At 62.3% G+C, this 56,853-nt stretch carries 55 protein-coding genes, 1 pseudogene and 1 riboswitch (2 of these 57 running past the window's edge); of the genes and pseudogenes, 44 read left to right on the plus strand and 12 right to left on the minus strand.

The features are described from left to right. The 20 genes from rplN to dsbD all read left to right on the plus strand — a co-directional run. On the plus strand, positions 1-305 hold the 3' portion of the coding sequence (gene rplN / locus PAQ31011_RS24680) for a 50S ribosomal protein L14 (protein WP_010804127.1). Its footprint begins 64 nt before the window's first position; only the last 305 of its 369 coding nucleotides appear in the window; its start codon lies beyond the left edge, outside the window; its stop codon occupies positions 303-305. 11 nt (positions 306-316) lie between these two features. Continuing rightward, positions 317-625 (plus strand): 50S ribosomal protein L24, encoded by a 309-nt coding sequence (gene rplX / locus PAQ31011_RS24685; RefSeq protein WP_023593828.1) that lies wholly within the window; start codon positions 317-319, stop codon positions 623-625. 13 nt (positions 626-638) lie between these two features. Beyond that, complete coding sequence (gene rplE, locus PAQ31011_RS24690; protein WP_023593829.1) at positions 639-1,178, plus strand: 50S ribosomal protein L5; 540 nt, start codon at positions 639-641, stop codon at positions 1,176-1,178. Positions 1,179-1,185: 7 nt separating this feature from the next. After that, positions 1,186-1,491 (plus strand): 30S ribosomal protein S14, encoded by a 306-nt coding sequence (gene rpsN / locus PAQ31011_RS24695; RefSeq protein ID WP_039393717.1) that lies wholly within the window; start codon positions 1,186-1,188, stop codon positions 1,489-1,491. 13 nt (positions 1,492-1,504) lie between these two features. Further along, the gene (rpsH, locus tag PAQ31011_RS24700; RefSeq protein ID WP_010804123.1) at positions 1,505-1,900 is read left to right on the plus strand and encodes a 30S ribosomal protein S8; all 396 of its coding nucleotides are present in this window, start codon (positions 1,505-1,507) and stop codon (positions 1,898-1,900) included. 15 nt (positions 1,901-1,915) lie between these two features. Next, a complete protein-coding gene (rplF, locus tag PAQ31011_RS24705; RefSeq protein ID WP_150578294.1) occupies positions 1,916-2,449 on the plus strand; it encodes a 50S ribosomal protein L6 in 534 nt (177 codons plus the stop codon). An 11-nt stretch (positions 2,450-2,460) separates the two neighbouring features. Then, positions 2,461-2,826 carry a 50S ribosomal protein L18 gene (gene rplR, locus PAQ31011_RS24710; protein ID WP_039393713.1) on the plus strand — a complete coding sequence of 122 codons (366 nt, stop codon included), beginning with the start codon at positions 2,461-2,463 and terminating at the stop codon, positions 2,824-2,826. 13 nt (positions 2,827-2,839) lie between these two features. After that, complete coding sequence (rpsE, locus tag PAQ31011_RS24715; RefSeq protein ID WP_039393711.1) at positions 2,840-3,358, plus strand: 30S ribosomal protein S5; 519 nt, start codon at positions 2,840-2,842, stop codon at positions 3,356-3,358. An 11-nt stretch (positions 3,359-3,369) separates the two neighbouring features. Next, positions 3,370-3,552 (plus strand): 50S ribosomal protein L30, encoded by a 183-nt coding sequence (gene rpmD, locus PAQ31011_RS24720; RefSeq protein ID WP_010804119.1) that lies wholly within the window; start codon positions 3,370-3,372, stop codon positions 3,550-3,552. A gap of 11 nt (positions 3,553-3,563) precedes the next feature. Then, positions 3,564-3,998 carry a 50S ribosomal protein L15 gene (gene rplO, locus PAQ31011_RS24725; protein WP_039393709.1) on the plus strand — a complete coding sequence of 145 codons (435 nt, stop codon included), beginning with the start codon at positions 3,564-3,566 and terminating at the stop codon, positions 3,996-3,998. A 23-nt stretch (positions 3,999-4,021) separates the two neighbouring features. After that, positions 4,022-5,359 carry a preprotein translocase subunit SecY gene (secY, locus tag PAQ31011_RS24730; protein WP_010804117.1) on the plus strand — a complete coding sequence of 446 codons (1,338 nt, stop codon included), beginning with the start codon at positions 4,022-4,024 and terminating at the stop codon, positions 5,357-5,359. Positions 5,360-5,371: 12 nt separating this feature from the next. After that, positions 5,372-5,590 carry a translation initiation factor IF-1 gene (infA, locus tag PAQ31011_RS24735; protein WP_007869286.1) on the plus strand — a complete coding sequence of 73 codons (219 nt, stop codon included), beginning with the start codon at positions 5,372-5,374 and terminating at the stop codon, positions 5,588-5,590. A gap of 19 nt (positions 5,591-5,609) precedes the next feature. Next, complete coding sequence (gene rpmJ / locus PAQ31011_RS24740) at positions 5,610-5,726, plus strand: 50S ribosomal protein L36 (protein ID WP_010804115.1); 117 nt, start codon at positions 5,610-5,612, stop codon at positions 5,724-5,726. Positions 5,727-5,761: 35 nt separating this feature from the next. After that, a complete protein-coding gene (gene rpsM / locus PAQ31011_RS24745) occupies positions 5,762-6,127 on the plus strand; it encodes a 30S ribosomal protein S13 (RefSeq protein ID WP_039393701.1) in 366 nt (121 codons plus the stop codon). A gap of 17 nt (positions 6,128-6,144) precedes the next feature. Beyond that, the gene (gene rpsK, locus PAQ31011_RS24750; RefSeq protein WP_010804113.1) at positions 6,145-6,549 is read left to right on the plus strand and encodes a 30S ribosomal protein S11; all 405 of its coding nucleotides are present in this window, start codon (positions 6,145-6,147) and stop codon (positions 6,547-6,549) included. A 152-nt stretch (positions 6,550-6,701) separates the two neighbouring features. After that, entirely contained in the window at positions 6,702-7,325 is a 624-nt protein-coding gene (gene rpsD, locus PAQ31011_RS24755; RefSeq protein ID WP_039393699.1) for a 30S ribosomal protein S4, read from the plus strand. Between the two features lie 106 nt (positions 7,326-7,431). Further along, the gene (locus PAQ31011_RS24760) at positions 7,432-8,409 is read left to right on the plus strand and encodes a DNA-directed RNA polymerase subunit alpha (protein WP_039393697.1); all 978 of its coding nucleotides are present in this window, start codon (positions 7,432-7,434) and stop codon (positions 8,407-8,409) included. 152 nt (positions 8,410-8,561) lie between these two features. Continuing rightward, a complete protein-coding gene (rplQ, locus tag PAQ31011_RS24765; RefSeq protein WP_039393695.1) occupies positions 8,562-8,954 on the plus strand; it encodes a 50S ribosomal protein L17 in 393 nt (130 codons plus the stop codon). A gap of 193 nt (positions 8,955-9,147) precedes the next feature. Then, positions 9,148-9,480: a divalent-cation tolerance protein CutA gene (gene cutA / locus PAQ31011_RS24770; RefSeq protein WP_150578295.1), complete on the plus strand. Its 333-nt coding sequence runs from the start codon at positions 9,148-9,150 to the stop codon at positions 9,478-9,480. A gap of 58 nt (positions 9,481-9,538) precedes the next feature. Beyond that, positions 9,539-11,461 carry a protein-disulfide reductase DsbD gene (gene dsbD / locus PAQ31011_RS24775; RefSeq protein ID WP_150578296.1) on the plus strand — a complete coding sequence of 641 codons (1,923 nt, stop codon included), beginning with the start codon at positions 9,539-9,541 and terminating at the stop codon, positions 11,459-11,461. A 131-nt stretch (positions 11,462-11,592) separates the two neighbouring features. Here dsbD and hemB read toward each other — a convergent pair whose 3' ends face one another. Continuing rightward, entirely contained in the window at positions 11,593-12,591 is a 999-nt protein-coding gene (gene hemB / locus PAQ31011_RS24780) for a porphobilinogen synthase (protein WP_150578297.1), read from the minus strand. A 548-nt stretch (positions 12,592-13,139) separates the two neighbouring features. Beyond that, complete coding sequence (yihA, locus tag PAQ31011_RS24785; protein ID WP_150578298.1) at positions 13,140-13,808, minus strand: ribosome biogenesis GTP-binding protein YihA/YsxC; 669 nt, start codon at positions 13,806-13,808, stop codon at positions 13,140-13,142. Between the two features lie 298 nt (positions 13,809-14,106). Between yihA and PAQ31011_RS24790 the strand changes: the two genes are divergently transcribed. The 5 genes from PAQ31011_RS24790 (at position 14,107) to PAQ31011_RS24810 (ending at position 20,236) form a co-directional block, all read left to right on the plus strand. Continuing rightward, on the plus strand, positions 14,107-14,763 hold the full coding sequence (locus PAQ31011_RS24790; protein WP_046290025.1) for a c-type cytochrome: 657 nt from the start codon (positions 14,107-14,109) through the stop codon (positions 14,761-14,763). 175 nt (positions 14,764-14,938) lie between these two features. Further along, complete coding sequence (locus PAQ31011_RS24795; protein ID WP_246179773.1) at positions 14,939-17,074, plus strand: cytochrome c biogenesis protein ResB; 2,136 nt, start codon at positions 14,939-14,941, stop codon at positions 17,072-17,074. An 11-nt stretch (positions 17,075-17,085) separates the two neighbouring features. Further along, a complete protein-coding gene (gene ccsB / locus PAQ31011_RS24800) occupies positions 17,086-18,270 on the plus strand; it encodes a c-type cytochrome biogenesis protein CcsB (RefSeq protein ID WP_150578299.1) in 1,185 nt (394 codons plus the stop codon). A gap of 233 nt (positions 18,271-18,503) precedes the next feature. Then, positions 18,504-19,520: a protein-methionine-sulfoxide reductase catalytic subunit MsrP gene (gene msrP / locus PAQ31011_RS24805; protein ID WP_150578300.1), complete on the plus strand. Its 1,017-nt coding sequence runs from the start codon at positions 18,504-18,506 to the stop codon at positions 19,518-19,520. Positions 19,521-19,579: 59 nt separating this feature from the next. Beyond that, a complete protein-coding gene (locus PAQ31011_RS24810) occupies positions 19,580-20,236 on the plus strand; it encodes a protein-methionine-sulfoxide reductase heme-binding subunit MsrQ (RefSeq protein WP_150578301.1) in 657 nt (218 codons plus the stop codon). Positions 20,237-20,267: 31 nt separating this feature from the next. Here the strand turns inward: PAQ31011_RS24810 and lysA are convergent, their stop codons facing one another. Further along, positions 20,268-21,530 (minus strand): diaminopimelate decarboxylase, encoded by a 1,263-nt coding sequence (gene lysA, locus PAQ31011_RS24815; protein WP_150578302.1) that lies wholly within the window; start codon positions 21,528-21,530, stop codon positions 20,268-20,270. Positions 21,531-21,648: 118 nt separating this feature from the next. Beyond that, positions 21,649-21,876, minus strand: coding sequence for an LPS translocon maturation chaperone LptM (gene lptM / locus PAQ31011_RS24820; RefSeq protein WP_039393675.1), 228 nt, complete (start codon positions 21,874-21,876; stop codon positions 21,649-21,651). 57 nt (positions 21,877-21,933) lie between these two features. On the opposite strand from lptM, the gene cyaY reads away from it, so the two are divergent. Then, on the plus strand, positions 21,934-22,266 hold the full coding sequence (gene cyaY, locus PAQ31011_RS24825) for an iron donor protein CyaY (protein ID WP_150578303.1): 333 nt from the start codon (positions 21,934-21,936) through the stop codon (positions 22,264-22,266). A 133-nt stretch (positions 22,267-22,399) separates the two neighbouring features. Here the strand turns inward: cyaY and PAQ31011_RS24830 are convergent, their stop codons facing one another. Next, a complete protein-coding gene (locus PAQ31011_RS24830) occupies positions 22,400-24,865 on the minus strand; it encodes a penicillin-binding protein 1A (protein ID WP_150578304.1) in 2,466 nt (821 codons plus the stop codon). Between the two features lie 325 nt (positions 24,866-25,190). On the opposite strand from PAQ31011_RS24830, the gene pilM reads away from it, so the two are divergent. From pilM to PAQ31011_RS24860, 6 genes and pseudogenes are all read left to right on the plus strand, one after another. Next, positions 25,191-26,228, plus strand: a complete 1,038-nt coding sequence (gene pilM / locus PAQ31011_RS24835; RefSeq protein WP_281350034.1) for a pilus assembly protein PilM — start codon at positions 25,191-25,193, stop codon at positions 26,226-26,228. A 155-nt stretch (positions 26,229-26,383) separates the two neighbouring features. Beyond that, positions 26,384-26,890, plus strand: a complete 507-nt coding sequence (locus tag PAQ31011_RS26515) for a PilN domain-containing protein (RefSeq protein WP_174990257.1) — start codon at positions 26,384-26,386, stop codon at positions 26,888-26,890. Next, complete coding sequence (gene pilQ, locus PAQ31011_RS24845; RefSeq protein ID WP_150578307.1) at positions 26,880-29,603, plus strand: type IV pilus secretin PilQ; 2,724 nt, start codon at positions 26,880-26,882, stop codon at positions 29,601-29,603. The genes PAQ31011_RS26515 and pilQ overlap by 11 nt, the downstream gene beginning before the upstream one ends. Then, positions 29,509-30,027: pseudogene (locus tag PAQ31011_RS24850) on the plus strand (shikimate kinase); the annotation flags it as partial. The gene pilQ and the pseudogene PAQ31011_RS24850, both read left to right, overlap by 95 nt. 291 nt (positions 30,028-30,318) lie before the next feature. Then, positions 30,319-31,395 (plus strand): 3-dehydroquinate synthase, encoded by a 1,077-nt coding sequence (aroB, locus tag PAQ31011_RS24855; RefSeq protein ID WP_150578308.1) that lies wholly within the window; start codon positions 30,319-30,321, stop codon positions 31,393-31,395. Positions 31,396-31,411: 16 nt separating this feature from the next. After that, positions 31,412-32,548, plus strand: coding sequence for a deoxyguanosinetriphosphate triphosphohydrolase (locus tag PAQ31011_RS24860; RefSeq protein ID WP_150578309.1), 1,137 nt, complete (start codon positions 31,412-31,414; stop codon positions 32,546-32,548). A 193-nt stretch (positions 32,549-32,741) separates the two neighbouring features. Here the strand turns inward: PAQ31011_RS24860 and PAQ31011_RS24865 are convergent, their stop codons facing one another. The 3 genes from PAQ31011_RS24865 to PAQ31011_RS24875 form a co-directional block, all read right to left on the minus strand. Continuing rightward, the gene (locus PAQ31011_RS24865) at positions 32,742-33,119 is read right to left on the minus strand and encodes an ElaB/YgaM/YqjD family protein (RefSeq protein ID WP_174990258.1); all 378 of its coding nucleotides are present in this window, start codon (positions 33,117-33,119) and stop codon (positions 32,742-32,744) included. A gap of 295 nt (positions 33,120-33,414) precedes the next feature. Then, the gene (locus tag PAQ31011_RS24870) at positions 33,415-34,164 is read right to left on the minus strand and encodes an OmpW/AlkL family protein (RefSeq protein ID WP_150578311.1); all 750 of its coding nucleotides are present in this window, start codon (positions 34,162-34,164) and stop codon (positions 33,415-33,417) included. Positions 34,165-34,447: 283 nt separating this feature from the next. Continuing rightward, positions 34,448-35,296 (minus strand): OmpW/AlkL family protein, encoded by an 849-nt coding sequence (locus PAQ31011_RS24875; RefSeq protein WP_150578312.1) that lies wholly within the window; start codon positions 35,294-35,296, stop codon positions 34,448-34,450. Positions 35,297-35,494: 198 nt separating this feature from the next. Here PAQ31011_RS24875 and PAQ31011_RS24880 point away from each other — a divergent pair, with 198 nt between their 5' ends. From PAQ31011_RS24880 to PAQ31011_RS24905, 6 genes are all read left to right on the plus strand, one after another. Beyond that, positions 35,495-36,196: a transposase gene (locus PAQ31011_RS24880; protein WP_150578313.1), complete on the plus strand. Its 702-nt coding sequence runs from the start codon at positions 35,495-35,497 to the stop codon at positions 36,194-36,196. A gap of 391 nt (positions 36,197-36,587) precedes the next feature. Continuing rightward, positions 36,588-41,321 carry a glutamate synthase-related protein gene (locus PAQ31011_RS24885; RefSeq protein ID WP_425495140.1) on the plus strand — a complete coding sequence of 1,578 codons (4,734 nt, stop codon included), beginning with the start codon at positions 36,588-36,590 and terminating at the stop codon, positions 41,319-41,321. A 98-nt stretch (positions 41,322-41,419) separates the two neighbouring features. Further along, complete coding sequence (locus PAQ31011_RS24890; RefSeq protein WP_150578314.1) at positions 41,420-42,886, plus strand: glutamate synthase subunit beta; 1,467 nt, start codon at positions 41,420-41,422, stop codon at positions 42,884-42,886. Between the two features lie 470 nt (positions 42,887-43,356). Then, positions 43,357-44,682 carry an MFS transporter gene (locus PAQ31011_RS24895; protein ID WP_150578315.1) on the plus strand — a complete coding sequence of 442 codons (1,326 nt, stop codon included), beginning with the start codon at positions 43,357-43,359 and terminating at the stop codon, positions 44,680-44,682. A gap of 193 nt (positions 44,683-44,875) precedes the next feature. Continuing rightward, complete coding sequence (locus PAQ31011_RS24900; protein WP_150578316.1) at positions 44,876-45,700, plus strand: NAD-dependent epimerase/dehydratase family protein; 825 nt, start codon at positions 44,876-44,878, stop codon at positions 45,698-45,700. Then, positions 45,697-46,638, plus strand: coding sequence for an SMP-30/gluconolactonase/LRE family protein (locus PAQ31011_RS24905; RefSeq protein WP_150578317.1), 942 nt, complete (start codon positions 45,697-45,699; stop codon positions 46,636-46,638). The genes PAQ31011_RS24900 and PAQ31011_RS24905 overlap by 4 nt, the downstream gene beginning before the upstream one ends. Before the next feature lie 166 nt (positions 46,639-46,804). On the opposite strand, the gene PAQ31011_RS24910 is transcribed toward PAQ31011_RS24905, so the two are convergent. The 3 genes from PAQ31011_RS24910 to PAQ31011_RS24920 form a co-directional block, all read right to left on the minus strand. Then, positions 46,805-48,064, minus strand: a complete 1,260-nt coding sequence (locus PAQ31011_RS24910; RefSeq protein ID WP_150578318.1) for an MFS transporter — start codon at positions 48,062-48,064, stop codon at positions 46,805-46,807. Positions 48,065-48,190: 126 nt separating this feature from the next. Next, positions 48,191-49,000 carry an SDR family NAD(P)-dependent oxidoreductase gene (locus PAQ31011_RS24915; RefSeq protein ID WP_150578319.1) on the minus strand — a complete coding sequence of 270 codons (810 nt, stop codon included), beginning with the start codon at positions 48,998-49,000 and terminating at the stop codon, positions 48,191-48,193. 179 nt (positions 49,001-49,179) lie between these two features. Further along, positions 49,180-50,964 carry an ABC transporter ATP-binding protein/permease gene (locus tag PAQ31011_RS24920; protein WP_150578320.1) on the minus strand — a complete coding sequence of 595 codons (1,785 nt, stop codon included), beginning with the start codon at positions 50,962-50,964 and terminating at the stop codon, positions 49,180-49,182. Between the two features lie 259 nt (positions 50,965-51,223). Beyond that, positions 51,224-51,343, plus strand: a riboswitch (TPP riboswitch). Between the two features lie 139 nt (positions 51,344-51,482). Here PAQ31011_RS24920 and PAQ31011_RS24925 point away from each other — a divergent pair. The 4 genes from PAQ31011_RS24925 to PAQ31011_RS24940 all read left to right on the plus strand — a co-directional run bounded on the left by PAQ31011_RS24925 (position 51,483) and on the right by PAQ31011_RS24940 (position 54,950). Next, positions 51,483-52,625 carry an FAD-dependent oxidoreductase gene (locus PAQ31011_RS24925; RefSeq protein WP_150578321.1) on the plus strand — a complete coding sequence of 381 codons (1,143 nt, stop codon included), beginning with the start codon at positions 51,483-51,485 and terminating at the stop codon, positions 52,623-52,625. Between the two features lie 16 nt (positions 52,626-52,641). Then, a complete protein-coding gene (gene thiS, locus PAQ31011_RS24930) occupies positions 52,642-52,839 on the plus strand; it encodes a sulfur carrier protein ThiS (RefSeq protein ID WP_150578322.1) in 198 nt (65 codons plus the stop codon). A gap of 1 nt (position 52,840) precedes the next feature. Beyond that, complete coding sequence (locus PAQ31011_RS24935) at positions 52,841-53,686, plus strand: thiazole synthase (RefSeq protein WP_046290003.1); 846 nt, start codon at positions 52,841-52,843, stop codon at positions 53,684-53,686. Between the two features lie 61 nt (positions 53,687-53,747). After that, a complete protein-coding gene (locus tag PAQ31011_RS24940; protein WP_246179774.1) occupies positions 53,748-54,950 on the plus strand; it encodes a thiamine phosphate synthase in 1,203 nt (400 codons plus the stop codon). 25 nt (positions 54,951-54,975) lie between these two features. On the opposite strand, the gene PAQ31011_RS24945 is transcribed toward PAQ31011_RS24940, so the two are convergent. After that, on the minus strand, positions 54,976-55,497 hold the full coding sequence (locus PAQ31011_RS24945) for a GNAT family N-acetyltransferase (RefSeq protein WP_150578323.1): 522 nt from the start codon (positions 55,495-55,497) through the stop codon (positions 54,976-54,978). 341 nt (positions 55,498-55,838) lie between these two features. Here PAQ31011_RS24945 and PAQ31011_RS24950 point away from each other — a divergent pair, with 341 nt between their 5' ends. Both PAQ31011_RS24950 and mlaE read left to right on the plus strand, forming a co-directional pair. Then, positions 55,839-56,657: an ABC transporter ATP-binding protein gene (locus PAQ31011_RS24950; protein ID WP_150578324.1), complete on the plus strand. Its 819-nt coding sequence runs from the start codon at positions 55,839-55,841 to the stop codon at positions 56,655-56,657. Beyond that, positions 56,654-56,853: the 5' end (the start) of a lipid asymmetry maintenance ABC transporter permease subunit MlaE gene (gene mlaE / locus PAQ31011_RS24955; protein ID WP_039393637.1), read on the plus strand. It continues 568 nt past the right edge of the window; 200 of the gene's 768 nt are visible here — the first part of the coding sequence; its start codon is at positions 56,654-56,656; its stop codon lies off the right edge, out of view. Before PAQ31011_RS24950 ends, mlaE begins: the two co-directional genes overlap by 4 nt.

Consider the following 56,853-nt stretch of genomic DNA (forward strand, 5'->3'; position numbering starts at 1 on the left):
TCAAGGTGCTGGGCGGCTCCAAGCGTCGCTACGCCGGCATTGGCGACATCATCAAGGTCAGCGTGAAGGATGCTGCCCCGCGTGGTCGCGTCAAGAAGGGCGAAATCTACAACGCAGTGGTCGTGCGCACCGCCAAGGGCGTGCGTCGCCAGGACGGCTCGCTGGTCAAATTCGACGGCAACGCCGCCGTGCTGCTTAACACCAAGCTCGAGCCGATCGGCACCCGTATCTTCGGGCCGGTTACGCGTGAACTGCGTACCGAACGCTTCATGAAGATCGTGTCGCTGGCCCCGGAAGTGCTGTAAGGAGCCGACACATGAACAAGATTCGCAAGGGTGACCAAGTCATCGTTCTGACGGGTAAGGACAAGGCCAAGCGTGGCACGGTTCTGGCCGTTGATGGTGACAAGCTGGTCGTCGAAGGCGTGAACGTCGCCAAGAAGCACGTCAAGCCGAACCCGATGAAGGGTACGCAAGGTGGCGTGGTCGACAAGACGATGCCGATCCACGTTTCGAACGTGGCGCTGGTGGATGCCAATGGCAAGCCGTCGCGCGTGGGCATCAAGGTCGAAGACGGCAAGAAGGTCCGCTTCCTCAAGACGACCGGTGCGGTCGTCGGTGCCTAAGGGAGTATAGATAATGGCCCGTTTGCAAGAATTCTATAAGGACAAGATTGTCGCCGAGCTCACCAAGCAGTTCGGTTACAAGTCCGTGATGGAAGTGCCGCGCATCACCAAGATCACCCTGAACATGGGCCTTGGTCAAGCCGTCGCTGACAAGAAGATCATTGAGCACGCCGTTGGCGACCTGACGAAGATTGCCGGTCAAAAGCCGGTGGTGACGAAGGCTCGCAAGGCTATCGCCGGTTTCAAGATCCGCGAAGGTTACCCGATCGGTACGATGGTGACGCTGCGCGGTGAGCGTATGTTCGAATTCCTGGATCGTTTCATCACCGTGGCTCTGCCGCGCGTGCGTGACTTCCGTGGTATTTCGGGTCGTGCGTTCGACGGTCGTGGCAACTACAACATCGGTGTGAAAGAGCAGATCATTTTCCCCGAAATCGAATACGACAAAATCGACGCACTGCGTGGTCTGAACATCAGCATCACGACGACTGCGAAGACTGACGAAGAAGCCAAGGCTCTTCTGTCGGCGTTCAAATTCCCGTTCCGTAACTGAGGTAATCGTGGCTAAACTGGCACTTATCGAACGCGAAAAGAAGCGCGCCCGTCTGGCGGCGAAGTACGCTGGCAAGCGTGCTGACCTCAAAGCGATCATCGAAGACACCAGCAAGTCGGAAGACGAGCGTTATGAAGCACGTCTGGCGCTGCAACAGCTGCCGCGTAACGCCAACCCGACGCGTCAACGCAATCGTTGCGAGCTGACCGGTCGTCCGCGCGGCACGTTCCGCAAATTCGGCCTGGCCCGTAACAAGATCCGTGAAATCGCCTTCCGTGGCGAAATCCCGGGCGTGACCAAAGCAAGCTGGTAATAGGAGAAGCACCATGAGCATGAGCGATCCTATCGCCGATATGCTGACTCGCATCCGCAACGCTCAGATGGTTGAGAAGGCATCGGTGAAGATGCCCTCGTCCAAGCTGAAGGTCTCGATCGCCAAGGTCCTCAAGGACGAAGGCTACATCGAAGACTTCGCGGTTGAAGCAGAAGAAACCAAGCCGGTGCTGAACATCGCACTGAAGTACTACGCTGGCCGTCCGGTGATCGAGCGCCTCGAGCGCGTTTCGCGCCCGGGTCTGCGTGTGTACAAGAGCCGCAACGACATCCCGCAGGTCATGAATGGCCTGGGCGTTGCAATCGTCTCGACCCCGAAGGGCGTGATGACGGATCGCAAAGCACGCGCCACTGGCGTGGGCGGCGAAGTCATCTGCTACGTGGCCTAACCGAGGAGAGTTGAAATGTCTCGAGTAGGTAAGAGTCCCATTGCACTGCCGAAGGGCGTTGAAGCAACGCTGGCTGGCAATGTGCTGACGGTCAAGGGTGCCCTGGGTTCGCTGACCCGCGGCGTGAACGTCCTTGTGAACGTCAAGATTGAAGACGGCACCATCACCTTCGCCCCGGCCGACGAAAGCCGTGAAGCGAATGCGCTGTATGGTACGGAACGTGCACTGGTCAACAATATGGTGACCGGTGTGAGCAAGGGTTTCGAAAAGAAGCTGCAACTCGTTGGCGTGGGTTACCGTGCCAAGGCTGAAGGTAACAACCTGAAGCTCGAGCTGGGTTTCTCGCACGATGTTGTGCATGCCATGCCGGAAGGCGTGAAGGCAGAGACCCCCACGCAGACTGAGATCATCATCAAGGGCGTTGATAAGCAACGCATCGGACAAGTGGCTGCGGAAGTTCGCGGTTACCGTCCGCCCGAGCCCTACAAGGGTAAGGGTGTCCGCTATGCGGACGAGACGGTGATCCTCAAGGAAACCAAGAAGAAGTAAGGGTGCGAAACATGGACAAGAAACAATCACGTGTGCGCCGCGCTCGCCAGACTCGTATCAAGCTGGCAGCTCAGAAGGTGCATCGCCTTTCCGTGCATCGCACCAACGTGCACATTTACGCGCAAGTTTTCTCGGAAGACGGCACGCAAGTGCTGGCCAGCGCTTCGACGCTGGAAGCCGAAGTGCGCAAGGAACTGGGCGACAAGGAAGGCAAGGGTGGCAACGCTGCCGCTGCTGCGTTGATCGGTCGTCGTATCGCCGAAAAGGCGAAGGCTGCCGGCATCGAAAGCGTGTCTTTCGACCGCTCGGGCTTCCGCTATCACGGTCGCGTTAAGGCTCTCGCCGACGCAGCCCGTGAAGCCGGCCTCAAGTTCTAAGTAAGGATCCGTCATGGCAAAGATGCAAGCGAAAGTTCAGGCTGACGAACGCGACGACGGCCTTCGCGAGAAGATGATCGCGGTCAATCGTGTCACGAAGGTTGTGAAGGGTGGCCGTATTCTCGGTTTTGCCGCGTTGACCGTGGTTGGTGACGGCGATGGCCGCATCGGCATGGGCAAGGGCAAGGCGAAGGAAGTCCCGGTTGCCGTTCAAAAGGCAATGGAACAAGCCCGCCGCAATATGTTCAAGGTTGCTCTGAAGAACGGCACCCTTCAACACAACGTTCTCGGCCAGCATGGCGCCTCGCGCGTCCTGATGTCGCCGGCGAAGGACGGTACTGGCGTGATCGCCGGTGGCCCGATGCGCGCGGTGTTCGAGGTGATGGGCGTGACCAACGTGGTGACGAAGAGCCTTGGCTCGACGAACCCGTACAACCTGGTCCGCGCCACGCTCGACGGCCTGAAGAAACAATCGACTCCTGCTGACATCGCCGCTAAGCGTGGCAAGTCGGTGGAAGAGATCCTCGGCTAAGGGTGATCAATATGTCGCAGCAAACTGTGAAAGTTAAGCTGGTCAAGAGCCTGATCGGTACGCGCGAAGAACATCGCGCCACCGTGAAGGGCCTCGGCCTGCGTCGCCTCAATTCGGTCAGCGAGTTGCAGGATACGCCCGCTGTGCGGGGCATGATCAACAAGGTCTCGTACCTTGTGAAGATCGTCGACTGAGCGAGGGCAAAATGGAATTGAATTCGATTAAGCCGGCAGAAGGCGCCAAGCACGCCAAGCGCCGCGTCGGCCGTGGCATCGGTTCGGGTCTGGGTAAAACCGCCGGCCGTGGTCACAAGGGTCAGAAGTCGCGTTCGGGTGGCTTCCACAAGGTGGGCTTCGAAGGCGGTCAAATGCCGCTGCAACGTCGTCTGCCGAAGCGTGGTTTCAAGTCGCTGACGCGTCGTTTCGTGGGCGAAGTTCGCCTGTCGGACCTGAACAACCTGCCGGTCGACGAGATCGATCTGTTGGTTCTGAAGCAGGCCGGTCTGGTGAGCGAGCTGTCGCTTTCGGCCAAGATCATCGCCGCTGGCGAGATCACCCGCAAGGTCGTTGTGAAGGGTCTGGGCGTCACCAAGGGTGCGCTCACGGCAATTCAAGCGGCTGGCGGTTCGGTCGCAGAGTAAGTTAGGACACCCCGGAGCCATCATTGGCCAAGTCTCCTAATCTCGCTAAGCCTGGTACGCAGGGCCCGAAGTATGCGGATCTGCGCCGGCGGCTGGTTTTCTTGCTGCTGGCGTTGATCGTCTACCGTATTGGTGCGCATATCCCGGTGCCGGGCATCGACCCCGATCAGCTGGCGCAGTTGTTCCAGCGCCAGTCGGGCGGGATCCTGGGCATGTTCAACATGTTCTCTGGCGGTGCGTTGTCGCGTTTCACGATCTTCGCGCTGGGGATCATGCCGTACATTTCGGCGTCGATCATCATGCAGTTGCTGGCGATGGTTTCGCCTCAACTGGAAGCATTGCGTAAGGAAGGCCAGGCCGGACAACGCAAGATCACGCAGTACACCCGGTATTTCACGGTGGTGCTTGCGCTCTTCCAGGCAGCTGCAATCGCGGTGACGTTGGAGAGCGAGCCGGGGCTCGTCGTCGATCCGGGCATGCTGTTCCGCCTGACGACGGTGATCACGCTCGTGACCGGCACGATGTTCCTGATGTGGCTTGGTGAGCAGATCACCGAACGCGGTCTCGGTAACGGCATTTCGATCATCATCTTCGGCGGTATTGCGGCAGGTTTGCCGAACGCTGTGGGTGGTTTGTTCGAGTTGGTCGGTACCGGTTCGATCGGTCCGTTCTCGGCGATCGTGATCTGTGCCCTGGTGGTGCTCGTGACGTTCTTCGTCGTTTTCGTCGAACGTGGTCAACGCAAGATTCTGGTCAACTACGCGAAGCGTCAGGTCGGCAACAAGGTGTACGGTGGTCAGGCTTCGCACCTGCCGCTCAAGCTGAATATGGCAGGCGTGATTCCGCCGATCTTTGCATCGTCGATCATCCTGTTCCCGGCAACGATCGCGAATTGGTTCGGCGCAGGTGATAACGCGCGCTGGCTCAAGGATATCGCGGCGAAGTTGTCGCCGGGTCAGCCGATCTACGTGATGCTCTACGCACTGGCGATCGTGTTCTTCTGCTTCTTCTACACCGCTCTGGTGTTTAACAGCAAGGAGACCGCCGAGAACCTGAAGAAGAGCGGAGCGTTTGTTCCGGGTATCCGCCCGGGCGACCAGACCGCGCGTTATATCGATAAGATCCTGACGCGATTGACACTGGCCGGTGCAGCTTACGTCACCTTGGTGTGTTTGCTGCCTGAGTTCCTGGTGTTGCGCTGGAATGTCCCGTTCTACTTCGGTGGAACCTCACTGCTGATTATCGTGGTGGTGACGATGGACTTCATGGCGCAAGTGCAGTCGTATGTGATGTCGCAACAATATGAGTCGCTGCTCCGCAAAGCGAATTTCAAGGGCGGCAATAACATGACGCTTCGCTGATCATCCAGGATCATGTCGAAAGACGACGTTATTCAAATGCAGGGTGAGGTCGTTGAAAACCTCCCCAATGCCACCTTCCGGGTAAAGCTGGAAAATGGCCATGTAGTACTCGGACATATTTCCGGCAAGATGCGGATGCATTACATCCGCATCCTTCCCGGAGATAAGGTGACGGTAGAGTTGACGCCCTACGATCTGTCGCGTGCGCGGATCGTCTTCCGGGCGAAGTGATTAGAGAGAGGGAATTGTCATGAAAGTTTTGGCATCTGTTAAGTGCATCTGCCGCAATTGCAAGTTTGTGAAGCGCAAAGGCGTGCTGCGCGTGATCTGCAGCTCGGATCCGCGCCACAAGCAACGTCAGGGCTAATCGGCCTTTAACGCTATTTAGTTGGGGAATTACGAATGGCTCGTATCGCAGGGGTTAACATCCCGAACCACCAGCACACTGTCATTGGCCTGACGGCTATTTACGGTGTCGGTCGCACGCGCGCTCGCCAGATTTGCGACGCAGCCGGTGTGGCTCACTCGAAGAAGGTCAAGGACCTCGACGACGCTGATCTCGAAAAGCTGCGTGATCAAGTTGGTCAACTGACGGTTGAGGGTGACCTTCGCCGTGAGACGACCATGAGCATCAAGCGCCTGATGGACCTGGGCTGCTATCGTGGTATGCGTCACCGCAAGGGCTTGCCGCTTCGCGGTCAGCGCACCCGTACCAATGCGCGTACCCGTAAGGGCCCGCGTAAGGCCGGCGTCTCGCTGAAGAAGTAACCAGAGGATAGGAACTCATGGCTAAGCAACAGAACAACGCCGCTTCGCAGCGCGTTCGCAAGAAGGTCAAGAAGAGCGTTGCCGAAGGCGTCGTGCACGTCCACGCTTCGTTCAACAACACCATCATCACGATCACCGATCGTCAGGGCAATGCGCTGGCATGGGCGACGTCGGGTGGCCAGGGCTTCAAGGGTTCGCGTAAGTCGACCCCGTTCGCTGCCCAGGTTGCTGCTGAGTCGGCTGGCCGCGTGGCACTGGAATATGGCGTGAAGAACCTCGAAGTTCGCATCAAGGGCCCGGGCCCGGGTCGCGAATCCGCGGTTCGTGCGCTGAATGCGCTGGGTATCAAGATCACGGCCATTTCGGACGTGACGCCGGTCCCGCACAACGGCTGCCGCCCGCCGAAGCGTCGTCGTATCTAAGACGCTTCAGAAAATCCTGCTATAATCGCGGGTTCGCGCACGGTCTCGGCCGTGCGCGTAGTAATTTCTAAGACCACCGTCCGGTACATTGGTACCGGACTTGCGTAGTGGACAAAGTTCGCTGCGTCAAATTTTGAGATAAAGGAACAACCGTGGCACGTTATATCGGCCCGAAGGCCAAACTCTCCCGTCGTGAAGGTACTGACCTCTTCCTGAAGAGCGCACGTCGCTCGCTCGCCGACAAGTGCAAGCTGGATAGCAAGCCGGGTCAGCATGGCCGCACGTCGGGTGCTCGTACGTCGGACTACGGCAACCAGCTGCGCGAAAAGCAGAAGGTTAAGCGTATTTACGGCGTGCTTGAGCGTCAGTTCCGTCGTTATTTCGCGGAAGCCGACCGCGTCAAGGGCAACACGGGTGAAAACCTGCTGCAACTGCTCGAGTCGCGCCTGGACAACGTCGTGTACCGCATGGGCTTTGGTTCGACGCGCGCTGAAGCGCGCCAACTCGTTGGTCACAAGGCCATCGTGGTGAACGGTGTCGTTTCGAACATCCCGTCGATCAAGGTCAAGGCCGGCGATGTGATCAGCATTCGCGAAAAGGCCAAGAAGCAAGTGCGTATTCAAGAAGCGCTGACGCTGGCTGAGCAAGTCGGTTTCCCGATCTGGGTTTCGGTTGACGCCAAGAAGATGGAAGGCACTTTCAAGGCACTGCCGGAACGTAGCGATATCGCGGGCGACATCAACGAAAGCCTGATCGTCGAATTGTATTCGCGTTAATCCGTATGATGCTTGACGCGCCTCACGGCGCGTTTTGCGTTCCGTGCAGGTTGTCACCCATCAGCCTTATCGGTGTAACGAGCCGAGGGTATTGAAAAGGAAACCTATGCAAACCAGTTTGTTGAAGCCCAAGATTATTGCGGTTGAGCCGGTCGGTGAGCATCACGCCAAAGTCGTGATGGAGCCGTTCGAACGTGGCTATGGCCACACCTTGGGCAACGCGCTTCGCCGCGTGCTGTTGTCGTCGATGGTGGGCTACGCGCCGACCGAAGTGACGATCGCCGGCGTTGTGCATGAATACTCCACCATCGATGGTGTCCAGGAAGATGTCGTCAACTTCCTGTTGAACCTGAAGGGTGTCGTGTTCAAGCTGCATAACCGTGACGAAGTCACCGTTACGCTGCGCAAGGATGGTGAAGGTGTGGTGCGTGCTTCGGATATCGAAGTGCCGCATGATGTGGAACTGATCAACCCCGATCACGTGATCGCGCATCTGGCGAAGGGCGGCAAGCTCGACGTTCAGATCAAGATCGAAAAGGGTCGTGGTTATGTCCCGGGTAACGTGCGCCGTTATGGCGACGAATCGGCCAAGGTTATCGGCCGCATCGTCCTCGACGCGTCGTTCTCGCCGGTCAAGCGTGTGAGCTACGCGGTCGAATCGGCCCGTGTGGAACAGCGTACGGACCTGGACAAGCTCGTGATGAACATCGAAACCAACGGTGTGGTGTCGCCGGAAGAAGCGATCCGTCAATCGGCTCGCATCCTCGTCGACCAACTGTCGGTGTTCGCTGCGCTGGAAGGCACGGAAGCCGCCAGCGAAGCGCCGTCGCGTGCGCCGCAGATCGATCCGATCCTGCTGCGTCCGGTGGACGATCTCGAGTTGACGGTGCGTTCGGCCAACTGCTTGAAGGCCGAAAACATCTACTACATCGGCGACCTGATCCAGCGTACCGAGAACGAATTGCTCAAGACCCCGAACCTGGGTCGCAAGTCGCTCAACGAGATCAAGGAAGTGCTTGCCTCGCGTGGTCTCACGCTCGGCATGAAGCTCGAAAACTGGCCGCCGGCTGGTCTCGAGAAGTAATGTAACGACATGGCCGCCTTCGGGCGGCCGTGTTGCTACGTAAGTGCGGCACGTCGGCATGTCCGATACGGCCGATTGCGAAGGTACCGGCCCGCGGTGGTGATCACCGATAGAAGAGCTTGGTCGAAAACTCTGTTTAAAGGAAAGTAAAAATGCGTCACCGTCATGGTTTGCGTAAACTGAACCGTACCAGCAGCCACCGTCTGGCCATGCTGCGTAACATGTCGAATTCGCTGCTCCAGCACGAAGCCATCAAGACCACGCTGCCGAAGGCTAAGGAACTGCGTAAGGTCGTCGAGCCCCTCATCACGCTGGGCAAGAAGGACTCCGTCGCTAACCGTCGTCTGGCGTTCAACCGCCTGCGCGATCGCGAAATGGTCACGAAGCTGTTCAACGAACTCGGCCCGCGTTTTGCCAACCGTCCGGGCGGCTACCTGCGTATCCTGAAGATGGGTTTCCGCGTGGGTGACAACGCTCCGATGGCTTTCGTCGAACTGCTGGATCGTCCGGAAGTCGACACGGAAGCGCCGGAAGTCGCTGAGTAAGCGATTCGCGCAACGGTCTCTTGAAGGCCGTCAGCCGTAGAAAGAAGCCAGGTCATTGACCTGGCTTTTTTGTTTTTGGGCATCGTCCGAGCGGGTGTCAGCGCCAGCCTGGAAATCGTTGTCCACACGCACATCTTTGCCTGTGTCGGTGTAGAGTGAACACCTCTCACGCCTGAACGGTCTACAGCACACCATGGACGCCCTTCTCATCGTCATGACGACATTTCCCGACGAGGCCAGCGCAGAAGCGGCCATCGACGGCATGCTTGCCGGACGTCTGGCGGCCTGCGTGCAGCAAATGGCACCGGTGCGGTCGAGTTATTGCTGGCAGGGCAAACGTGAAACGAGCGTGGAAGTACCGCTCATGATCAAGACGACTGCTGCGCGATATGGCGCGCTGGAGCAGTACATCAAAGAACACCATCCGTACGATGTCCCGGAGATTGTCGCGTGGCCCGCCACTGCGGCGCTGCCGGCTTATGCGCGATGGGTTGAGAACGAGACGCGAGGGGAACTGCATGTTTGATGTGAAGACGTTGGCCGGGCCTGAATTGGCGCTTTCTAGCAGTCCCCGGAGAGCGACGATGCAGCATCGCGTCCAGCGACTCTGGATGCTTGCGCTGACGTTGCTGGCGGTCATGCTGACGTTGGGCGCGGGCCGTGCCCATGCAGCGGACGATTTCCTCGATCCCGACGTCGCCTTCAAAGTGTCGAAAACGGAACAGCCCGGGGTCGTGGTGCTGCGTTTCGACGTCGCGAAGGGGTATTACCTCTATCGCGAGCGGTTCGCCTTCGCCGCGGATAACCCCGCCGTCAAACTCGGTGCGCCGGTGTTCCCGAAGGGCGAGGTCAAGCACGACGACACCTTCGGCAAGGACATGGAGGTGTATCACGAGCCGATCGATGTCCGGATTCCGGTCGATCAGGCGAGCGGGCCGTTTACGCTGAACGTCACGATGCAGGGATGCGCAGACAAGGGCCTGTGCTATCCGCCGATGGACAAACCGTTGAAGATCTCTGCCGCGGCGGTTGGCAACGGGGGCGGTGGTACTTCCAGCGCCGGTTCCGCTGCCGGCCCCGCGACTCAGGCATTGTTGGGTGGCGCAGCGCAGGGGGCTGGAGGTACTTCGCTCGCCTCCCCTGCCGTGACCCCGCCCGCCAGTAGCTCAGCAGGCGGATGGCTGTCTGCGCGAGACGACTACAACGAAGCGGAACGGATTCTCTCGGGCGGCAGCTTTGCGTTGGCGTTGGGGATTTTCTTCGTGCTAGGCCTCGGGCTTGCCTTCACCCCGTGCGTTTTGCCGATGGTGCCGATTCTCCTGTCGATCGTCGCAGGGCAAGAAGCCAGTCGTGGGAAGGCCGTGCGTCTGGCTATCGCGTATGTCCTCGGTATGGCCATCGTGAACACCGTCATTGGTGTGGCGGCCGGGCTGCTCGGGCAGGGCTTGATTGCCTTCTTGCAGGCCCCCTGGGTGCTAGCCCTGTTCGCGTTGTTGATGGTGGTCCTGTCCCTTTCGATGTTCGGGATGTACGAGATCCAGCTGCCTGCCGCACTGCGTGACCGGATCGACAATGCTGCGCGCAAGCAGCAGTCGGGACAGTGGGTCGGCGCGGCGATGATGGGTGTGTTGTCCGGGCTGATCGTCAGTCCCTGCGTGACGGCACCTCTGGCGGCTGCGTTGGCGTTTATCGCCAAAACCGGTGACGCCGTTTTCGGTGGTGCAACGCTCTTTGCGTTGTCGCTGGGGATGGGGTTGCCGCTCGTGATTCTTGCGGGTGGCGGGGGTACGTTGTTACCGCGCGCGGGCGCATGGATGGACGGCGTGAAGCGTTTCTTCGGTTTCCTGCTGCTCGGCGTTGCGCTGTGGATCGTTCGCCCGCTCCTGTCGACACCGGTTTTGCTTCTTGGCGCGGGTGTTCTCCTGTTGGTCGCGGCCACGTTCATGCGCGTGTTCGATAATTTGCCCGATGGGGTTAGCGGCGCGCGACGTCTTTTGAAAGGTCTCGGCGTCGCCGTGGCACTGCTGGGTGCCGTAGCGCTCGTCGGTGCTGCTGCCGGGGCGCGTGATCCGCTAGCACCGCTGGCTGGCTTGTCGACGGTGGCATCGGGGAGTGCCAATGCTGGCGCACCCACTGTCGAAGGCGTGAAGTTTCAGCGTGTTCGTAGCGTGGCGGAACTGGATCAGGTGGTGGCGAGCGCCGGGCGTCCGGTGATGTTCGATTTCTATGCGGACTGGTGCATCAGTTGCAAGGAGATGGAGCGTTTCGTGTTCACGGATCCGCGCGTGAAAGCCCGTCTCGATCAAGTGGTGCTCGTGCAGGCTGACGTCACGGCTAACAATGCCGACGATCAGGCGCTACTCAAGCGCTTCGGTTTGTTTGGGCCGCCTGGCATCATCTTCTTCGATGGTAGTGGCAAGGAAGTGAGCGGAACGCGCGTGATCGGCGCGCAGTCGGCCGATCTGTTCTTGCGAAGCCTCGAAAAAGCATTCGGGCCGGCTGCCTGAGGCACCGACCCGAATCTATCCGAACCGACCGGCGCGGTTAGCGTAGCCAATGCGCCAAGTACGTCTAAAGCGCTCGGTCTGGCAAAAGTGTGCAAAATCAAGGCACCTGGCGAGGTGCCTTGCGAAACGCCTTATGCCTGCGCGCGAATCAAGCGTGCGGCGTCGAGCGCGAAGTAGGTCAGAATGCCGTCGGCACCAGCTCGCTTGAAGGCCAGCAGCGATTCCATCATCACTTTGTCGTGATCGAGCCAGCCGTTCTGCGCGGCGGCCTTGAGCATCGCGTATTCGCCACTGACCTGATAGGCGTACGTGGGGAAACGGAACTCGTCCTTCACGCGACGCACGATATCGAGGTATGGCATGCCGGGCTTGACCATCACCATGTCGGCACCTTCCTCGATGTCGAGCGCGACTTCACGGATCGCTTCGTCCGAGTTAGCCGGGTCCATCTGGTAGGTCATCTTGTTGCTCTTGCCGAGGTTCGTGGCCGAGCCGACAGCGTCCCGGAACGGACCATAGAACGCCGATGCGTACTTGGCTGCGTACGCCATGATCCGCGTATGGATATAGCCGCTGGCTTCCAGCGCTTCGCGCACGGCGCCGATGCGGCCGTCCATCATGTCCGAGGGGGCGACGATATCTACGCCGGCTTCCGCTTGCGTGAGCGCTTGCTTCACGAGCAGGTCCGTCGTCACGTCGTTGATCACGTAGCCGTTCTCGTCCAGCACACCGTCCTGTCCGTGGCTCGTGTACGGATCGAGCGCGACGTCGGTCAGTACGCCGAGGTCGGGGAAGTTACGCTTGAGCTCGCGCACCGCGCGCGGGATCAGACCGTCGGGGTTGGTCGCCTCGATGCCGTCCGGCGTCTTGAGCACGGCCTCGATATTCGGGAACAGCGCAATCACCGGAACGCCGAGCGTGACGCACGTGTCGGCCACACGCATCAATTCGTCGACGGAAACACGTTCGACGCCGGGCATCGAATCGACAGCCTCGCGGCGGTTCTCGCCTTCGAGCACGAACACCGGGTAAATGAGGTCGTCGCAGGTCAGGCGGTTTTCGCGCATCAGACGGCGCGAGAAGTCATCGCGTCGCATGCGGCGCGGACGAAGCAGGGGGTAGGAACTCATGCGATCGGTCCTTTGGACGAAGAATGGCGCGTCGGAAATTCCCGTGAATCGGACGTTTTGACGTGTCCCGAAAACGGAGTTGTCGTTGCGGCTGGCTCAACGATTCCGTAAGAGGGAAGGCGCGCAAAAAAGGGCGCTTGCCGGGAAACTTTCGAACGCATGGTATATCATACCAACCGGATGTTCGCACTGCGTGTGACGTCCCCCGCTTCTCCTCCCTGAGCGGGCGCCTGTCGTTCTACGATAAGGCTTATTTAAACCCGCCGTGCCTACACGGCGGTTTTTTTATGTGCGCTCGAATCGTGTCATAACGGCACGGCAACCGCCCGGATCGTCTCGCTTTCCGGTGAGTTCACGCAGACATCATCCGTTTGGCCGATACGGTGGTTCGCCGCGTCGGCCCCATCGATTTCCCTGAGACGACCCCAAAACGCTCGCCCTCTGCCCGCACTCCGCTCGTCGTCGCCGCGACGATTTGTCGCGCACGCCCGGGGTGCCGAACGTCTACCTTTGGAAGCAGATTCCGCGAGCGGGCTGCGAACAAGCGTTTACTTCTTGGCCTTCTCGCGCGCCGGAATGGCGAGCCACTCTTCGAGCATGCGCTGCGCAGCGTCGACGCCGGTGCGCTTGAGCGACGAGAACAGTTGCGCCGTGAATTGCGGCGCAACGGTCGGATCGTCAGACGGCAGCCCATCGGTGCGCGGCAGCGCGGACAGGCGTTTCTGTGTCTCGCGCAATACGTTCGTGGCTTCCTGACGTGTCAGCTTATCGGCTTTCGTCAGCAGGGCATGGATCGGACGTCCGGTGGGCATGAACCAGTCGATCAGTTCGCAATCGAGGTCCGTGAACGGGCGGCGCGAGTCCATCACCAGCACGAGGCCGCGCAATTGCGGACGCTGGACGAGGTAGTCGCCGAGCAGCTGTTGCCAGTGCACCTTCACACCGCCGCCGACCTCGGCATAGCCGTACCCCGGCAAATCGACGAGGTAGCCGTAAAGGTGTTCGAGGTGAGCGATCTCGAAGTAGTTGATGTGCTGCGTGCGACCCGGCGTCTTGCTCGAGAAGGCCAGCCGCTTCTGATTGCAGAGGATGTTGAGCGCGCTGGATTTGCCCGCGTTCGAGCGACCCGCGAAGGCGACCTCGGGCACGGCCGTAGGCGGCAGGTCGCGCAGATGATTGACGGTCGTAAAGAAGCGGGCTTGATGAAGTAGGGACATGACGGAAACCGGGGAGCGCCGCAGCCACTGGGATCGGGCCGCAACGCGGGCGCAGGCACGCAAGACGGTGGGGTTGAGCACTCACCGGCGACAGGCCGGGAAGCCCCGTTCTGCGGCCTTCTACATGGAAATCCCCTAAAGCCGGGGAAAGTCTTTATTGTACAATATGAAAGTTAACCTTGGCCTTGCCAGGGCTTGCCCGAACGTCTCGCGCGCCGTGAGGTTGGAGGAGAAACGCGGCGTCGGACGGTGAGTTCGAACGACCGATTTCCCGACAAAACAGATATAAGGTGTGCGAATGAACCGAGGAGTGTGGAAGTCTCTCGCTGCAACACCGTTGGCGCTGGCATGCTTTCTTCTGAGCGGAGCAGCACAAGCCGCCGAGCCCCAGACGCCCGCAAAACCCGACCTGGCCCGGGGACAGGCCATCGCCACGCAAGTATGTGCGGCCTGCCACGCGGCAGACGGCAATAGCCCTGGCGGCGCGTATCCGAAGCTGGCCGGTCAGCATGCCGAATATCTCTACAAGCAGCTCGTCGACTTCAAGGCGCAGCCCGGCAAGACCCCCGCACGAAATAATCCCATCATGGCCGGTATGGTCGCGGCATTGAACGAGCAGGACATGCGCAACGTGTCCGCTTACTTCGCCTCGCAGACCGAAAAGCCGGGCGTCGCCCGCAACAAAGACACCGTGCCGCTCGGCGAAAAGATTTACCGTGGCGGCATCGCGGAGAAGGGTGTGCCGGCGTGCGCGTCCTGCCACGGTCCGACCGGTGCCGGCATGCCGTCGCAATACCCGCGGCTGTCCGGACAGTGGGCGGAATACACCGAGGCGCAACTCATCGCCTTCCGTAACGAGACGCGCGGCAACAACGCGCCGATGCATACGATCGGCGGACGTCTGTCGGACAAGGAAATCAAGGCCGTCTCCGATTACGTGGCCGGTCTGCGCTAAGCGTGATGATCGGGAGCCCTGCCCTGACATCATGTGAACGTCAGGGTATATTCGCTGACTTATAACGAAACCCGCTACGGTGCCGCAGAGCGACCGGGGGTAACTGGTTTAGCATACACAGGGTGGCGGGCGCGTGCGATACGCGTCCCCGCCCTTTTTTGTTGTCGGAAACAGAATGAGCATCAGTACCTCGGGAATGCAGATCAAGGGAGCGCAGCGATGGGTGCGCGACGGCGTCGAGCTTGTCAGTTCGATGCGTTTCGCCATCAGTCTGCTGACCGTGCTCGCGATTGCCAGCATCGTTGGCACCGTGCTCAAGCAGGGCGACCCTTACCCCAATTACGTCAATCAGTTCGGTCCGTTCTGGGCGGACGTGTTCCGCTCGCTTGGCCTGTACACCGTGTACAGCTCGTGGTGGTTCCTGCTGATCCTCTTCTTCCTGATGGCGTCCACGACGCTGTGCATCGTGCGCAATGCGCCGAAGATGATCGCGGATATCCGCAGTTGGCGCGATCACGTGCGCGAAGGGAGTTTGCGCGCGTTCGGTCACAAGGCCGAGTATGTCTGCCCTCTCTCGCGCACGGATCTGCTCAAGCGTGTGACGGGCTATCTCGGACATCGCGGTTACCGCTTCGTCGTGCGCGAGCGCGAAGGGGCGACGCTGGTGGCCGCCAAGGCCGGCGCGATCAACAAGATCGGCTACATCTTTGCACACAGCGCCATCGTGATCATCTGTCTGGGCGGTCTGGTCGACAGTGACCTGCTGATTCGTGTCCAGATGGCGCTGTTCGGAAAATCGCCGCTGCAAGGTAATGCCGTCATCGCGCAGATTCCCGAGAACCATCGTCTGTCGGCGAACAATCCCGCGTTTCGCGGCTACGCATTCGTGCCGGAAGGTGGTAAGTCCACCACGGCCATTCTGAATTTTCAGGACGGCTCGGTCGTGCAGGATCTGCCGTTCTCCATCGAGCTGAAGAAATTCCACGTCGACTATTACTCGACGGGCATGCCGAAGCTGTTCGCCAGCGACATCGTGGTGACGGACCCCGAAACCGGCAAGTCGATGGATGCGACGGTCAAGGTTAACGAACCCTTCATCTATAAAGGCGTGGCGATCTATCAGTCGAGCTTCGAGGACGGCGGCAGCAAGCTGAAGCTGACCGGTTACCCGATGCGCGGCACGACCGATCGTCCGTTCGCGTTCTCCGGCGACATCGGCGGATCGACCCAACTGCGCGGCGGCGCGGCGGGTAAGGACGCCTACACCGTCGAGTTCAGCGACTTCCGCGCGATCAACGTCGAGAACATCAGCAACGGTGGCGGCGAGCGCGACGTGCGCGGCGTCGCCCGCAAATCGCTGCGTGACGAACTGGGTGCACAACTGGGTTCCGGTGCACGAACCGATGTGGGCAAGGACTTGCGCAACGTCGGTCCGTCGGTGCAATACAAGGTGCGCGACCGCAGCGGTCAGGCGAAGGAGTACCGCAACTACATGCTGCCGATTCTGGTGGAAGACGGCGAGCGTGTGTTCATGACGGGCGTGCGCGACACGCCTGATGGTCCGTTCCAGTACCTGCGCATTCCGGCGGATGCCGATGGCTCCGTCAAGCAGTGGATGTTGCTGCGTGCGGCGCTTCAGGACGACGGTGCGCGGACCGAAGCGGCTCGCCGATTTGCGCAGCAATCGCTGCCATCGCAGACGTCCGCCGATTTGCGTGGGCAATTGCAGGAAAGCGCCAAGCGCGAACTGGACCTTTTCGCCGGTGCGATGCCCGCGAGCAAGAACGGTCATGCAACGGGCGGTTTGCAGGCGATTGCCGAGTTCGTGAACGAGAAGGTGCCGCAGGAGCAGCAGTCGAGTGCGGCAGACATGTTCCGTCGCATTCTGGACGGCACGATCTGGCAGCTGTGGCAGGTCGCGCGTGAGCAGGCGGGGCAGCCGGCTGCGGTGCCGTCGCCGGAGACAGAGCGCTTCGTGCATACGGCCACCAACGCGCTGTCCGACAATTTCCTGTACGACGCCCCGGTGTTCCTGCAACTCGATTCGTTCGAACAGATCCAGGCGAGCGTCTTCCAGCTCACGCGCTCGCCGGGCAAGAAGATCGTGTATCTTGGCAGCTTGCTGCTGGTACTGGGCATTTTCTCGATGTTCTACGTACGCGAGCGGCGTCTGTGGCTGTGGGTCAAAGACACGCCGGAAGGTGGTAGTTCGGTATTGATGGCAGTGTCGACGACGCGTCGCACCCTGGATTTCGAAAAGGAATTCGCCCGCACGAAGGCGGAGATGAACGAGATCGTCACAAAACGATGAAGGTGAGACAGATGGAGTTATCCCAAGGCTATTCAGAGGTCTCGTGGCTGCGCCGTCGCAGCATCGGCGACTGGTTGTTCGCGCTGGCGCTGGCGTTGGGCGCGGGCTTTGCGCTCAACCGCTACGGCCACTTCATGGACTATTACGAGCACACGATTCTGGTGCTCTCCGTCCCGACGTTTGCGCTGCTCGGCTGGCACTGGCGTTCGGTGCGCTGGCTGATGGCCGGGATCGCGATTCTCGCGCTCTCGGGTATCGGGATGTATCACCACGATCTGGCGCGGGCCGATCAGGCGTTCTTTCTCAAGTACTTCCTGTCGAGCCAGTCGGCCATTTTGTGGATGAGCGCGCTGTTCTTCCTGTCGACGCTCTTCTACTGGGGCGGCCTCCTTGCCCGCTCGCCGTTCGGTGCGAGCGTCGGTTCGTCGCTGTGCTGGGCGGCGGTGCTGCTCGGCTTCACCGGCATGATGGTGCGCTGGTACGAGTCGTATCTGGTGGGCGCAGACGTCGGCCATATTCCGATTTCGAACCTGTACGAAGTCTTCGTGCTGTTCTGCCTGATTACATCGCTGTTCTATCTGTACTACGAGCAGCGTTACGAAACGCGCTCGCTCGGCCCATTCGTGCTGCTCGTGATCAGTGCCGCCGTCGGTTTTAACCTCTGGTACAGCGTGGCGCGAAGCGCTTACGAAATTCAGCCGCTGGTGCCTGCGCTGCAAAGCTGGTGGATGAAGATCCACGTGCCGGCAAACTTCATCGGCTATGGCACGTTCGCCCTCGCCGCGATGGTGGCTGTGGCCTACCTGCTCAAGTCGGGGGAGAACAAGCGTCTGGCGGCCAATGGCAAGGCGCTCGACAGCGGATTCTTCTCGTCGCGCCTGCCGTCGCTCGAATTGCTCGACGACGTCATGTACAAAGCGATTGCCGTCGGTTTCGCGTTCTTCACGATCGCCACGATTCTCGGGGCGCTGTGGGCGGCGGATGCCTGGGGCGGTTACTGGAGCTGGGATCCGAAGGAGACCTGGGCGCTGATCGTCTGGTTGAACTACGCGGCCTGGTTGCACATGCGCCTGATGAAGGGCCTGCGTGGCGTGGTGGCGGCATGGTGGTCGCTGACGGGCTTGCTGATCACGACGTTCGCTTTCCTCGGCGTGAACATGTTCCTCTCCGGCCTGCATAGCTACGGACAGCTCTGACGCCGCGACGTTTGATCCGGTCAAACTTTGAGAGCCGCCTCACTCACGTGCAGGCGGCTTTTTTCATCGTGTCGTATGATTTGCCGCAGTGTGACGCGGGGAACGGTGCGGTCCGCGTGTCGGTCTGATCGCGGACAGGGCGTTGTGGCTGGCTCGTTCTATGGCGCACAGTGACGACGGCGGTAGCGCAGATGGCGGCGGATAGCGGCCGATAGGGTCTGGAGGTGGGTATCGTGAGCATCGTGGGTACAAACAAGGCGCGTTTGCGTGGCGCAGATATTCCGTCGAGCAGCATTACGCCGCGCGAGGTAGCGACCGGTCGGCGGCGCTTCTTGCAGGCGTCCGGGATTGGATTGACCGGATTGACCGGGATGGGTGGCGCGGCGCTGGGCTTGTTGCCGTCCGCCGCTGCCTTTGCCGCCGATAGTCCCGGCACGGGTCTCGCCAAACTGACGGCGACGCGCAACGCGCACTACGTTCTGACCGACAAGCCGACCGACATCAAGGATGTCACCACCTACAACAACTTCTACGAATTCGGCACCGACAAGTCGGACCCGGCACGGTACGCGGGCACGCTGAAGCCGCGTCCGTGGCAGGTGGCCATCGAGGGTGAGGTCAAGCAGCCGAAGGTCTACGATCTCGACGCGTTGCTGAAGCTCGCACCGCTCGAAGAGCGTGTCTATCGGCTGCGTTGCGTCGAGGGCTGGTCGATGGTGATCCCGTGGATCGGTTACTCGCTCTCGGCACTGATCAAGCAAGTGCAGCCGACGGGCAACGCCCGATACGTGGAGTTCGTCACGCTCGCAGACCCGAAACAGATGTCGGGTTTGTCTTATCCGGTGCTGGGGTGGCCTTATGTGGAAGGCTTGCGGATGGACGAGGCCATGCATCCGCTATCGCTGCTGACGTTCGGTCTGTATGGCGAAGTGTTGCCGAATCAGAACGGCGCGCCGGTGCGCATGGTGGTGCCCTGGAAATACGGGTTCAAGAGTGCCAAGTCCATCGTGAAGATTCGCTTCGTCGAGAAGATGCCACTCACGAGCTGGAATCGCGCGGCGTCGAACGAGTACGGTTTTTATTCGAACGTGAATCCCGACGTCGATCACCCGCGCTGGAGTCAGGCGACGGAGCGCCGTATCGGCGAGGGCGGCATCTTCACACCCAAGCGCAAGACGCTGATGTTCAACGGGTACGCCGACCAGGTCGCCAGTCTGTATCAGGGCATGGATCTCCGTAAATTCTTCTGAGCCGACCGGTCGTGCCGCGATCCTCTTCTTCATCGACCGCTGCGCCGGCGCCCGGGAATGTGGCGTCGACGCCCAGTGCCCGCGACGGCAGCCGCTCGGCGCACCGGCCGAATCGGTGGGGGCCTTGGAGCAAGGTCGTCGTCTTTCTGCTCGCACTGGTGCCGCTGTTGCGACTTGTCGTCTACGGACTGACAGACCAGCTGGGCGCGAATCCGGTCGAATTCATCACCCGATCGACAGGCACATGGACGCTCGTGATGCTCTGCATCACACTCGCCGTCACCCCGGTGCGACGTGTGAGCGGCATGTCGTGGCTGCTGCGATTTCGTCGCATGCTCGGGCTATTTGCCTGCTTCTATGGCGCTTTGCATTTCGCGACGTACTTCTGGTTGGACCAATGGTTCGACTGGACGAGCATTTTGCGCGACGTCACCGGCAAGCGGCCGTTCATTACCGTGGGATTTGTGGCGTTCGTGCTGATGACGTTACTCGCGGCAACGTCGCCGCATGCAGTGATGCGCCGCATGGGCGGGCGGCGCTGGCAGCGGCTGCATCGCGTGATCTACGCGATTGCCGTGCTTTCGATCCTGCATTACTGGTGGATGAAGGCGGGCAAGAACGATCTTGCCCAGCCGTTGATCTACGCGATGGTGGTGGCGGGCCTGCTGGGTGCCCGCGTGGTTTGGGCGCTGCGCAGGCCGTCGCAGAAGCAGTAGGCAGTCGACAGTCTTAAGCGTCTGAGCGGGATCAGGCAGGCAGGAGTCGTTCGCCAGCGAACAGCGATTCGACCGTCTCGCGTTCGCGCACGAGATAGGCTTCATTGCCGTCGACCATGACTTCGGCCGCGCGCGGACGCGTGTTGTAGTTCGAACTCATCGTGAACCCATAGGCACCGGCCGAACGAATGGCGAGCAGGTCGCCAGCGTCGATCGCCAATGCGCGGTCACGGCCGAGCCAGTCACCACTCTCGCAGACCGGGCCGACGACGTCGAACGTTGCGGCATCCCCGGCGCGACGCACCACCGGATCGATCCCGTGATAGGCCTCGTACATGGCCGGGCGGGCCAGATCGTTCATGGCCGCATCGACGATCGCGAAGTTCTTCGTCTCGCCGTGCTTGAGGAATTCCACCCGCGTGAGCAGCACGCCGGCGTTACCGACGAGTGAGCGACCCGGCTCGAACAGCACCTGACGGTGGCCGTGGCCGCGCTTGGCGATGTGGTCGAGCAGCGTGGTGGCGAAGGCCGTAATGTCCGGCGGCGTCTCGTCGGTATAGGTGATGCCCAGGCCGCCACCCACGTCGATGTGATGCAGCGAAATGCCGGCTGCTTCGAGCTTCTCGACGAGATCGAGCACCTTGTCGGTTGCGTCGAGGTACGGTGAGATTTCGGTGATTTGCGAGCCGATATGGCAGTCGATGCCGACGACTTCAAGGTTGGGCATGGCGGCCGCCGCGCGGTAGGCGTCGAAAGCTTCTTCATAGGCCACGCCGAACTTGTTGCCACGCAAGCCCGTGGAAATGTACGGGTGCGTCTTGGCGTCGACGTTCGGATTCACGCGCAACGACACGCGCGCCCGCTTGCCGACTTGTCCGGCCACCGCGTTCAGGCGATCCAGTTCCGGACGCGATTCCACGTTGAAACAGAACACATCCTTTTCCAGGGCGAAACGCATTTCGTCTGCGTGCTTGCCGACGCCGGAAAACACGGCGCGCTTCGGATCTCCGCCTGCGGCGATGACACGTGCCAGCTCACCTGCCGAGACGATATCGAAGCCTGCGCCGAGCTTGGCGAATACGCCGAGCACTGCGAGGTTCGAATTGGCTTTGGCCGCGTAGTGAACCGCGGCGTTACGACCTTCGCACGCCTTGGCGTAGGCCAGGTAGGCGTTCGTCAGAGCCGCCTTCGAGTAGACATACAGCGGCGTGCCGAAGCGCTCGGCGAGGGCGGGCAGCGCTACGCCTTCGGCGTGAAGTACGTCGTCGCGGTAAGAGAAGATGGCGTCGGACATCGGAGGTGCTCGGTAATCAACGAGAAAAACAAGGGGTCGCCAGTTGGGCCGAAGGCGTTGTACCCCGAACGTCGAGGTCAATTCCGCCGGAATTCGGCCAACATTGGCTAATTTACGCTTATTCCGGCTTTGCTGCGGGGCGCGAAGCGGCCGGCGGCACATCGACGGACGGCCCGCGCTCAGGCGTCGGCACGAGCGGCGGCGGAGGCAGCGGCGCGCCCGGCGGCGGCGTCGGTTTCACCGGTTTGGCGGGGTAGTAGAGCGGGCCAGCCTGGCCGCAGGCGGCCAATGCGCTCAACAGAGCAATCGACGCTACAATCGCGCAGGTTCGAATAGGTGCAGTCATGGGGGTATCGCCGCGTGGTGCGGCATGCTAACGATGACGCAAACCGTGGAGTTTAGCATGACGGAAAGTGAATTCCTGGCGCTCGCCGAGGCGGTGCTGACACAGGTGGAGGCAGCGGTCGAGGCGGTGGTCGACGACAGCGATGTGGATATCGATTGCGAGCGTACGGGGAATGTTCTGACGCTCGAATTCGACGATGGCAGCAAGATCATCGTCAATGTCCAGACGCCGATGAGCGAGATCTGGATTGCCGCACGCTCGGGTGGTTTCCACTTCCGCCTGAAGGGCGACAAGTGGCGCGACACGCGCGACGATTCCGAGTTGTTCGAAGCCTTGTCGCGCTTTGCGTCGCAACAGGCCGGAGAGACGGTCACGCTTCAGCCGGCCTGATCGCATCTCGTCGTTCGCGCGTTCGCTCTAAATCACTGCAGAATTGCAGACGTCTTCGGGCCTCCGCTGGCGCTTCAGATCACCGCAGCTCGATGGGCTGCGGTGACTGAAAGTCCTGTCATCGCCGAGTTCGTCAGGGCTTGCTGTTGAACATGTCCAGGATGCGCTGACGCTCCTGGCGGTCCACAGGGGCCGGCGCGGGCGCAGGTGACGGCATCGCCCCCGGCTGCGCCGGCATCTGACCGGGCAGGGCGCCGGTCGACGGCCCCGGCGCTGCCGAGCCGTCCGGTGCCGTCTCTGCACTCAGGCCAACGGTGCTGACGGCGCGTCCCGGCGGATAGTCGTCGTAGTAGTAATCGCCATTCGCCTGAATGACGCCCGGCGGCATCGCGCGAGGAGACTCCGGTACCCCGCGCAGCGCCTTCGACATGTAGTCGATCCAGATCGGCAACGCCAGACCGCCCCCGGTTTCACGATCGCCCAGATTGCGCGGCTGATCGAAACCGATCCAGGCAACCCCCACCAACTGAGACTGATAACCGGCGAACCACGCGTCGTGCGAATCGTTCGTCGTGCCCGTCTTGCCCGCGAGATCGCTGCGCTTGAGCACGTTGGTCTTTGCGGCCGTGCCGCGCGTCGCCACATCGTGCAGCATCGAATTCATGAGGAAGGCGTTACGCGCCGGAATGGCACGAATCGACTCGTCGCCTGCCGCAACCGGCTTCTCTTCCATGATCACGTTGCCCTTCGAATCGGTGATGCGGGCCACGATGAATGGATTGACGCGGAAGCCACCGTTGGCGAACACCGCAAAACCGCTCGCCATTTGCAGTGGTGTCACCATGCCCGCGCCCAGCGCCATCGGCAGATAGGCCGGATGCTTGTCCGCTTCGAAGCCGAATCGTCCGATGAATTTCTGGGCATAGGCCGGCGTGATGCTTTGCAGAATGCGGATCGACACGAGATTGCGGGACCGCATGAGCGCCACGCGCATCGGCTCCGGTCCGTCGAAGCCGCCGCCGTAGTTCTTGGGCTCCCACGGCTGTCCGCCGGTCTGTGCCGCCGAGAAGTACAGCGGCGCGTCGTTGATGATGGTCGCCGGGGCAAAGCCCTTTTCCAGCGCGGCCGAGTAGATGAACGGCTTGAAGCTCGACCCCGGCTGACGCCATGCCTGCGTCACGTGGTTGAACTTGTTGCGGTTGAAGTCGAACCCGCCGACCAGCGAGCGGATGGCGCCGTTTTGCGGGTCGAGCGAGACGAATGCCGCTTCGATGTCCGGCATCTGGACGATGCGCCAATTGTCCTTGGCATCCTTCGTCACACGGATGACGGAACCCGGACGAATCCGCTGTTTCGGCTGCGCTTTGGCGCTCAACCCGGCGGCGGCGAATCGCAGTCCGTCGCCCGTCACGGTGACATCGTCGCCATTCAGAAGCACCGCTTTCACTTGCTGGGGCGATGCGGCGAGCACCACGGCCGCGACCATATCGCCACTGTCCGGATGCTCGACCAGCGTGTCGTCGATCAACTGTTCGCGTTCGTCCTTGCCGTCCGGCAGGTCGATATTCGCTTCGGGGCCGCGATAGCCGTGGCGCAGCTCGTACGCCATGACGCCCGCACGCAGCGCTTCGTACGCCGCTTCCTGATCCGCCGAATTAATGGTCGTGTAGACGTTGAAACCGCGCGTGTAGATCTCATCCTTAAACTGCGCGTAGAGCAGTTGACGCACCATTTCCGCCACATAACCGGCGTGCACGCTGAATTCGCTACCCAGCCCACGCACCACCAGTTCCTGCGCGATCGCCTGATCGTATTCGGCCTTGGATGCATATCCGAGGTCGTACATGCGCTTCAGAATGTATTCCTGACGCACACGCGCACGCTTGTAATTGACGATCGGGTTATAGGCCGACGGCGCTTTCGGCAGCCCGGCAAGCATGGCGGCCTCGGCGAGCGTGATGTCCTTCAGATCCTTGCCGAAATAGACGCGTGCTGCGCTGGCGAAGCCGTAGGCACGCTCTCCGAGATAGATCTGATTCATGTACAGCTCGAGAATCTGATCTTTGGTCAGGCGCGATTCGATCTTGTAGGCGAGGAGCGCTTCGTAAATCTTACGTGTGTACGTCTTCTCGCTGGACAGGAAGAAGTTACGCGCAACTTGCATGGTGATCGTGCTCGCCCCCTGCGACGAGCCGCCGCGCGTGAAGTTCGCGACGCCCGCGCGGAAGATGCCGATGAAGTCGACGCCGCCGTGCTGATAGAAGCGGTCGTCCTCGATAGCGAGGACGGCTTTCTTCATGACGTCGGGGATATCGGCGAAACGCACGAGATTGCGACGCTCTTCGCCGAATTCGCCGATCTGGATTTCGTCGGCCGTATAGATGCGCAGCGGAATCTTCGGCCGATAGTCGACGATCGTGTCGAGCGACGGCAGCTGTGGCGTCATCACCACCAGGATGTACCCCGCGAGCAACGCGCCGCAGACGGCCATCGCAGCGATCAGACCTACGAACCATAGTGCGATGCGCAGCCAGATGGAGCGGCGCGGTTTGGGCGGACGCTTGTCGCGGGGTGTCTCGGTTTGGGGTGTGCTTGCCATGGGAGAACCGGAAAAAACGATGGGCCGATTATAACGAACGCCCCGGAACCTCCCTCGACAGCCCCCCGAAATCGGAGTTTGAGCCTATGGGGACTAGGAATCGTCCGAGCCAAAATCGGCATGAATTCCGAAAGCGCATTTCACCCGCCTTCACCTCGCCAGTATTCGGAATCGTCCGATTGGACCGCTGTGCCATGCCCGATAGCATCGATCGCATCGATACGACGAAAGGCGGGAGGAAGTCATGATCGCAGCGGTTTTGCGCGGGATGCGCCACTTGGGGACGCAGTGGGCGACGACGACGGTGATGAAAGCGATGACGGCAATGAGGCCGGGCAGAGGTGGCGGCGGTTGCGGAATCCACTTCGACGCTAATGGCATGCAATTCGTTCGCATCATGCGAACGCCGGGAAGCGGCCGATTGCGTCTGGATGTCTATGGGGCTGCTGCGCTGGAAGACGACATGCTGCGAGGCGCATTGATCGTCAAGCCGGAAGCGGTGGCGCGTCGTCTGGAGGAATTGCTGGAGCGTCTGGGCACACGGGCACAGGCCTTGCAGGACGACGCCATCGTCCTCGCGCTCCCGTCGCACGGACTGAAAACGCAGGTGATCGACTGCCCGGCGGATCTGCCGCCGCGCGCGTTGCGGGCGTGGTGCGAGCGGCGCGCGGCGTTATTGCTGCCGGGCGATGGCGATCTCGACATGCGCAGCCGTGTCGGCGTGGCGTGGGCTGACCCGGGCAGCCATCGTCTGAGGCTTTACGCCTGTGAAGCGACCCCGGTCGACGACAGGCTGGCCGTGCTGGAAATGTCCGGGCTACGTGCACAAGCCATCGATGCGGCGCATCAGGCGGGGCGGCGAGCGTTTCTGTGGGCGCAAGGCGCAGAACGCCGTACATCCGCATCAAGCGATCACGATGCCGTTGTGCCCGACGCCTCCATCGGTCAAGTGCGAATATCCGCGCCGGGCGCGCTACTACAGATCGATGCCCAAACGCTTGATCTGGCGGTATTCGATGGTGAGGTTTGCGTCGGGGATGTTCGTGAGCGCTATGACGGCGTTCGTGGGCACCCGGAAGCGTTGGCAAGCGTCGTTCGGGATTTGACACGAGCATTGCCGGTCGCACCGCGCGTCATCGATGTCGCGACACAGGGGGCTAGCCCGGCAGAACTGGTGGCGATCTGTGACGCTGTTGCAGACGCATGCCGCGTCGCGGTGCGCCCCTTCGACCCACTCGCGACATTCGAGGGCTCCGATCCTGCCGGCGCACATCAGGAGTCATTCGTGCCGCGTGCGGCGCTGGCCGTGCCCTGTGGGCTGGCGCTGCGCGCCATATCGATGCAGGGGGTGGCATGCGGCTGACGAAAGTATTTGCACCGCTTGATTTCCTTCCCACGCTGGCGCAACGGCGCCGCTGCGATATCCAACGGCAATGGCGAATCTGGGCATGCATTGCGGCGTGCGGTGCGACGGCTTCGCTAGTGCCCATTGCGTGGGACCTTTACCAACGACGCGAGATGCAGACGCAGCAAATGGCATTGCGCGCGACGAGGGAGAGGTTGGCCGCAGAGGTGGCGGCGTTCGACATGACGCGGCGACAGTTAGTCGAGCTGGGTGCTCACCGCAGAGCCGTCGTTGCGCTGGTTGAGCGCCGACCGGCTGCGGCCGATCGTCTGCTCGACATCATGCGGGCCTGCGCCGACGGCGTGCGGCTGTCGATGGTGAAGACGGCGGAGGCGCATCTGCGAATCGAAGGTTATGCAATAACGCAATCGCGGGTGCGTGAAACGCAGAAGCGGTTGCGCGCGTTGCCGTGGGTGAGCAAGGTCAAGGAGGTCGAATCGAGCGTGGTGCCCGAGAGCGTTCGGCGTCAATGGACTGACGCGCAGACGTCGGCCGGTGCACCGAACGTTCGTCGCTTTACGCTGCGCATCGAGTTGAAACCCGCGCCTACACCCGTCTTGCTGGCCGCTGCCGCGGATCTCGACGCCCAACCGACGCAGGAGGTGCCTGATGTACGGTGAAAATCACCCGCCAGACGACGTGCGTGACATGTTCCATGACGCTACGGCGCGTTGGCGGGCCCGTTGGAGGGCATGGTTTTCCGTTTCACCGACCGAATGGACGCCAGCTGTACGGTGGGGACTTGCGATTGTTGCGGCGCTGACGGGCTTCTGTCTCGCGTGGTCGATTGGATGGCTGATGAGTCTCCCGGCGCGTGCGGCCCTGAAACAGGGGCTCGACGTCGAGCGGCAGATGCTAGCGCGCGCCAACAACGCTGCGGACCACTTACCCGCACTCATGCGCCGGCTTCAGAGCGAAGGTGCGCAAACGCGAACATGGCAGCGCATGCTGCCCGTCGTCGATCCGGGGACGGCAGAAATTGCAGGGATATCGGTTGGTGAGTCGCCAGTCTCGTCAACCTTGTCGGAGCATGCAAGTGACGCTCCCGAGACTGACGACGAGGCCCTTGCAGCCTGGCGTGCCGATCTTGAGCAGTTGGTCTCACGGAGCGGGCTGGCTTTGGAGTCTTCTCGTCCGGGACAGGCGGCAGTCTCCGGCGAACTTGAAACCGAGCGCGCCGAGTTGCGTGTCCGGGGAACGGTCGCGAGGTTGCTCGGCTGGCTTGCCGAGATCGATCGGGTGCCACGGCATCTGGCGGTTGAGCAGTTCTCGCTGGATGGCCCTCGTGTGCAAACCAGAACCGCCGGCACAGCGGTGCATGCCGACAACGAGGAGGCAACGTTGACCGTCACCGTGTCGGCGTACCGGTGGCGCCGCACGGCCGCGCCCGCAGAGCCGCTTGACACACAGATCACACTTGCGCTCCCCGCGCTGCCGGAGCCGCCACCGCGATGGGAGATGCCGGCAGATGTCATCGACGTGTTTCGCACGCCTATGACACGCCGGTCTGCACAGGATGCCGTGACCATGGCCGAATCGATGCCTCAGGTGCCGGTCGAGAATGCCGAACCCGTGGGGGCAATGCGTGCCGGTGCTCGCCGCGTGGTGCTGCGTCGGACCGCCACCTCCGGACTGACGGCCACCTGGAGCGATGACGGTGCATGGCCGGGTAAGTCGCTGTCGAATGCCGACCCTTCGACGGTGGACGTGGCTTTGCACGGCGTCGAAGCGGCCGACGCGCTGCGGGCATTTGCGAAGTTGACCGGTCGGAGCGTGGCCATCGGCGAGCGCGTCACGGGGCGTATCGACATGGAGGTGACGGGGGTGTCTGCGGCGACGGCGTTCGACGTCATGATCCGAAGTGCAGGCCTCGGCGTGCAATCCGTGAACGGCGTCGACTGGATTGCGCCGCGCGCCGATCTGCTGGCCGATGAGCGAACGCAACTGGAAGCTGCGGCGAAACGTGAGGCGTTGCTGCCGCTGGGCGCACGCCGATTCCGGTTGAATTATCCGCGGGCGGAGGCATTGCGGGAGATCATCTTGGGGCAGAAGGACAGCAAAGGGCAGCGGCTCTTGTCCGCGCGTGGCGGTCTTATTGCGGATCCCCGCACAAATCAGCTATTTGTCACCGACCTGCCCGAGAAGCTCGATGCGTTGGCGTCGTTCATTGCGCGCATCGACGTACCCGTGCGCCAGGTGCTGATCGAGGCCCGCATCGTCGAAGCCGATGACCGGTTCAGTGAGTCGCTCGGCGTCCGGCTGGCGGGACAACACGGAGCCGCCAATGCAGGACGGGGCGGCGACAAGCGTCCAACGTCGGATGGGGGATCGTTCGATGTGCCGGCCGGCGGCAGCGACTCGAACGGTGGCGCACTCCGGGCTACGGGGTCCGACGGCACTCGCGGAGCGGGTGGCGACGCGAGCGCTCCCGGCAGCGCGGTAGATATCGGGCTTTCGGCGGCGGCGCTGGCGGGTGTGGCACCGCCGAGTCTGGCGATCACGTTATTCGGCCGGTCCGCGAGTCGTTTCCTGCAATTGGAACTCTCCGCATTGGAGACCAGCGGGCGAGGGCGAGTGGTCTCCCGTCCGCGCGTGGTCACGGCAGACAAGGTGCAGGCCCTCATCGAGCAAGGCACGGAATTGCCTTATCAAACGCGCAATGGCCGGCGCAATGTGGCATCCGTGCAGTTCCGCAAGGCGACCCTGAGACTGGAAGTCACGCCCTTGATTACGCCCGACGGGCAAGTGATTCTGGATGTGGATGTGCGCAAGGACAGCGTTGGGCAGGCCGTCGCCGAGGGATTTGCCGTGGATACCCGGCACGTCCGGACACAGGTGCAGGTCGAAAGCGGCGGGACGGTCGCGATCGGTGGGATTTACCAGGAAGTGAAGCGGGACAGCCGCGCAAGCGTTCCCTGGCTGGGGGAAGTGCCGGTACTGGGCGCACTTTTCCGTAACCGCGCCAATGAGGACCGGCGCACGGAGTTGTTGGTGTTCCTGACGCCCAGCGTGGTGCCGGATGGCGCGGCAATCGGCGCTCCCGACGCGTTGGACGGCGGCACAGCGGGGCAGGGTGGTGCATCGCCCCCCCGCTCAGACGATCTGCCTGATGACCTGAATGACGACCTTCCTCCTGGCCATCCCCGGCTTCTCGGGGTGTTCCCCGAGGCGACGCGTTCCGCACGCCCGACGCAGATACCGGTATCATCAGGGATTGGAACCCAAATATCAGCGATTTATGCTGGAAAACGTAATACTTGTCGGACTGATGGGGGCGGGCAAGACCACGGTTGGACGCGCAGTGGCACGACGCCTTGGACGGCAGTTCTATGACTCCGACCATGAGATCGAAGCGCGCACAGGCGTGCGCATTCCGGTCATCTTCGAGCATGAAGGCGAGGACGGCTTTCGTCAGCGCGAAACCCAGACCATCGACGAACTCACCCAACGCAGCGGAATCGTTCTCGCCACTGGCGGGGGCGCGGTGTTGCGCGCAGAGAACCGCGAGTACATCAAATCGCGCGGTACGGTGGTCTATCTGCGCGCCAATCCGCACGATCTCTGGTTGCGCACGCGTCGCGACAAGAATCGTCCGTTGCTGCAAACGGCAGATCCGCGTGCGCGACTCGAACAGCTGTATCAGGAGCGCGACGGGCTTTACCGGGAATGCGCGACGTTCATCATCGAAACTGGCCGGCCAAGCGTCAATGCGCTCGTCAACATGGTGCTGATGCAACTGGAAATGGCGGGCATCGTGCCGAGCAACGCAGCGCCGTTGCCCGATGCGATGGATGCGGCCGACGTGATGGATGCGGCGGATGTGACGGATGCTGCTGATGCGGCGGGTACTTCGGAAAGCGCACATCGCGATGCCGAAGCGGGCCAGACGCCTCCGGAAGCCGTCGGCGCGACGCGTGCAGTGGACACCGGTGAGTCGGTCCCGACAGCGCCTGCGTCGCCTGGCCGTGATACCTTTCCTCGCTGATAGCGGCCCGCACGGAACGCACGGCCCGATATTGCAGAACATGACAAGAAGCCAACAAGCGGCATGATTACCCTGAAACTCGACCTTGGCGAGCGCGCCTATCCCATTCACATCGGCACCGATCTGCTGACGCAGGACGCGCTGTTTGCACCGCACGTGCGCGGCACGCATGCCGTGATCGTGACGAACACGACCGTCGATCCGCTTTATGCGGAACGGGTCGAGGCGACGTTGCAACGTCTCGGCAAGCGCGTCGTGAAAGCGGTGCTGCCCGATGGCGAGGCGTACAAGAACTGGCAGACGCTCAACCTGATCTTCGACGAACTGCTCGGTGCGCAAGCGGACCGTAAGGCCACGCTGATCGCACTGGGGGGCGGCGTGGTCGGCGACATGACCGGGTTTGCCGCCGCGTGCTATATGCGCGGCGTCCCCTTCGTTCAGGTGCCGACGACGCTGCTTTCGCAGGTCGACTCGTCGGTCGGCGGCAAGACGGGCATCAACCACCCGCTCGGTAAGAACATGATCGGCGCGTTCTGGCAGCCGAGCGCCGTGCTGGCCGATATCGGCACGCTGTCGACGTTGCCGGATCGTGAACTGGCGGCCGGCATGGCCGAAGTGATCAAACACGGCGCGATTGCAGACGAGAAGTACTTCGACTGGATCGAAGCCAATATCGATGCCCTGAACGGTCGCGACACGGCGGCGCTGACGTATGCCGTGCAACGTTCATGCGAAATCAAGGCGCAGGTCGTGGCCAGCGACGAACGCGAGCAGGGGCTGCGCGCCACGCTCAACTTCGGTCATACGTTCGGTCACGCGATCGAATCCGGTCTGGGCTATGGCGAATGGCTGCACGGCGAGGCCGTGGGCTGCGGCATGGTGATGGGGGCGGACCTGTCGGCGCGTCTGGGCTTTATCGACGAGACGATGGTGCAGCGAATCAAGACGCTGGTTGCGGCGGCCAAGCTGCCCGTGACGGGGCCGGACCTCGGTGAGGATCGCTATATCGATCTGATGCGTGTCGACAAGAAGGCAGAAGGCGGCGATATCCGCTTTGTGCTGCTCAACCGGTTGGGGCAGGCGTTCATGACGAGCGTGCCCGACGCCGAACTTCGCGCCACGCTGCGCGCTAACGTCTGAGACCGGAGGGCTGGCGATGATCGATTACGAAGCGTCGCTTGCCCCATACGCGGCGCGCTCCACCGCGTCACGTGGCCGGCGCTTCGCGGAAAGCGCGCCCACAACTCGCACCGAGTTCCAACGCGACCGCGACCGCATCATCCATTCGACGGCGTTTCGGCGTCTCGAGTACAAGACGCAGGTCTTCGTGAATCACGAAGGCGATCTGTTTCGCACACGTCTCACGCACAGTCTCGAAGTGGCGCAGATCGGGCGGTCGATCGCGCGAAATCTGCGCGTCAACGAGGATCTGGTCGAAGCGGTTGCCCTGGCGCACGATCTCGGCCATACACCGTTCGGTCATGCGGGGCAGGACGCGCTGAATGTTTGTATGCAGGACTATGGTGGGTTCGAGCACAACTTGCAGAGCCTCATCGTGGTCGATGAACTCGAAGAACACTACGGCGGCTTTAACGGGCTGAACCTTTGCTTCGAGACGCGCGAAGGCATTCTGAAGCATTGCTCGCGAGCAAACGCGCGTGGGCTTGGCGAGCTGGGCGAGCGCTTTCTCAAGGGGCTTCAGCCTGGCATCGAAGCGCAGATCGCGAATCTGGCCGACGAGATCGCCTATAACAACCACGACATCGACGACGGTGTGCGCTCCGGTCTGCTGACGCTCGAACAGCTTGACGAGGTGCCGCTTTGGCACCGGTATTGCACAGAAGCAAAGCTCGCCTGGCCGGACATCTCCGGCCGTCGTCTGGTGCATGAGACGACGCGGCGCATCATCAACGCGCTGATCGTCGATCTGATTGCGACGACGCGTCAACGTGTCGCCGACGCTTCGCCGTTCTCCATGGATGACGTGCGCGCTTCAGGGCCGCTCGTCGCATTCAGTGCTGAGATGCGCGAACAGGCGGGAAGTCTCAAGCGGTTCCTGTTCGATAACCTATATCGGCACTATCTCGTGATGCGAATGGCCGCCAAGGCGCAACGCATCGTGCAGGAGCTGTTCGAGGCCTTTATTTCCGAACCGCGCCTGTTGCCACCGAACTACCGCCCGGCGAATCCCGAAGATCAGCCGCGCTGGATCGCCCACTATGTTGCGGGCATGACCGATCGCTACGCGATTAAGGAATACCGCAGACTGTTCAGCGTCGAACCGACGCTTTGAGTCATGAGTCATCGATGTTGGACGTTCTCGGGCTTTCGGTTGCGAAATCGGCGACGAGGGGACGGGAGCAAAACGCAAGAAAACAGCCGGCGTTTGCCGGCTGTTTTCATTTCAACTCTGATTCCGTTGAGTTGGACGCGGCTAAAAGGCGACGCGCTTTCGCGACCGCGCCGCCATTGCGCCGCTGCCGGAATCAACTGCGGCCGAGGATGAAGCCGAGTACCAGTGCTGCTGCGGCCACCGTGCCGACGGTCTGCCACGGGCGCTCGTGCACGTAGCCATCGGCCTCTTCCCAGACTTCATTGGCGCGACGGCGCAGATTCGCACGCGCATCGCCGAAGTCGTCGCGCGCCTGACGCAGCTTGTCGCCGATCTCAGCGCGAAGGGCTTCGACATCCGACGCCGATTTCGCATTGGACAACGCGTGGTCCAAATCATCGAGCAGATCGCGGACTCGCGACGATACATCGCCACTCGCTAACCGTGCGGCACGTGCCGTACGACGTCCGGCAAAGCGTGCGTCTTCGATGCCGCTATTGAGTGCCGTTTCCGCTTTCGAGGCAATTCCCATTTTCAGACTCCCAAGAGGTGGTATTGAAATGTGACGTCCGGTAAATCCGGGAGGACGAACGTCGGTGGAACCCTGAGGCGAGCGGCCATTATGGCCCGCCCACTTACGTGCGTACACCAGAAGAGACAGTTTCGGAAAAGGGAAAGTTGCGGCGCGTTGGCTGAAGATGATGTCGGAATACGCCGACATGCACTGAGATGGCGGTGATGCCGCCCAGAAATGCGAAAACGCCGCACAAGGCGGCGTTTCCAGTACAGCTTGATGCGACTCGGTGTAACTTGCGTCGTGCGGCGACTTAGAAGCGGTAGCCGAGTGACAGGAACGTCACGACCGGGTTCAGCTTGACCTTGGCTTCGCTGGTCGTCGTGATCGGACCGCGCGTCGTCGTCAGCTTGGCCGTCGTGCTCACCGGGATGTACGACACCGAGAAAGCCAGCGTCCAGTGCTTGTCGACGTTCCAGTTAAGACCGGCGTTGAACACCGGTGCCCACGAGTTGGTCAGTTGCGCCGTCGTGTTGCCGCCGGCACCGGCGGTCAGGCTTGCGCTGGCGAGCTGCTGGAAGCCCGGCGTCAGTTCGATGTTCGAGTACCAGAAGTAGCTCGCACCGATACCGAGGAACGGACGCCACGTGTCGCCCGCCTTACCGAAGTAGTACTTCAGCAAGATGGCCGGGCTCCACTGCTTGGCCGAAGCCAGCGATCCCCCACCCGGCAAAGCCAGGTTGCCCGTGCCATACAGACGGAACTTGGGCGGCACGCCAAACACGCCTTCGACGGCGATGTTATCGGTGAAGAAGTGGGTCAGCGTGAGGCCGAGCGTGTCGGCGTCATCGACATTGGCACCCGTGTTACCCAGCCGGGCGTTCACGGCGTTCGCCAGTCCCGGAACACTCGATCCCGTGACATGCAGCGGATCACTCGAAACCTGGGGCGAGAGATGGAACCAGCCTGCGCTGACCATCGTATCCCCGGCTTGCTGTGCGAAGGCGGCCCCCGATGCCGTCAGCATAGCCGCGGCAGCAATCGTCAAATGCTTCAACTTCATCGATTTCGTCTCCTGCTCAAGATTCTTTATTGTCGAGAATTTCGTTAAATGAAATTCAGGGCCATTATGCCGACCGTGCAATTTCGCGGATAGCGCGACTCTGGAGGTGTCGCTCTAAAGGTGTTGTATCCACGCATCGACCTATGGAATGCCCCTAGAAAAAAGCGCTGGACGAAAGAAAAGCGCGCCCTTATATGTCAGGCACGCTTTAAGAAATAACTGCGGAGTCCGATATTCTCTGGCCGCAACCAGCGGAACGCAATTTGCGTCCCGCCTGCTGGGTTTAGAACTTGTAGCCGACCGATACGAAGGTCACAATCGGGTTGAGCTTGATTTCGGCGTCGGACGACGAGAGTACCGTTCCGTCCTGCGCCTTGATTTTGATGTTCGCAGTGGTTTTGAGTGGCAGGTAGGAGACCGACGCGCTGGCAACCCAGTGTTTGTCGAATGCATAAGAAACACCGGCGTTGAAAACCGGTTGCCACGACGCCGACGATTTGGCTTCGACCGTCGTGGGTCCGTTATGCCCGGAAGTAAAAGACAGCACACTGCCGAAATTCTGATTCAGCGCCGCTTCAAAATTCGGATTGAGATTGACGTTCGTGAAGAACGTATAACTCACGCCGACACCCAGAAAAGGGCGCCACGTCGAATTGGCTTGTCCAAAGTAGTACTGCAGCACGAGCGCCGGGCTCCACTGGCGCACACTTTGCACGATCGGGTTGTTTTGTGCCGCGCCGAGGTCGATACTCGTGAGCGCGCCGGCCAGTCCCGGAGGTGCAATCACGCCTTGCCCGGTGAGCTTGAACTTGGCTGGCACGCCGGCCACGGTCTGCAAGGCGATGTTGTCGGTAAAGAAGTGCGTGATGACGAGCCCGAGCGTGTCGGCGTTGCTGACCTTCGCGCCGCTGCCGGGTGAAGTAAAGTTCGATGGCACCAGGGTGGGCGTTAAGCCCTCCTGAGTGACGCTGGTGGTCATCGGTTTGCTGGAGTCCTGCGGGGCGATGTGGAACCAGCCGAGGTTGACGACGTTATCGCCTGCTTGTTGTGCACTGGCGCTGGTGGACGCCAGGGAAATGCCGAGTCCGAGCGCGCATAAGCACGCCACGGACCGATAGGTCCGAGTTGTCATTTGTCTTTCCTCCCAAGATTATTTATTTATTTTTCGATGCATTATGCGCTTGGGATTTCGGTGCGCAATCGTCGGATCTAGAACTTTTGTACGAATCAACGGGGTTTAGCTAGATATCAGTATTTAAAGAGATTTTTCATGGTGAAACTCTCTCGCAAATCGTGATGTCCAGCTTTAAAGCATTACATTTGAATCAGCATGGCCCGATTACCGAGACTCTTCATTCCGCGTCAGCCGCAGCACGTGATTCTGCGGGGCAATAACCGGCAGGCCATCTTCGTCGACGACGAGGATCGGCGCGTTTTCCACGACCGCCTGCGCGACGCCGCACGTGCCAACGGCCTGGCGATTCACGCCTGGTGCATGATGCCGAACCACTTGCATCTGGTCGCGACGCCCGCCGACGAGCGCAGTCTGCCCGCCACGTTGCAGGCGGTCGGCCGCTACTACGTGCTCTATTTCAACCGACGCCATCAGCGCACGGGCACGTTGTGGGAGGGTCGATATCGCGCCACGGTGATCGAGGCGGAGCACTATCTGTTACTCGCGAGCCGCTATGTCGAGCTCAATCCCGTTCGCGCAGGTCTGGTCGACGCCCCGGGTAATTACCTGTGGTCGAGTTACAACCATCACGTCGGCTTGACGGTCGACAGCCTCGTGACGGACCACGCGCTCTACTGGGCCTTGGGCAACACGCCGTTCGAGCGTCAGCGCGCTTACGCGGAGGGGTTCTCGATCCCGCTGCCGGCGCATGAGGTCGACGCACTGCGTACAGCAACGCAGAAAGGGTGGCTCCTCGGCGGTCCCGAATATCAGGCAAGAATGTCGCTCGCCGCGAATCGCCGGGTGAGTCCGCTCACGCGCGGCCGTCCCCGCAAATCGGCGCCCAACGCCCTCTGATGCAAGAATCCGACAGGCCAGGTCAGGCCTGTCACTCTCCCCGATAAGCTCTCCAAGCGTTTGAAATTACGTATTTTTCTGTCAAATCTTCGTCACACGAAATTAATCTGACCCCAATAAAATCAAGTCTTCTTTTGGTGCGGTTTTTAATTGGAATCTGACCCCATTAAATTCTTTTGTCATTGTGAATTTCATGGCGTATATTCCAACTTCGGCCGATTGGTGCGATGCGGAAAACCGTGCGCGCTGAGTCGGCACCCTGTGGCAACGCTCGAGAACGACCTTCGACGCGCGCGAATCCGCAGTTCTGGCCCGCCCGGCCAACCCCACTTAACCCGGTCGACCGCGACGATCATGCGCGCGGCGGCCTCGCCAAGAGACGGTGTAACTCGTGGAAAAGAAACAGCAACCGATTGCGACGGCAGCAGCGCTGCCGGGTGAGGCGTACTTGGCGCCGGACGCACAGGGCATGTACGACCCGGCCAACGAACACGATGCCTGCGGCGTCGGCTTCGTGGCACACATCAAGGGCGTGAAGAGCCACGCTATCGTCGAACAGGGTCTGAAGATTCTCGAAAACCTGGATCACCGGGGCGCCGTCGGCGCTGACCCGCTGATGGGCGACGGCGCAGGTATCCTGCTCCAGATCCCCGACCAGTTCTATCGCGAAGAGATGGCCAAGCAAGGCGTGACGTTGCCGCCGGCTGGCGAATATGGCGTCGGCATGATCTTCCTGCCGAAGGAACACGCGTCGCGTCTGGCCTGCGAACAGGAACTCGAGCGCACCGTGAAGGCGGAAGGTCAGGTCGTGCTGGGCTGGCGCGATGTCGCGATCGATCGCGACATGCCGATGTCGCCCAACGTGAAGGCCACCGAGCCGATCATCCGTCAGATCTTCATCGGTCGCGGTCAGGACATCATGGTGACGGACGCCCTCGAGCGTAAGCTGTACGTCATCCGCAAGACCGCCAGCCACCGCATTCAGGCGCTCAAGCTCAAGCACGGCAAGGAATACTTCGTGCCGTCGATGTCGGCGCGCACGATCGTCTACAAGGGCCTGCTGTTGTGCGATCAGGTCGGCCGCTACTACCGCGATCTGTCCGATCCGCGCACGGTGTCGGCACTCGCCCTCGTTCACCAGCGTTTCTCGACGAACACGTTCCCGGCATGGGAGCTGGCTCACCCGTACCGCATGGTCGCGCACAACGGTGAAATCAACACCGTGAAGGGCAACGTCAACTGGATCAACGCCCGTACGGGTGCGATCTCGTCGGCCGTGCTCGGCAACGATCTGCAAAAGCTGTGGCCGCTGATCTACCCGGGCCAGTCGGACACCGCATCGTTCGACAACTGCCTCGAAATGCTCACGATGGCTGGCTACCCGCTCGCCCACGCCGTGATGATGATGATCCCGGAAGCCTGGGAACAGCACACGCTGATGGACGAGAACCGCCGCGCGTTCTACGAGTACCACGCCGCGATGATGGAGCCGTGGGACGGCCCCGCCGCCATCGCGTTCACCGACGGCCGTCAGATCGGCGCGACGCTCGACCGTAACGGTCTGCGCCCGGCGCGTTTCGTGATCACGGACGACGATGTCGTCATCCTGGCCTCGGAATCGGGCGTGTTGCCGATCCCCGAGTCGAAGATCGTCAAGAAGTGGCGTCTGCAGCCGGGCAAGATGTTCCTGATCGATATGGATCAGGGTCGCATCATCGACGACAAGGAACTCAAGGACAACCTCGCCAACGCGAAGCCGTACAAGAGCTGGATCGACGCCGTGCGCATCAAGCTCGACGAGATCGATTCCAAGGTCGAGGAAGCCGGCGTGCATCATGACACGGCCACGCCGCTGCTCGATTTGCAGCAGGCGTTCGGCTACACGCAGGAAGACGTGAAGCTGCTGATGACGCCGATGGCGATCAACGGCGAAGAAGCCACGGGCTCGATGGGCAACGACAGCCCGCTCGCGGTCATGAGCAACAAGAACAAGACGCTCTATCACTACTTCCGTCAACTGTTCGCTCAGGTGACGAACCCGCCGATCGACCCGATCCGCGAAAACATGGTGATGTCGCTCGTGTCGTTCATCGGCCCGAAGCCGAACCTGCTCGACACGAACAACATCAACCCGCCGATGCGTCTCGAAGTGTCGCAGCCGGTGCTGGACTTCAAGGAAATCTCGAAGATCCGTCACATCGACAAGTACACCGGCGGCAAATTCCGCTCGTACGAGTTGAACATCTGCTACCCGGTCGCATGGGGCAAGGAAGGCATCGAAGCACGTCTCGCCTCGCTGTGTGCGGAAGCCGTCGACGCCGTGAAGTCGGGCTACAACATCCTGATCGTCTCGGACCGCCTGACGAACCGCGAACAGGTCGCCATGCCGGCGCTGCTCGCCACGTCGGCCGTGCACCAGCATCTGGTCGCACAGGGTCTGCGTACGAGCACGGGTCTCGTGGTCGAAACCGGTTCGGCGCGTGAAGTGCACCACTTCGCATTGCTCGCGGGCTACGGCGCGGAAGCGGTGCACCCGTACCTCGCGATGGAAACGCTCGCGCAGATCGCTCGCAAGCAAGGCGGCGACCTGACGCCCGAGAAGGCCATCAAGCACTTCGTGAAGGCTGTCGGCAAGGGCCTGCACAAGGTCATGTCGAAGATGGGCATCTCGACGTACATGTCGTACACGGGCGCACAGATCTTCGAAGCGATCGGCCTGTCGCAGGAACTGATTCAGAAGTACTTCCAGGGCACGGCGTCGAACGTCGGCGGTATCGGCATCTTCGAAGTGGCCGAGGAAGCGGTGCGTCTGCATCGCGACGCATTCGGCGACAACCCGGTGCTCGCGAACATGCTCGACGCCGGTGGCGAATACGCGTTCCGCATTCGTGGCGAAGACCACATGTGGTCGCCGGATGCGATCGCCAAGCTCCAGCATTCGACCCGCTCGAACTCGTACCAGACGTACAAGGAATACGCGAACCTCATCAACGACCAGAGCAAGCGCCACATGACGCTGCGCGGTCTGTTCGAGTTCCGCGTCGATCCGCAACGCGCGATCCCGCTCGATCAGGTGGAATCGGCGAAGGATATCGTCACGCGTTTCGCTACGGGTGCCATGTCGCTCGGTTCGATTTCGACCGAAGCGCACGCCACGCTGGCCGTCGCCATGAACCGTATCGGCGGTAAGTCGAACACGGGTGAAGGCGGCGAAGATCCGCGTCGCTATCGCAACGAACTCAAGGGCATTCCGATCAAGAAGGGCGAATCGCTTGCCTCGATCGTGGGTCGCGACGTTATCGAGACCGACATCGAACTGCAAGACGGCGACTCGCTGCGCTCGAAGATCAAGCAGGTTGCATCGGGCCGCTTCGGCGTGACGGCGGACTATCTGGTCTCCGCCGATCAGATTCAGATCAAGATGGCGCAGGGCGCGAAGCCGGGCGAAGGCGGTCAGTTGCCGGGTCACAAGGTGACCGAGTACATCGGCAAGCTGCGTTACTCGGTGCCGGGCGTGGGTCTGATCTCGCCGCCGCCGCACCATGACATCTACTCGATCGAAGATCTGGCGCAGCTCATTCACGATCTGAAGAACGTGAACGCGTCGTCGTCGATCTCGGTGAAGCTCGTGTCGGAAGTCGGCGTGGGCACGGTGGCTGCCGGTGTCGCAAAGGCCAAGGCCGATCACGTGGTGATCGCCGGTCATGACGGCGGTACGGGTGCATCGCCGCTGTCGTCGGTGAAGTACGCCGGCACGCCGTGGGAACTGGGCCTGGCCGAGACGCAGCAGACGCTGGTGCTCAACCGCCTGCGCGGTCGTATCCGCGTGCAGGCCGACGGTCAGATGAAGACCGGCCGCGACGTGGTGATCGGTGCACTGCTCGGCGCAGACGAATTCGGCTTCGCGACGGCACCGCTCGTCGTCGAGGGCTGCATCATGATGCGCAAGTGCCATCTGAACACCTGCCCGGTCGGCGTCGCGACGCAAGATCCGGTGCTGCGCAAGAAATTCCAGGGTAAGCCGGAACACGTCGTCAATTACTTCTTCTTCGTGGCCGAGGAAGTGCGCGAAATCATGGCGCAACTCGGCATCGCGAAGTTCGACGACCTGATCGGTCGCGCCGATCTGCTCAACACCAAGTCGGGTGTGGAGCACTGGAAGGCGAAGGGCCTCGATTTCAGCCGTATCTTCCACTTGCCGGAAATGGAAGCCGATGTGCCGCGTCTGCACGTCGAGACGCAGGACCACGGTTTGGCCGGTGCCCTCGATCACGCGCTGATCGAGAAGGCGATGCCTGCGCTGGAGAAGGGCGAGCACGTCTCGTTCATCCAGCCGGTGCGTAACCGTAACCGTACGGTCGGCGCGATGCTCTCGGGCGAAGTGGCCAAGCGTTACGGTCACGAAGGTCTGCCGCAAGACACGATCCACGTGCAGCTCAAGGGCACGGCGGGTCAGAGCTTCGGTGCGTTCCTCGCGCGCGGCATCACGCTCGATCTCGTGGGCGACGGCAACGACTACGTCGGCAAGGGGCTGTCGGGGGGCCGCATCATCGTGCGTCCGACCAACGACTTCCGCGGCAATGCCGAAGACAACATCATCGTGGGCAACACCGTGATGATCGGTGCCATCGAAGGCGAAGCGTTCTTCAACGGCGTGGCCGGCGAGCGTTTCTGTGTGCGTAACTCGGGCGCCACGGCGGTCGTGGAAGGCACGGGCGACCACGGTTGCGAATACATGACGGGCGGCACGGTAGTCGTGCTGGGCGAGACTGGCCGTAACTTCTCGGCAGGGATGTCGGGCGGTGTGGCTTACGTGTACGACGCTGACGGCACGTTCGCCGCCAAGTGCAACACGGCGATGGTCGCGCTCGATCCGGTGCTGCCGCACGGTGAGCAGGAGCGTACGGTGAGCCAGGGTCTGTGGCATCGCGGCCAGACCGACGAGGCACAGCTGCGCGAGCTCATCGAGCGTCACTTTCAGTACACGGGCTCCACGCGCGCAAAGGCGCTGCTCGAAGACTGGGACGGCGCACGCCGCAAGTTCGTGAAGGTGTTCCCGAGCGAATACAAACGCGCGTTGGGCGAAATGGCCAAGGCGGGCGACAAACAAGCACTGGCGGCCTGAGTCCGCTGGCGCGGTCACGCTGCGCGGGGTGAGGGCCCCGCAGGCGTGCCGCGCGCGGGTGAGGCACGGTAACCACAAAACTTTCCGACTGAAGAAACATGGGCAAGGTCACAGGTTTTCTCGAATTCGAGCGCCAGAGCGAGTCTTACGAAGCACCGCTGGCACGCGTGAAGCACTACAAGGAGTTCGTGCTCGCGCTCTCCGACGATCAGGCAAAAGTGCAGGGCGCACGCTGCATGGACTGCGGCATTCCGTTTTGCAACAACGGTTGTCCGGTCAACAACATCATTCCCGACTTCAACGATCTGGTGTATCGCCAGGATTGGAAGTCGGCGATCTCGGTCTTGCACTCGACCAACAACTTCCCGGAATTCACGGGACGTATCTGCCCCGCGCCGTGTGAAGCGGCCTGCACGCTGAACATCAACAGCGACGCGGTGGGCATCAAGTCGATCGAGCACGCGATCATCGACAAGGCCTGGAGCGAAGGCTGGGTCGAGCCGCAACCGGCGAAGCACAAGACCGGCAAGACGGTCGCGGTCGTCGGCTCCGGTCCCGCAGGCATGGCGGTCGCGCAGCAACTCGCGCGCGCCGGTCACGACGTCACCGTGTTCGAGAAGAACGATCGCGTGGGCGGCCTGCTGCGTTACGGCATCCCCGACTTCAAGCTGGAGAAGTGGCTGATCGACCGCCGCATGCGCCAGATGGAAGCCGAAGGCGTGACGTTCCGCACCGGCGTCTACGTGGGCAAGGACGCCCCCGAAGCGCACATCAACAACTTCTCGAAAGAGACGATCACGCCGGACCAGCTGCAGGCGCAGTTCGACGCCGTGGTCATTGCAGGCGGTGCAGAGCAGCCGCGCGATCTGCCGGTGCCGGGCCGTGAGCTCGAAGGCATCCATTACGCGATGGAATTCCTGCCGCAGCAAAACAAGGTCAACGCGGGCGACAAGCTGGCGAACCAGATGCTGGCGACGGGCAAGAACGTGATCGTGATCGGCGGTGGCGACACCGGCTCGGATTGCGTGGGCACGTCGAACCGTCACGGCGCGAAGGCGGTCACGCAGTTCGAACTGCTGCCGCAGCCGCCGGAGCAGGAAAACAAGCCGATGGTGTGGCCGTACTGGCCGACCAAGCTGCGCACGTCGTCGAGCCACGAAGAGGGCTGCGAGCGCGACTGGTCGGTGGCCACGAAGCGCTTCGAAGGCAAGAACGGCAAGGTCGAAAAGCTGATCGCCGTGCGTCTCGAATGGAAGGACGGCAAGATGCAGGAAGTGCCGGGCTCGGAGTTCGAACTGAAGGCCGACCTCGTGCTGCTCGCGATGGGCTTCGTCTCGCCGCTGCAAACGGTGCTCGACGCGTTCGGCGTGGACAAGGATGCGCGCGGCAACGTGCGTGCCTCGACCGAAGGCGAACGTGCCTACACGACGAACCTGCCGAAGGTGTTCGCGGCCGGCGACGTGCGTCGCGGTCAGTCGCTGGTGGTGTGGGCGATTCGCGAAGGCCGTCAGTGCGCCCGTGCCGTGGACGAGTTCCTGATGGGCCATTCGGAATTGCCGCGCTAAGTATGATCCGCGCACCTTCGGGTGCGCGCAGGTTTGTGCCTGCCAAAACCACAAATACGGGGTGGTTGTGATTTGAGAGGAGGGGGCGCGGAGGTAGGCATCTGCGTCACTGTGAAGAAGCCGTCCGGATGGAAACGTCCGGGCGGTTTTTTCTTGCCTGTTCCTCCTGCGTCGCCCGTGGCCCGCATCGGCCGCGTCGCCGCTGAAATTCTGTAGGTGGCTAAATATAAGACGTCATACAACAAGACGTCATTTCGTCACATTCACATGTGGGATAACTCTCCCAACATGTGCAAACTTCAACGCTGATAAGGCTTATGGCGCTGCGATGGTGAATGGCATGAAAGACTAGGGATTATCCGTAAACCACGTAATCTTTCGTTGTCATCGTACATCGTCTCACGTAGGATGCCTCTCCAAGCAAGCGCGATGCTTGCCATAAAAATATCCACGAAAGAGAGACAACCATCATGGCACTGAAGATCAAAGGCCTGCGCTGGTGGATGATCGGTTTGCTGACGCTCGGCACCGTCATGAACTACCTCGCACGCAGCTCGCTTGCCGTAGCCGCCCCCACGGTGATGAAGGATCTCCACATCACGACCCAGCAATACGGCTGGATCACGGGCGCTTTCCTTGTGTTGTATCCGATCGGTGCCCCCATCACCGGTTATCTCATGGACCGCATCGGCCTGCGTCTGGGCTTCCTGTTGTGCGGTGTGATGTGGTCGATCGTGTGCATGCTGCACGGTCTGGCCGACGGCTGGGTCGGGCTGTTCGTACTGCGCGGTCTGCTGGGGCTGGCCGAAGCGTCGTTCATTCCGGCGGGCATGCGTGCTGCCGCGTTCTGGTTCCCGTCGAAGGAGCGTGCGCTTGCGGCGGGCATCTTCAACATCGGCACGTCGATCGGTGCGATCCTCGCGCCGCCGCTGATCGCGTGGTCGATCCTGCGCTACAACTGGGAGACGGCCTTCGTCATCGCCGGTGCGCTCGGCCTTGTGTGGGGCGTGCTGTGGTTCGTGTTCTATCGTCACCCGACCGATCACCCGGCGCTCTCGCAGGCCGAGTCCGACTACATCAATGAAGGCCGTGTGGTCGATGCTGCCGCCGATGCCCGCAAGCCGAACCTCGGCTCGATTCTGCGTCAGCGCAACTTCTGGGGCATCGCACTGCCGCGCTTCTTCGCCGATCCGGTGTGGGGCACGATCGTGTTCTGGATGCCGCTGTACCTCAATCAGGCACGCGGTTTCGATCTGAAGACGATTGCCGCGACCGCGTGGCTGCCGTTCGTCGCGGCCGACATCGGATGCCTGATGGGCGGCACGGTGTCGGTGTGGCTGAACAAGCACTTCAAGATCACCATCTTCAACGGCAAGCGGGTCGTGTTCACCATCGGCGCGATCATCATGACGGCGATGTGCGGCGTGGGCTTCGTGAAAGATCCGATGATGGCGATCTTCCTCCTGTGCCTTGGCGGCTTCGCCCACCAGACGCTCTCCGTCACCGTGATCTCGATGTCGGCCGACCTGTTCCAGCGTAACGAAGTGGCGACGGTCACCGGTCTGGCGGGGTTGTCCGCCGGGATCGGCAACCTGCTCTTCACGTTGGTGATCGGCACGTTCGTGACGGCAGTCGGCTACGCGCCGTTCTTCGTGGCGCTGGGGCTGGGCGATCTGATTGGCGCGGTGATTCTGTGGACGGTAGTCAAGCCGCACATCACAGGCACGGCCACGCCGTCGCCGGTGCAGATGCACAAGCGCGCGGGCGTCGAAGTCAACCGGACTGCCAATGCGTAGCCAGCGAGAGGTCGTCGTCCGGTGCGATGATGTGAACGATGGGTGTGGGCGTTTTCCCGCACGCGTTCGGCACGTCGGTCACGCACCCGGACGCGCAAAGGTTTGACGTACGCCGCGCCACACACTCCCCCTTGGGTGTGCGGCGCGGCGTCGATTTTGTTGTACCGATGAATCAGGAGCAATAAGGATCACTATGAGCCAGACTTCCGGCAAACCCTTCCGCCGTCTTCTGCTGACTGGCGCTGCGGGCAACCTTGGCAAACAACTGCGCGGCAAGCTCGCGGAGTGGGCGGACATCGTGCGCGTGAGCGACATCGTGCCGATCACCGACACCGCGCCGCACGAAGAGGCGATGCAGGTCGACCTCGCCGACCGTGCGGCCGTGCACGCGCTGCTCGAAGGCGTCGATGCGCTGGTGCACCTCGGCGGCGTGTCCGTCGAAGCGCCGTTCGACGACATCCTGCAAGCGAACATCCTCGGTCTGTACAACGTCTACAGCGCCGCGCAAAAGCAAGGCGTGAAGCGTATCGTCTACGCCAGCTCGAACCACGCCGTCGGTTTCCATCCCGTGACGGAAGTGCTCGACGTCGACGCCCCACATCGCCCGGACGGCATGTACGGCATTTCGAAGTGCTTCGGCGAAGACCTCTCGCGCTACTACTTCGACCGCTTTGGCCTCGAGACCGTGTGTCTGCGCATCGGCTCGTCGTTCGAACAGCCGAAGAATCCGCGCATGATGGTGACGTATCTGAGCTACCGCGACTTCATCGAACTCGTGCGTTGCTCGTTGTTCACCAATCGCGTCGGCCACGCGATCATCTACGGCGTGTCGGACAACCCGACGCTGTGGGTCGACAACACCAAGGCTGCGTTCCTCGGATTCCGTCCGCAAGACAGCTCGGCCGAGTTCGCCGGTCTGTTCCCTGCCAAAGCGCCCGATCCGCAGATGGACGACTGGACGCAACGTTTCCAGGGCGGTCCGTTCGTGCTGATGGGGCCGATGGAGCCCAAGGCGTGAGTGTGGCCGCGGTCTCCATCGAGCGGCTGGCGCCGTCGCGCGAGACACCTCACGCGGTCGGCGAAAGCCCGCTATGGCGTGCCGACGAACAGGCGCTCTACTGGGTCGACATCCCGGCAAAGCAACTGCATCGCGTGACGCCCGCCGACGGCGAACACCGTCAGTGGACGTTCCCCGAGCAGGTCGCGTGTTTCACGTTCGACACGGCAGGCACCTTGCTCGCCGCATGCGAGACGGGGATCTTCGCTGTGCGACTGGGCGCGCCGGGCGAGGTGGCAGCATCCGAGTGGACGCGTCTGGCCGCACCGGCATTTCCGGCCTCGGGCATGCGCTTTAACGATGGACGTTGCGACCGGCAGGGTCGCTTCTGGGCGGGCACGATGGTGGCGGATATGTCGCTCGCAAGCGATGCCGGTTCGCTCTATCGCTTCGACGCCAGGGACGGACTGTCCGCGCCGCTCGTTGACGGCCTCGTCACGCAGAACGGCCTCGGCTTTTCCCCAGACAGCCGCACGATGTATCTGAGCGATTCGCATCCGACGGTGCGTCGCGTGTGGGCGTTCGATTTCGATGCGCACAGCGGTGCAATTTCCAACCGCCGTCTGTTCGTCGACATGAACCAGTATCCGGGCCGCCCCGACGGCGCGGCCGTCGATGCCGACGGTTGTTACTGGACGTGTGCCAACGACGGCAGCCGTCTGCTGCGCTTCACGCCGGCGGGTGTACTGGATCGGGAGATCGTGTTGCCGGTGTCGAAGCCGTCGATGTGCGCGTTCGGTGGACGCGATTTCGACACGTTGTTCGTCACGTCGATTCGCCCCGGCGCGAATGCGAACGAACACGACGGTCACGTCTTCGCCGTGCGATGCGGCGTGCAAGGATTACCGGAAGTGCCTTATGCGGGAGACGCGGGCGTGTTACCGGTGGCAAGGGTGTAGGCGGGGGTACGAAGGTGGCGACGCCGCACTGCATCAGACAAGCGGCGCGCACTGAAGCGGTTCCGGGTTGGCTGGCTTACACAATGGCCATCCGGTGAGGCGGCGGGACGTCGGGGCGATCGTGGTGTTCGCGCCGGCGTCCCGTTTTGCCATGTAGACGGTCGGGTTAATGCACGAAGTCGGTCGAGACGAGTGACTTGCCGCGCGTCTCGGGCAGCAGCAACGCGCACACGACGACGAGCAGATAACCGCCGCCCGCCACCATCCCGATAGCCTTCACGAGCGAGCCGGTCTGCGCGAGCGTGCCCACCGCGATGGGGAAGAACGAACCGATGCCGCGTCCGAGGTTGTAGCAGAAGCCCTGACCCGAGCCGCGAATGTGGTTCGGATACAGCTCGGTGAGATAGGCGCCGATGCCCGCGAAAATGCCCTGCACGACGATGCCCAGCGGGAAGCCGAGCAGCAGCATCGCGCTGTCGGTGATCGGCAGCATCGTGTAGACCATGCCGAGCACGAACGACGCGATGGCGAAGAAGATGAACGCGCCACGGCGTCCGAGCTTGTCGGAGAGAATTGCGCCGACGATATAGCCCACGAACGAGCCGACGATCAGCACGATCAGGTACGCGCTCGTGTTGAACACCGACAGGCCGCGCACTGTCTTCAGATACGTCGGCAGCCACGTCGTGATCGCGTAGTAGCCGCCTAGCATGCCGGTGCACAGCAGACTGCCGAGGATGGTCGTCTTCAGATGCGCGGGCGCGAAGATCTGCGTGAAGTTGCTTTGCAACTGACCCTCTGCGATCTTGCGGCGCGTTTGCGTGAAGATCTCCGGGTCCGACACGTTGCGACGAACATACGTGATCCACACCGCCGGCAGAATCCCGATCCAGAAGCACGCACGCCATGCGTAGCCTTCATCGAGCACCGCGAAGAAGAACCAGTAAAGCAGTGCAGCGGCCGCCCAGCCGACCGACCAGCTGCTTTGCACAGTGCCGACCGCTTTCGCGCGATGCTGCGGCGAGCGGATCATCTCGCCCATCATCATCGTGACGACGGTCCACTCGCCGCCGAAGCCGATGCCCTGCAACGTGCGCGTCACGAGCAACTGCCAGAACGAATTCGTGAAGCCCGAGAGGAACGTGAACAGGCAGAAGGTGGCAATCGTCCATTGCAGCACGCGCACGCGGCCGTAGCGGTCCGCGAGAATGCCTGCAAGCCATCCCCCGACGGCCGACGAGATGAGTGAGCTGGTCGCGATCATGCCCGCCTCACCCTTCGTCATGCCCCATGCGGCGATAAGCGTGGGGATCAGGAACGAATAGATCATGAAGTCGAACGCGTCGACGGCATAGCCGCCAAAGCCCGCATACAGGGCCTTGCGCTCCTTCGTGTTGAGTTCTTGGAACCAGGAAAAAAACGCCATGAAGACTCCTCGGTGGATCGTGTGCTTGTCGTTGTGTGTGCGACGTGTGGTTGTTGTGTGTCGATGGCTGGCATCGACGGTCGGGGTCACGTCTGCCCCGGTGATCGGTGTGTTGTCAGTGCTGCATCAGAGTGTCAGGCCGCCATCGACATGAATCACCTGGCCGGTAATTTGCCGCGCGTGCGGGCCGAGCAGGAAGACGGCGAGCGCGGCGATGTCGTCGGGTTCGCAGAGGCGTCCGGTCGGTGTGGCATCGGCCGCGCGCTGCCACGCGGCCGGGTCGATGGCCGAGTGACCGCTGTTCTTGCGCGTGTAGCCGGGCGCGACGCAGTTGATCGTCACCCCCGCACGGGCGTATTCCGCGGCGGCGCTTTTCGCCAACGCTTCGATAGCCGCCTTGGCGGCGGCCGTTGCAGGAAAGCCGGATTGATTCGGCGCGAAGCGATGCGCCACGAACGAGCTGACGGCGACCACGCTGCCTTGCGACGAACGCTGGAGATCGGGCAGCGCGTGACGCAACAGCGCAGCGAATGCACCGGGCATGGCAGCGAGCGTGCGAGCGAAGGCCTCGTCGTCGATGTCGGCCAGCGACTGACGCGTGGCGAAGCCTGCATTGCTCACGATCTGATCGACGGGGCCGAAGGCGTCATGCGCGGCGTCGACGAGTCGCGCGGCGGACTGCGCGTCCGTCAGATCGCCGAACCATGTGGCGCACTGCGCACCGGCGTCTTCGCATGCGCGCCGCACCTCGGTGAGCCGCGCCTGACTGGCGTCGGACGCGCCGCGTGTGTGCAACAGCAAGCGGGTGTCGGGGGAAGCGAGGCGGCGGGCGATGGCCGCGCCGATGCCGGAGGCGGCGCCGGTGACGACAACGGTGCGTCCGTCGCGCTGAGACGAGTTCGGCGACTGGCCGGACGAGGAAGCTGAAGTAGTCACGATGAGCCCGGAGTTTGCCTGATGGGGTGCTCGTGATTATGCCAAACCGCCTCGGTGCGGGAACAGTCGCGTCAATATTATTTACGAAGTGAACGAACTGAGTGAATCGCTCGGTGGGAATGGCGCGGGGCGGCGTGAGATCGCCGTCCCGCTATGCCGCTATGTCGCGATGCCCGCCCCTACACCGCACCAACCACCCGCGGCGGCTCGATCTCGTTCGCCGCGTGCAACGTCATCGTGTGCTGATGGAAGCGGGCCAGCGTATCGCGATGCGCCACACTGACGATGGCCGTGTCGGGCAGTTGCGCGTGCAGTGCGTCGTACACGGCTTCTTCGGTCTCCACGTCGAGTGCGCTCGTCGCTTCGTCCAGGAACAGGAAGTCGGGCTTTTGCAGCAGCGCACGCGCGGCCGCCAGCCGCTGTTGTTCGCCGCCGGAGAGACGTCGCGCCCAGTGCGCCGACGTCAGCAGCTCGTCGCCGTATTGCCCGAGGTTCACGGCGTTCAGCGCATTGCGGCACTCGGCGTCGGTAAACGTGTCGGGCGACGACGGGAACGCGAGCGCAGCCTTGAGCGTGTCGATGGGCAGATAGCTTTGCTGCGACAGGAACAGCACGCGCGCGTTGGCGGGGACTTCGATGCGTCCGCTGCCGAACGGCCATAGACCTGCGAGCGCGCGCAGCATCGTGCTCTTGCCGCAACCCGAGCGACCCCGTACCAACCAGCGTGATCCGGGCGCGAAGGCAAACGAACCTGCGGCGGCGAGCGGTGCGCCGTTGGGCAGCGACAGGCGCAGATCGGCGGCGGTGTAGGCCGGCGCGTTGCCGGTCGTGACCACGGAGATGCCGCCGTCGGTGTGTGGCGCAGCATCGATGACGCGTGTGAATTCGCGCAACCGGTTGATCGTCGCCTTCCAGTCGGCCAGCGTCGAGAAGCTGTTCACGACCCAGGAGAAACCGTCGCTCACTTGCCCGAAGGCGTCGATGATTCGCATCAGCACGCCCAGCGTGAACGCGCCCGCGAAGTAACGGGGGGCTGCCGCCATGATCGGAAAGACGATGGCGATCTGTGCGTAGATCGAGTTCGCGAAGATCAGGCGCTTCGTCACGACCATGATCTGCCACCAGTTGTCGCGCACCGCACCGAACGCCGACTTCAGACGCGACAACTCCGCGCCTTCGCCGCGATAAAGCGCGATCTGTTCGGCTGATTCACGCAGGCGCACCAGCAGAAAACGAAAGTCGGCTTCGACCTGTTGTTGCCGGTAGCTGAGTCCCACGAGCGGGCGGCCGACCTTGAAGATGAGAAACGAGCCGACGATGGCGTACAGCGCGGCGACCCACACCATGTAGCCCGGAATCGTCACGTTCATGCCTGCCAGCGCGAAGGACACCGCGCCGGAAATCGTCCACAGAATCGTGATGAAGGAGAACAGCGACACGAGCGTCGTGAGCAGATCGAGCGACAGCGCGAGCGACGAATTGACGAGCGTGCGGATGTCTTCGGAAATACGCTGGTCGGGGTTGTCGGCGAGGTGATCGCGCTCGATGCGGTAGTAGGCGCGATGCGCGAACCACTTCGTGAGGTTCGCATCCGTCACCCACTGACGCCAGCGGATCTCCAGCATCTGACGGAAGTAAGTGCGAAACGTCGCGATGATGATGAAGCTGAATGCCAGCACCGCGAACTCGGCGAGCGACGACTTGAAGGCCGGCCAGTTGCGCTTGTCGAGCGCGTCGTAAAAGCTGGCGTTCCATGCATTGAGCCGCACGTTGATGAACACGACGGCAAGGTTCAGTGCGATCACGAGTGCCAGCAGTCGCCGGCCCTCCCAGCGCTTCTCCGAGACCCAGTAGGGACGGATCAGTTGCCAGGCGGTGGGATGTTTGGGTGGTTTGGGCGGTGGCGCGGCGGTGTCGCCCGAGGGTTGCGGGGCGTGTGGCGTGTGGGTCGGCGTGTTGGCCATGATCGTCGGGCGGCGCGGCCGCAGTGGGGCAACGTTGTTATCTGCACGTTTGGCACATATGGCCCATTTGACCGCAGTTCCCGATGGTGCGTTGCACGATTTGCGGCCTGAGCCGCGTGTGACGGGGATTTTCAGTTTACGGGCCGTTACAAGCGGTCGGAATCAGGGGCCGGGGATCTCAAAAAACGAGACGCAACGAGCGTGCAATCGCCCGGGAAGCCAGCTTGCACGGGCGTCGGCATCTATGTTGTAATGGCTGCGGGCGAAACAGGGGTGCTCCGTAATTGGCGTAGTCACGTCAAAGAAGTCGCGGGGCTGAGAGAGACCCTTTGCACCCGACCCGGGTAATACCGGCGTGGGAAGTTTCCGACTCCTCCATTGGGGTAAGGTGGCCATCACCGTTTCGTCCTTTTGCTTTCATGAGGAAAGGGCCCCATGCGTTGCCTTCCACAACATTCTTCGTATTCCCCTGAGTGCCTGCGCGCCTTCGCTGTGATGGCTTGCGCGGCAATGCGCGTATGAGCGCGACGGCTACTATTTCCACGTCGCGTCCCGACATTGCAGTGCTGGGCGGCGGGCTGTCCGGCCGTCTGCTGGCGTGGCAACTGATTCGCGCCGGCGCGCGCGTGGCGCTCTACGAGCGGGGCGATGCCGATGGCTCGTCCGCCGCGGGCTGGGTCGCCGCCGCGATGCTCGCGCCGCTGGCCGAGGCCGCCGTGGCCGAGCCGAGCATCGTCGAGATGGGCGCGGTCGGACTTGAGCGCTGGCCTGCGCTGATCGACGGCCTTCCCGAACACGTCTTCTTCCAACGCAACGGCACGCTGGTCGTGTGGCATCAGCCCGACCGCGCCGAGGCCGTGATGTTCGACCGCCGCATGCGTGCGAATGCGCCGCCCGAGCTACTGCGTGGCGGCGTCGAGCGGATCTCGGGTGCGCAGCTGAAGGATGTGGAACCGGCGCTCGCCGGACGTTTCCAGGAAGGCTGGCTGCTGCCCAACGAAGGGCAACTGGATAACCGTCAGTTGTTGCGTGCGCTCGCCGCCGGACTGGCGAAGGCGGGCGCGGACCTGCACTGGAACACCGAAATTGCCGAGGGCGAGTATCCGGACGCCGGTCTGGTCATCGACTGCCGTGGCCTGGGCGCGCGCGAAGCGCTCACCCAACTGCGCGGTGTGCGTGGCGAGGTGGTGCGCATTCACGCACCGGGGATCGGTCTGCGTCGCCCGGTGCGCTTGCTGCACCCGCGCTATCCGATCTACATCGCGCCGAAGGAAAACGATCTGTACGTGATCGGGGCGACCGAACTCGAATCGGAAGATATGTCGCCGATGACCGTGCGCTCGGCGCTCGAACTGCTCTCGGCGGCGCACTCGCTGAACCCGGCGTTCGGCGAGGCGCGCATCGTCGAGCTGAACGTCAATTGCCGCCCGGCGCTGCCCGACCATCTGCCACGTGTGCAGTGGGACGGCGCCCGCTTGCTGCGCGTGAACGGTCTGTACCGTCACGGCTATCTGCTCGCGCCGGCGGTCACCGGCGAGGCGTGCGCGCTGGCGCAGGCATTGATGCAATTGAGGAGCGCGCCGTCGGGATCGACGGACGCGTTCGACTGGGAGACGTGGCGAGCGAGCCGGCCGTGGCCGGACCTGTTTCGTCAGGCATGAGAGGAAGCGGTACGCAATGGACATCCATATCAATCAACAGATGCTGAGCGTGGCCGACACGGCGACGCTGGCCGAGGCGCTCGCCGCCTACGGTGCCAAGCCGCCCTTCGCGGCGGCGATCAACGGGCAATTCGTGCCCAAGACGCAGTACGCCGCGCGCCCGCTCGCGCAGGGCGACAAGATCGATGTCGTGCAACCGGTGGCCGGAGGCTGAAATGAACGCATTCACCGAATCGAACAACGTGGCGGCCAGCAGCACGCGTGACGCGCTCACGCTCTACGACACCCGCTTCGGCAGCCGCTTTCTGCTCGGCACGGCGCGTTATCCGTCGCTGCAAGCGCTGAACGATTCCATCGACGCGGCGCGTCCGGGCATGGTGACGGTGGCATTGCGCCGTCAACTCTCGGGCACAGGGGCGCAGGCGTCGGAAGGGCATTTCTGGGAGACGCTGCGCCGCCTTGCGGTACCGGTGCTGCCCAATACGGCGGGCTGCCATTCGGTGCAGGAGGCGGTGACGACCGCGCAAATGGCGCGCGAAGTCTTCGAGACCGACTGGATCAAGCTCGAACTCATCGGCGACGACTACACGCTTCAGCCCGACCCGTTCGGTCTGGTGACGGCTGCCGAGCAACTGATTCGTGAGGGCTTCAAGGTCCTGCCGTACTGCACGGAAGATCTGGTGCTGTGCCGTCGACTGCTCGACGTCGGCTGTCAGGCGCTGATGCCATGGGGCGCACCCATCGGCACCGGCAAGGGGGTGATCAATCCGTATGGTCTGCGTCTGCTGCGTGACCGTCTGCCGGACACGCCGCTCATCGTCGACGCGGGCCTCGGTCTGCCGTCGCACGCTTGTCAGGTGATGGAGTGGGGCTACGACGGCGTACTGCTCAACACCGCTGTCGCGCTTGCTGCGCAGCCGGTGGAGATGGCGGGGGCGTTCGCGGGGGCGATCAAGGCTGGACGCGCCGCATGGCTCGCGGGCCCGATGGCCGAGCGCGAGAGCGCCGAAGCCAGCACCCCGGTCGTGGGCGTGCCGTTCTGGCATCAGTCCGGTAGCTGACCTCTCTCGATTTCATGACCCACGGCCGCGCGACGCGGGGCCGGATCAACAAGGATTTTTCATGACGACGCACGCTGGTGCCGCCGGGCCTGTGCCTATGCAGCACGTGCAATGCCTGCCCACCGACGCATCGCTCGCGGCGGCCTGGCAGCAGGCTGCCGACGCGATCCGCGCGCGCCTCGCACCGTGGCCGGATGAGGCGACGTCGCCTCAATGGCGTCTGCACGCCGAGACACCGGTGAGCGCAGGGCAGGGCGACGTCGTCTGGCTGCCGCTCGTGCCTGAGCATGGATTGGGCACGGCGGCGTCCGTCAGTGTGGACGCATGGCGTGCGAATGGCGCGGTCGTGCTTTGCTCGCGCGCTCTCGCGCAGGGGCACGTGGAAGACACGCTGTACACGCCGGATGGCGTCTTTCGTGTGGCGGGCGTCGGCGATCCTGCGTTTTTCGCAGCGTTTGCAGCGTTTCTGGATTGCGGTTTCGCGCCGCACGACGCACTGGTGCTCGGCCGCGCGTGGCGCACTGACGGCAGTCATGCCCGTGCGGAAGATGTCGACACGCTGGGCGCATGGCCGACCGTGATGGAGACGTTCCCGACGGTGCTGGGCCAGGTGCCGTCGCCGGGACGTTTTCCCGAATGCCCGGCGCGACTGGGTCTCTACCCGGTGCTGCCCGACGCCGATTGGTGCGAGCGGATGGCCGATCTTCAGGTCGGCACGGTCCAGTTGCGCATCAAAGACCCGACGCATCCGGGGCTGCGCAGCGAGATCGAACGCACGGTGGCCGCCGGTCGCCGCGTGACGCACGACAGCGCGTGGTTCATCAATGATCACTGGCGCGAAGCCGCACAGGCCCACGCGTACGGCGTGCATCTCGGTCAGGAAGACATGGCGGCGCTCTCGGCGGATGAAGTTGCGACGCTGCACGCGAGCGGCATGCGGCTGGGCATCAGCACGCACGGCTATTACGAGATTCTCGCGGCGCACCACTTCCGTCCGAGCTATCTGGCCGTCGGCGCAGTGTTCCCGACGACGACCAAGGTCATCGCTACCGCACCGCAAGGGCTGGCCAAGCTCGCACGGTACGTGAAGCTGATCGAACCGCATTACCCGTTGGTGGCGATTGGCGGCATCGACGCGGCCAACTTGCCGCAGGTGCTCGAGACCGGTGTGGGATGCACGGCTGTCGTGCGCGCCGTGACGGAAGCCGCCGATGTGGCAGCAGCAGTCCGTTCGATGCAGCAGGAATTCGCGCGCCGGGCGTGAGTGAGCGGCGCGCCCTTGTCGTGGGTTACAGTTCGCGCGTCATGAAGACTGCGCCATCGCCGTAGCCCGCCAGTTTGGCGGCGATCTGCGGCGAGACGTCTACTGTGACCCGATACCCGAAGCGAGCCCAGAACCCCTGCGATTGCTGCACCGCCACCAGTGCCGAGGCGCGCAGGCCGAGCGATTGCGCCGCCGACAACGCGGCGGCATAAAGCTGACTGGCCACGCCCGCACCACGGGTGCGCGGGGCAAGCGCCATGTCGTGCACGTACCAGCAGTCGGGGGCGTCCGGCAGCGCGTCGAGGACGGTGTCCAGCGGCGGCGGTGCGGCGAGACGCCAGGGGTGCGTGAACAGATAGCCCGCGATGCTCGCTTTCGTCAGTCCCGTCACCCCCGTCGCTCCCGTCGTTCCGGCATCCACCGCCACCCAGCAGGTCTGCGGCGACAAGGTCAGACGTGAGGCAAGGGTGGCTTCCGATTCCAGCATCACGTCGCCGTACGCAAGGGCCTGGACCGCCAATACGTGGGGAAGGTCGCCAGGTTGCATCGGACGAATCCGAAAGTTCGATGCCGCCGTAGACTGCGGCGCGCGCGGCGGGGACGAGGGAGGGGTAGCGGAGGACATCCCGAGGAACGATGACAAGGGCGAAACGTCGTATTGTAGCAACGGCGCAACACCGGCGCGGGGGCGGAAGCAGATAAGTCCTTGGTGCCGTTGGGTTTTTGCGGCGTTACGGCTATTGGAACGTTATCGCAGCAATACGTCCGGGGCCTGTAGAATCCCGCGGGGCAGCGTCATTCCTTGCTTTCGCCGACCCGGCGTGGACGGCATCGATTGGTAAACCCCCCTATAATTGGCGTTTTGCGCCGCACTATAAGACCCGAAACGTGCCTACCCCGAATCCGGAAAATCTGCTCGAACTGCGCGACGTCAGCTTTGGTTATGGCGAACGTCTGGTGCTTTCCGGGCTGAATATGCGGTTTCCCCGCGGCAAGGTCATTGCGGTCATGGGGGGCTCCGGCTGTGGCAAAACGACCGTGCTGCGTCTGATCGGCGGCCTCGTGCACGCCAGTCAGGGTCAGGTCGATTTCGACGGGACCGACGTTTCCACGCTCGACCGCGACGGCTGGTACCGTTTGCGTCGTCGCATGGGCATGCTGTTCCAGTTCGGCGCGCTGTTTACCGACATGACCGTGTTCGACAACGTGGCGTTTCCGCTGCGCGAACACACCCGTCTCGACGAAGATCTGATTCGCGACCTCGTGCTGATGAAGCTCAATGCCGTGGGCCTGCGTGGCGCACGCGACATGAAGCCGGCCGAGATTTCGGGTGGGATGGCGCGCCGTGTGGCGCTTGCCCGTACGATTGCGCTCGACCCGGACCTCGTCATGTACGACGAGCCGTTCACCGGTCTGGACCCGATCTCGATGGGCATTACGGCGAACCTGATCCGCAAGCTCAACGACGCACTGGGTGCGACGTCGATCATCGTCTCGCACGATGTCGCCGAGACGTTCGCCATTGCCGACTACATCTACTTCATCAGCGAAGGCCGTATTGCCGCCGAGGGTGCGCCCGACGCGCTGCGCGCCTCGAACGACCCGACGGTGCGCCAGTTCATCGACGCTCAGCCGGACGGCCCCGTGAAATTCCAGTATCCCGCGCCGCCGCTCGCGGAAGACTTCGGTATCGGAGCGCGTGCATGATTACCACCATCGGCAGTTTTGTTCGCGGTCATGTCGAGCGCCTGGGTTACGGTGCGCGCATGTTCCTGCGCATGCTCGGATCGAGCGCCGCACTGCTGCGCCGTCCGCGTCTGGTGACGGACCAGATTCACTTCGTCGGCAACTATTCGTTCGTTATCATCGCCGTCTCGGGCCTGTTCGTCGGTTTCGTGCTCGG

Origin of the sequence: Pandoraea aquatica (genome assembly GCF_902459565.1) — a bacterium.
Lineage (GTDB): Bacteria > Pseudomonadota > Gammaproteobacteria > Burkholderiales > Burkholderiaceae > Pandoraea > Pandoraea aquatica.

Coding starts and splice junctions, on each gene's coding strand:
- rplX (WP_023593828.1), top strand. CDS start 317: ATGAACAAGATTCGCAAGGGTGACCAAGTCATCGTTCTGACGGGTAAG.
- rplE (WP_023593829.1), top strand. CDS start 639: ATGGCCCGTTTGCAAGAATTCTATAAGGACAAGATTGTCGCCGAGCTC.
- rpsH (WP_010804123.1), top strand. CDS start 1,505: ATGAGCATGAGCGATCCTATCGCCGATATGCTGACTCGCATCCGCAAC.
- rplF (WP_150578294.1), top strand. CDS start 1,916: ATGTCTCGAGTAGGTAAGAGTCCCATTGCACTGCCGAAGGGCGTTGAA.
- rplR (WP_039393713.1), top strand. CDS start 2,461: ATGGACAAGAAACAATCACGTGTGCGCCGCGCTCGCCAGACTCGTATC.
- rpsE (WP_039393711.1), top strand. CDS start 2,840: ATGGCAAAGATGCAAGCGAAAGTTCAGGCTGACGAACGCGACGACGGC.
- rpmD (WP_010804119.1), top strand. CDS start 3,370: ATGTCGCAGCAAACTGTGAAAGTTAAGCTGGTCAAGAGCCTGATCGGT.
- rplO (WP_039393709.1), top strand. CDS start 3,564: ATGGAATTGAATTCGATTAAGCCGGCAGAAGGCGCCAAGCACGCCAAG.
- infA (WP_007869286.1), top strand. CDS start 5,372: ATGTCGAAAGACGACGTTATTCAAATGCAGGGTGAGGTCGTTGAAAAC.
- rpmJ (WP_010804115.1), top strand. CDS start 5,610: ATGAAAGTTTTGGCATCTGTTAAGTGCATCTGCCGCAATTGCAAGTTT.
- rpsM (WP_039393701.1), top strand. CDS start 5,762: ATGGCTCGTATCGCAGGGGTTAACATCCCGAACCACCAGCACACTGTC.
- rpsK (WP_010804113.1), top strand. CDS start 6,145: ATGGCTAAGCAACAGAACAACGCCGCTTCGCAGCGCGTTCGCAAGAAG.
- PAQ31011_RS24760 (WP_039393697.1), top strand. CDS start 7,432: ATGCAAACCAGTTTGTTGAAGCCCAAGATTATTGCGGTTGAGCCGGTC.
- rplQ (WP_039393695.1), top strand. CDS start 8,562: ATGCGTCACCGTCATGGTTTGCGTAAACTGAACCGTACCAGCAGCCAC.
- cutA (WP_150578295.1), top strand. CDS start 9,148: ATGGACGCCCTTCTCATCGTCATGACGACATTTCCCGACGAGGCCAGC.
- dsbD (WP_150578296.1), top strand. CDS start 9,539: ATGCAGCATCGCGTCCAGCGACTCTGGATGCTTGCGCTGACGTTGCTG.
- hemB (WP_150578297.1), bottom strand. CDS start 12,591: ATGAGTTCCTACCCCCTGCTTCGTCCGCGCCGCATGCGACGCGATGAC.
- yihA (WP_150578298.1), bottom strand. CDS start 13,808: ATGTCCCTACTTCATCAAGCCCGCTTCTTTACGACCGTCAATCATCTG.
- PAQ31011_RS24790 (WP_046290025.1), top strand. CDS start 14,107: ATGAACCGAGGAGTGTGGAAGTCTCTCGCTGCAACACCGTTGGCGCTG.
- PAQ31011_RS24795 (WP_246179773.1), top strand. CDS start 14,939: ATGAGCATCAGTACCTCGGGAATGCAGATCAAGGGAGCGCAGCGATGG.
- ccsB (WP_150578299.1), top strand. CDS start 17,086: ATGGAGTTATCCCAAGGCTATTCAGAGGTCTCGTGGCTGCGCCGTCGC.
- lysA (WP_150578302.1), bottom strand. CDS start 21,530: ATGTCCGACGCCATCTTCTCTTACCGCGACGACGTACTTCACGCCGAA.
- lptM (WP_039393675.1), bottom strand. CDS start 21,876: ATGACTGCACCTATTCGAACCTGCGCGATTGTAGCGTCGATTGCTCTG.
- cyaY (WP_150578303.1), top strand. CDS start 21,934: ATGACGGAAAGTGAATTCCTGGCGCTCGCCGAGGCGGTGCTGACACAG.
- PAQ31011_RS24830 (WP_150578304.1), bottom strand. CDS start 24,865: ATGGCAAGCACACCCCAAACCGAGACACCCCGCGACAAGCGTCCGCCC.
- pilM (WP_281350034.1), top strand. CDS start 25,191: ATGAGGCCGGGCAGAGGTGGCGGCGGTTGCGGAATCCACTTCGACGCT.
- PAQ31011_RS26515 (WP_174990257.1), top strand. CDS start 26,384: ATGCAGACGCAGCAAATGGCATTGCGCGCGACGAGGGAGAGGTTGGCC.
- pilQ (WP_150578307.1), top strand. CDS start 26,880: ATGTACGGTGAAAATCACCCGCCAGACGACGTGCGTGACATGTTCCAT.
- aroB (WP_150578308.1), top strand. CDS start 30,319: ATGATTACCCTGAAACTCGACCTTGGCGAGCGCGCCTATCCCATTCAC.
- PAQ31011_RS24860 (WP_150578309.1), top strand. CDS start 31,412: ATGATCGATTACGAAGCGTCGCTTGCCCCATACGCGGCGCGCTCCACC.
- PAQ31011_RS24865 (WP_174990258.1), bottom strand. CDS start 33,119: ATGGGAATTGCCTCGAAAGCGGAAACGGCACTCAATAGCGGCATCGAA.
- PAQ31011_RS24870 (WP_150578311.1), bottom strand. CDS start 34,164: ATGAAGTTGAAGCATTTGACGATTGCTGCCGCGGCTATGCTGACGGCA.
- PAQ31011_RS24875 (WP_150578312.1), bottom strand. CDS start 35,296: ATGACAACTCGGACCTATCGGTCCGTGGCGTGCTTATGCGCGCTCGGA.
- PAQ31011_RS24880 (WP_150578313.1), top strand. CDS start 35,495: ATGGCCCGATTACCGAGACTCTTCATTCCGCGTCAGCCGCAGCACGTG.
- PAQ31011_RS24890 (WP_150578314.1), top strand. CDS start 41,420: ATGGGCAAGGTCACAGGTTTTCTCGAATTCGAGCGCCAGAGCGAGTCT.
- PAQ31011_RS24895 (WP_150578315.1), top strand. CDS start 43,357: ATGGCACTGAAGATCAAAGGCCTGCGCTGGTGGATGATCGGTTTGCTG.
- PAQ31011_RS24900 (WP_150578316.1), top strand. CDS start 44,876: ATGAGCCAGACTTCCGGCAAACCCTTCCGCCGTCTTCTGCTGACTGGC.
- PAQ31011_RS24910 (WP_150578318.1), bottom strand. CDS start 48,064: ATGGCGTTTTTTTCCTGGTTCCAAGAACTCAACACGAAGGAGCGCAAG.
- PAQ31011_RS24920 (WP_150578320.1), bottom strand. CDS start 50,964: ATGGCCAACACGCCGACCCACACGCCACACGCCCCGCAACCCTCGGGC.
- PAQ31011_RS24925 (WP_150578321.1), top strand. CDS start 51,483: ATGAGCGCGACGGCTACTATTTCCACGTCGCGTCCCGACATTGCAGTG.
- thiS (WP_150578322.1), top strand. CDS start 52,642: ATGGACATCCATATCAATCAACAGATGCTGAGCGTGGCCGACACGGCG.
- PAQ31011_RS24935 (WP_046290003.1), top strand. CDS start 52,841: ATGAACGCATTCACCGAATCGAACAACGTGGCGGCCAGCAGCACGCGT.
- PAQ31011_RS24940 (WP_246179774.1), top strand. CDS start 53,748: ATGACGACGCACGCTGGTGCCGCCGGGCCTGTGCCTATGCAGCACGTG.
- PAQ31011_RS24945 (WP_150578323.1), bottom strand. CDS start 55,497: ATGCAACCTGGCGACCTTCCCCACGTATTGGCGGTCCAGGCCCTTGCG.